Origin of the sequence: Campylobacter sp. RM15925 (assembly GCF_012978775.1) — a bacterium.
In the GTDB taxonomy this organism is placed as follows: Bacteria; Campylobacterota; Campylobacteria; order Campylobacterales; family Campylobacteraceae; genus Campylobacter_A; species Campylobacter_A canis.
In genome coordinates, this window is record NZ_LIWP01000002.1 from 1 (window position 1) to 57,671 (window position 57,671).

50 protein-coding genes, 1 tRNA gene and 1 CRISPR repeat array (1 of these 52 running past the window's edge) are annotated in these 57,671 nt (G+C 34.3%); of the genes, 19 read left to right on the forward strand and 32 right to left on the reverse strand.

The window, feature by feature from the left end:
• Nucleotides 1-629: 629 nt before the first annotated feature.
• Both CDOM15925_RS01395 and CDOM15925_RS01400 read left to right on the forward strand, forming a co-directional pair.
• Nucleotides 630-2,708: an ATP-dependent DNA helicase gene (locus tag CDOM15925_RS01395; RefSeq protein WP_169940343.1), complete on the forward strand. Its 2,079-nt coding sequence runs from the start codon at nt 630-632 to the stop codon at nt 2,706-2,708.
• 3 nt (nt 2,709-2,711) lie between these two features.
• Nucleotides 2,712-4,229, forward strand: coding sequence for a tetratricopeptide repeat protein (locus tag CDOM15925_RS01400; RefSeq protein ID WP_169940346.1), 1,518 nt, complete (start codon nt 2,712-2,714; stop codon nt 4,227-4,229).
• A 121-nt stretch (nt 4,230-4,350) separates the two neighbouring features.
• On the opposite strand, the gene CDOM15925_RS01405 is transcribed toward CDOM15925_RS01400, so the two are convergent.
• The 10 genes from CDOM15925_RS01405 to csx20 (CDOM15925_RS01450) are packed head-to-tail and all read right to left on the reverse strand — an operon-like array spanning nt 4,351 to nt 12,792.
• Nucleotides 4,351-5,121, reverse strand: a complete 771-nt coding sequence (locus CDOM15925_RS01405) for a PP2C family serine/threonine-protein phosphatase (protein WP_169940348.1) — start codon at nt 5,119-5,121, stop codon at nt 4,351-4,353.
• A 16-nt stretch (nt 5,122-5,137) separates the two neighbouring features.
• Nucleotides 5,138-5,812, reverse strand: a complete 675-nt coding sequence (locus CDOM15925_RS01410; protein ID WP_169940350.1) for a vWA domain-containing protein — start codon at nt 5,810-5,812, stop codon at nt 5,138-5,140.
• A gap of 16 nt (nt 5,813-5,828) precedes the next feature.
• A complete protein-coding gene (locus tag CDOM15925_RS01415) occupies nt 5,829-7,115 on the reverse strand; it encodes a serine/threonine protein kinase (protein WP_169940352.1) in 1,287 nt (428 codons plus the stop codon).
• Nucleotides 7,116-7,120: 5 nt separating this feature from the next.
• On the reverse strand, nt 7,121-8,161 hold the full coding sequence (locus CDOM15925_RS01420; RefSeq protein ID WP_169940354.1) for an RAMP superfamily CRISPR-associated protein: 1,041 nt from the start codon (nt 8,159-8,161) through the stop codon (nt 7,121-7,123).
• On the reverse strand, nt 8,151-9,041 hold the full coding sequence (gene csm4 / locus CDOM15925_RS01425; protein WP_169940356.1) for a type III-A CRISPR-associated RAMP protein Csm4: 891 nt from the start codon (nt 9,039-9,041) through the stop codon (nt 8,151-8,153). The genes CDOM15925_RS01420 and csm4 overlap by 11 nt, the downstream gene beginning before the upstream one ends.
• On the reverse strand, nt 9,041-9,679 hold the full coding sequence (gene csm3 / locus CDOM15925_RS01430; protein ID WP_169940358.1) for a type III-A CRISPR-associated RAMP protein Csm3: 639 nt from the start codon (nt 9,677-9,679) through the stop codon (nt 9,041-9,043). Before csm3 ends, csm4 begins: the two co-directional genes overlap by 1 nt.
• Before the next feature lie 9 nt (nt 9,680-9,688).
• Entirely contained in the window at nt 9,689-10,078 is a 390-nt protein-coding gene (gene csm2 / locus CDOM15925_RS01435) for a type III-A CRISPR-associated protein Csm2 (protein WP_169940360.1), read from the reverse strand.
• Complete coding sequence (cas10, locus tag CDOM15925_RS01440) at nt 10,075-11,577, reverse strand: type III-A CRISPR-associated protein Cas10/Csm1 (RefSeq protein WP_169940362.1); 1,503 nt, start codon at nt 11,575-11,577, stop codon at nt 10,075-10,077. Before cas10 ends, csm2 begins: the two co-directional genes overlap by 4 nt.
• Entirely contained in the window at nt 11,570-12,400 is an 831-nt protein-coding gene (cas6, locus tag CDOM15925_RS01445; protein WP_169940364.1) for a CRISPR system precrRNA processing endoribonuclease RAMP protein Cas6, read from the reverse strand. Before cas6 ends, cas10 begins: the two co-directional genes overlap by 8 nt.
• Entirely contained in the window at nt 12,400-12,792 is a 393-nt protein-coding gene (csx20, locus tag CDOM15925_RS01450; protein ID WP_169940366.1) for a CRISPR-associated protein Csx20, read from the reverse strand. The genes cas6 and csx20 (CDOM15925_RS01450) overlap by 1 nt, the downstream gene beginning before the upstream one ends.
• A gap of 698 nt (nt 12,793-13,490) precedes the next feature.
• On the opposite strand from csx20 (CDOM15925_RS01450), the gene cas1 reads away from it, so the two are divergent.
• Both cas1 and cas2 read left to right on the forward strand, forming a co-directional pair.
• The gene (cas1, locus tag CDOM15925_RS01455; RefSeq protein WP_169940368.1) at nt 13,491-15,725 is read left to right on the forward strand and encodes a CRISPR-associated endonuclease Cas1; all 2,235 of its coding nucleotides are present in this window, start codon (nt 13,491-13,493) and stop codon (nt 15,723-15,725) included.
• A complete protein-coding gene (cas2, locus tag CDOM15925_RS01460; RefSeq protein ID WP_169940371.1) occupies nt 15,726-16,001 on the forward strand; it encodes a CRISPR-associated endonuclease Cas2 in 276 nt (91 codons plus the stop codon). It abuts the gene before it with no gap.
• Between the two features lie 435 nt (nt 16,002-16,436).
• A CRISPR array of direct repeats spans nt 16,437-19,525; the repeat unit is 37 nt; unit sequence ATTTATACAAATTTGACCCGATCAAGGGGATTGAAAC.
• Between the two features lie 341 nt (nt 19,526-19,866).
• On the opposite strand, the gene CDOM15925_RS01465 is transcribed toward cas2, so the two are convergent.
• Entirely contained in the window at nt 19,867-20,916 is a 1,050-nt protein-coding gene (locus tag CDOM15925_RS01465; RefSeq protein ID WP_169940373.1) for a WYL domain-containing protein, read from the reverse strand.
• A gap of 217 nt (nt 20,917-21,133) precedes the next feature.
• On the opposite strand from CDOM15925_RS01465, the gene CDOM15925_RS01470 reads away from it, so the two are divergent.
• From CDOM15925_RS01470 to csx20 (CDOM15925_RS01480), 3 genes are all read left to right on the forward strand, one after another.
• Nucleotides 21,134-22,861, forward strand: a complete 1,728-nt coding sequence (locus tag CDOM15925_RS01470; protein WP_169940375.1) for a Card1-like endonuclease domain-containing protein — start codon at nt 21,134-21,136, stop codon at nt 22,859-22,861.
• Nucleotides 22,862-23,354: 493 nt separating this feature from the next.
• A complete protein-coding gene (gene csx2, locus CDOM15925_RS01475; protein WP_169940377.1) occupies nt 23,355-24,590 on the forward strand; it encodes a TIGR02221 family CRISPR-associated protein in 1,236 nt (411 codons plus the stop codon).
• 7 nt (nt 24,591-24,597) lie between these two features.
• On the forward strand, nt 24,598-24,972 hold the full coding sequence (gene csx20, locus CDOM15925_RS01480; RefSeq protein ID WP_169940379.1) for a CRISPR-associated protein Csx20: 375 nt from the start codon (nt 24,598-24,600) through the stop codon (nt 24,970-24,972).
• A gap of 1,212 nt (nt 24,973-26,184) precedes the next feature.
• Here csx20 (CDOM15925_RS01480) and CDOM15925_RS01485 read toward each other — a convergent pair.
• Nucleotides 26,185-26,261 (reverse strand) — tRNA-Ile (locus CDOM15925_RS01485).
• Between the two features lie 115 nt (nt 26,262-26,376).
• Between CDOM15925_RS01485 and CDOM15925_RS01490 the strand changes: the two genes are divergently transcribed.
• Complete coding sequence (locus tag CDOM15925_RS01490; protein WP_169940381.1) at nt 26,377-26,793, forward strand: SseB family protein; 417 nt, start codon at nt 26,377-26,379, stop codon at nt 26,791-26,793.
• A gap of 9 nt (nt 26,794-26,802) precedes the next feature.
• Here the strand turns inward: CDOM15925_RS01490 and CDOM15925_RS01495 are convergent, their stop codons facing one another.
• Nucleotides 26,803-28,083, reverse strand: a complete 1,281-nt coding sequence (locus CDOM15925_RS01495) for a DUF2130 domain-containing protein (RefSeq protein ID WP_169940383.1) — start codon at nt 28,081-28,083, stop codon at nt 26,803-26,805.
• The gene (gene putP / locus CDOM15925_RS01500) at nt 28,084-29,574 is read right to left on the reverse strand and encodes a sodium/proline symporter PutP (RefSeq protein WP_169940385.1); all 1,491 of its coding nucleotides are present in this window, start codon (nt 29,572-29,574) and stop codon (nt 28,084-28,086) included.
• Between the two features lie 223 nt (nt 29,575-29,797).
• Here putP and CDOM15925_RS01505 point away from each other — a divergent pair, with 223 nt between their 5' ends.
• The 6 genes from CDOM15925_RS01505 to thiE are packed head-to-tail and all read left to right on the forward strand — an operon-like array spanning nt 29,798 to nt 33,879.
• Complete coding sequence (locus CDOM15925_RS01505; protein ID WP_349644307.1) at nt 29,798-30,463, forward strand: amino acid ABC transporter permease; 666 nt, start codon at nt 29,798-29,800, stop codon at nt 30,461-30,463.
• A complete protein-coding gene (locus tag CDOM15925_RS01510; protein WP_169940388.1) occupies nt 30,456-31,184 on the forward strand; it encodes an amino acid ABC transporter ATP-binding protein in 729 nt (242 codons plus the stop codon). The genes CDOM15925_RS01505 and CDOM15925_RS01510 overlap by 8 nt, the downstream gene beginning before the upstream one ends.
• A 44-nt stretch (nt 31,185-31,228) precedes the next feature.
• Nucleotides 31,229-31,945: a basic amino acid ABC transporter substrate-binding protein gene (locus CDOM15925_RS01515; RefSeq protein WP_169940390.1), complete on the forward strand. Its 717-nt coding sequence runs from the start codon at nt 31,229-31,231 to the stop codon at nt 31,943-31,945.
• Nucleotides 31,942-32,550: a hypothetical protein gene (locus CDOM15925_RS01520; RefSeq protein ID WP_169940392.1), complete on the forward strand. Its 609-nt coding sequence runs from the start codon at nt 31,942-31,944 to the stop codon at nt 32,548-32,550. The genes CDOM15925_RS01515 and CDOM15925_RS01520 overlap by 4 nt, the downstream gene beginning before the upstream one ends.
• A complete protein-coding gene (locus CDOM15925_RS01525) occupies nt 32,547-33,284 on the forward strand; it encodes a hydroxymethylpyrimidine/phosphomethylpyrimidine kinase (protein WP_169940394.1) in 738 nt (245 codons plus the stop codon). Before CDOM15925_RS01520 ends, CDOM15925_RS01525 begins: the two co-directional genes overlap by 4 nt.
• A complete protein-coding gene (gene thiE, locus CDOM15925_RS01530; RefSeq protein ID WP_169940396.1) occupies nt 33,277-33,879 on the forward strand; it encodes a thiamine phosphate synthase in 603 nt (200 codons plus the stop codon). The genes CDOM15925_RS01525 and thiE overlap by 8 nt, the downstream gene beginning before the upstream one ends.
• Before the next feature lie 166 nt (nt 33,880-34,045).
• Here thiE and CDOM15925_RS01535 read toward each other — a convergent pair whose 3' ends face one another.
• Together CDOM15925_RS01535 and CDOM15925_RS01540 are read right to left on the reverse strand one after the other, a co-directional pair.
• The gene (locus CDOM15925_RS01535; protein WP_169940398.1) at nt 34,046-35,158 is read right to left on the reverse strand and encodes a tetratricopeptide repeat protein; all 1,113 of its coding nucleotides are present in this window, start codon (nt 35,156-35,158) and stop codon (nt 34,046-34,048) included.
• A gap of 169 nt (nt 35,159-35,327) precedes the next feature.
• The gene (locus CDOM15925_RS01540) at nt 35,328-36,647 is read right to left on the reverse strand and encodes an aminotransferase class V-fold PLP-dependent enzyme (protein WP_169940400.1); all 1,320 of its coding nucleotides are present in this window, start codon (nt 36,645-36,647) and stop codon (nt 35,328-35,330) included.
• 282 nt (nt 36,648-36,929) lie between these two features.
• Here CDOM15925_RS01540 and CDOM15925_RS01545 point away from each other — a divergent pair, with 282 nt between their 5' ends.
• Genes CDOM15925_RS01545 through CDOM15925_RS01555 form a run of 3 tightly spaced genes read left to right on the forward strand, consistent with a single transcriptional unit; the run spans nt 36,930 to nt 39,273 of the window.
• On the forward strand, nt 36,930-37,586 hold the full coding sequence (locus CDOM15925_RS01545; RefSeq protein WP_249934662.1) for a DUF234 domain-containing protein: 657 nt from the start codon (nt 36,930-36,932) through the stop codon (nt 37,584-37,586).
• Nucleotides 37,579-38,577, forward strand: a complete 999-nt coding sequence (locus CDOM15925_RS01550) for a sensor histidine kinase (protein WP_169940403.1) — start codon at nt 37,579-37,581, stop codon at nt 38,575-38,577. The genes CDOM15925_RS01545 and CDOM15925_RS01550 overlap by 8 nt, the downstream gene beginning before the upstream one ends.
• Before the next feature lie 24 nt (nt 38,578-38,601).
• Nucleotides 38,602-39,273 (forward strand): cysteine hydrolase family protein, encoded by a 672-nt coding sequence (locus CDOM15925_RS01555; protein ID WP_169940405.1) that lies wholly within the window; start codon nt 38,602-38,604, stop codon nt 39,271-39,273.
• A 117-nt stretch (nt 39,274-39,390) separates the two neighbouring features.
• Here CDOM15925_RS01555 and CDOM15925_RS01560 read toward each other — a convergent pair whose 3' ends face one another.
• The 5 genes from CDOM15925_RS01560 to CDOM15925_RS01580 all read right to left on the reverse strand — a co-directional run bounded on the left by CDOM15925_RS01560 (nt 39,391) and on the right by CDOM15925_RS01580 (nt 45,231).
• Complete coding sequence (locus tag CDOM15925_RS01560) at nt 39,391-39,618, reverse strand: GNAT family N-acetyltransferase (RefSeq protein WP_211436635.1); 228 nt, start codon at nt 39,616-39,618, stop codon at nt 39,391-39,393.
• A 55-nt stretch (nt 39,619-39,673) separates the two neighbouring features.
• Nucleotides 39,674-43,285 carry a DNA polymerase III subunit alpha gene (dnaE, locus tag CDOM15925_RS01565; protein ID WP_169940407.1) on the reverse strand — a complete coding sequence of 1,204 codons (3,612 nt, stop codon included), beginning with the start codon at nt 43,283-43,285 and terminating at the stop codon, nt 39,674-39,676.
• Nucleotides 43,286-43,327: 42 nt separating this feature from the next.
• On the reverse strand, nt 43,328-44,239 hold the full coding sequence (locus CDOM15925_RS01570) for a glutamate--tRNA ligase family protein (protein ID WP_169940409.1): 912 nt from the start codon (nt 44,237-44,239) through the stop codon (nt 43,328-43,330).
• A 90-nt stretch (nt 44,240-44,329) separates the two neighbouring features.
• The gene (gene rbp, locus CDOM15925_RS01575) at nt 44,330-44,572 is read right to left on the reverse strand and encodes an RNA-binding regulator (protein ID WP_169940411.1); all 243 of its coding nucleotides are present in this window, start codon (nt 44,570-44,572) and stop codon (nt 44,330-44,332) included.
• A gap of 110 nt (nt 44,573-44,682) precedes the next feature.
• Nucleotides 44,683-45,231, reverse strand: a complete 549-nt coding sequence (locus CDOM15925_RS01580) for a DJ-1 family glyoxalase III (protein ID WP_169940413.1) — start codon at nt 45,229-45,231, stop codon at nt 44,683-44,685.
• A gap of 90 nt (nt 45,232-45,321) precedes the next feature.
• Here CDOM15925_RS01580 and CDOM15925_RS10140 point away from each other — a divergent pair, with 90 nt between their 5' ends.
• The gene (locus CDOM15925_RS10140) at nt 45,322-45,570 is read left to right on the forward strand and encodes an Rdx family protein (RefSeq protein WP_283956665.1); all 249 of its coding nucleotides are present in this window, start codon (nt 45,322-45,324) and stop codon (nt 45,568-45,570) included.
• 340 nt (nt 45,571-45,910) lie between these two features.
• On the opposite strand, the gene efp is transcribed toward CDOM15925_RS10140, so the two are convergent.
• From efp to CDOM15925_RS01630, 9 genes are all read right to left on the reverse strand, one after another.
• Entirely contained in the window at nt 45,911-46,477 is a 567-nt protein-coding gene (gene efp, locus CDOM15925_RS01590; RefSeq protein ID WP_169940415.1) for an elongation factor P, read from the reverse strand.
• Nucleotides 46,478-46,605: 128 nt separating this feature from the next.
• On the reverse strand, nt 46,606-46,842 hold the full coding sequence (locus CDOM15925_RS01595) for a hypothetical protein (protein ID WP_249934663.1): 237 nt from the start codon (nt 46,840-46,842) through the stop codon (nt 46,606-46,608).
• A gap of 52 nt (nt 46,843-46,894) precedes the next feature.
• Nucleotides 46,895-48,472, reverse strand: a complete 1,578-nt coding sequence (gene serA, locus CDOM15925_RS01600) for a phosphoglycerate dehydrogenase (protein WP_169940417.1) — start codon at nt 48,470-48,472, stop codon at nt 46,895-46,897.
• The gene (locus CDOM15925_RS01605; RefSeq protein ID WP_169940419.1) at nt 48,469-48,951 is read right to left on the reverse strand and encodes a hypothetical protein; all 483 of its coding nucleotides are present in this window, start codon (nt 48,949-48,951) and stop codon (nt 48,469-48,471) included. Before CDOM15925_RS01605 ends, serA begins: the two co-directional genes overlap by 4 nt.
• A 6-nt stretch (nt 48,952-48,957) precedes the next feature.
• Complete coding sequence (locus CDOM15925_RS01610) at nt 48,958-50,631, reverse strand: 30S ribosomal protein S1 (protein ID WP_169940421.1); 1,674 nt, start codon at nt 50,629-50,631, stop codon at nt 48,958-48,960.
• A gap of 185 nt (nt 50,632-50,816) precedes the next feature.
• A complete protein-coding gene (locus CDOM15925_RS01615) occupies nt 50,817-51,650 on the reverse strand; it encodes a 4-hydroxy-3-methylbut-2-enyl diphosphate reductase (RefSeq protein ID WP_169940423.1) in 834 nt (277 codons plus the stop codon).
• A complete protein-coding gene (gene aroA, locus CDOM15925_RS01620; RefSeq protein ID WP_169940425.1) occupies nt 51,640-52,914 on the reverse strand; it encodes a 3-phosphoshikimate 1-carboxyvinyltransferase in 1,275 nt (424 codons plus the stop codon). Before aroA ends, CDOM15925_RS01615 begins: the two co-directional genes overlap by 11 nt.
• A complete protein-coding gene (gene pheT, locus CDOM15925_RS01625) occupies nt 52,911-55,244 on the reverse strand; it encodes a phenylalanine--tRNA ligase subunit beta (RefSeq protein WP_169940427.1) in 2,334 nt (777 codons plus the stop codon). Before pheT ends, aroA begins: the two co-directional genes overlap by 4 nt.
• Entirely contained in the window at nt 55,241-56,233 is a 993-nt protein-coding gene (locus CDOM15925_RS01630) for a phenylalanine--tRNA ligase subunit alpha (protein WP_169940429.1), read from the reverse strand. The genes pheT and CDOM15925_RS01630 overlap by 4 nt, the downstream gene beginning before the upstream one ends.
• A 133-nt stretch (nt 56,234-56,366) precedes the next feature.
• Here CDOM15925_RS01630 and CDOM15925_RS01635 point away from each other — a divergent pair, with 133 nt between their 5' ends.
• Nucleotides 56,367-56,720, forward strand: coding sequence for a histidine triad nucleotide-binding protein (locus tag CDOM15925_RS01635; RefSeq protein WP_169940431.1), 354 nt, complete (start codon nt 56,367-56,369; stop codon nt 56,718-56,720).
• Nucleotides 56,721-57,206: 486 nt separating this feature from the next.
• Here the strand turns inward: CDOM15925_RS01635 and CDOM15925_RS01640 are convergent, their stop codons facing one another.
• Both CDOM15925_RS01640 and CDOM15925_RS01645 read right to left on the reverse strand, forming a co-directional pair.
• The gene (locus CDOM15925_RS01640; RefSeq protein ID WP_169940433.1) at nt 57,207-57,638 is read right to left on the reverse strand and encodes a hypothetical protein; all 432 of its coding nucleotides are present in this window, start codon (nt 57,636-57,638) and stop codon (nt 57,207-57,209) included.
• Between the two features lies 1 nt (nt 57,639).
• Nucleotides 57,640-57,671, reverse strand: the final stretch of a protein-coding gene (locus tag CDOM15925_RS01645; protein ID WP_169940435.1) for a hypothetical protein. 487 nt of this gene lie beyond the right edge of the window; only the last 32 of its 519 coding nucleotides appear in the window; its start codon lies off the right edge, out of view; it ends in the stop codon at nt 57,640-57,642.

Consider the following 57,671-nt stretch of genomic DNA (forward strand, 5'->3'; position numbering starts at 1 on the left):
AGATGGTAATACGGAGTATCTAAAAAATATATTAGATAACATAGATAATAAAAAAGTAAAGATGATAAGAAAAAGTATAGATGAGCTTGAGGCTTTGGGTGATGCTTAATATAGAGTTTTATCCTGATGCATGGAGTGATTATTTAGAGCTAATCAAAGATAAGAAAGATCGACAAGGATTTAAGCTAAGTAGTCAAATGGATAGTCACCTAAACAAAATTAGGTGAAAGTATAAGTTAAAAAAGATAAAGAGTATGCGAATCACGGTTTTTTAACTTTTTTAATAAAATAATCATCTGTTTTTTTCATTTTGATTTTATAGTCAATCACAATACGATTCTCTCATATTCAAAAAATCTCTTTTTTGTATTCGATATATTTTATTCTAAGAGAGTGCACTAATAATATCCATCTTATGAGCATACCTTGTTTAATGCCATAACATAATTTTAGACTGTTTTAAGATGAAAGTCTTGCACGTTTGATACATAATACGAAATATTTGACATAATATGTCTAATATATATCTTAATATTACACTGATAAAAAAGTAGAGAATGGATAAAAAAACAAAAACCATCCTGCTTTAAAAATTTTATAAAACAGCAATTTATATAGAGGGGATTATTATGATAACTTTGATAGATTTTTTTAAAAGATATGATTTAACTCAATCTCAAATAGAGCTTGTTAAAAAACTAGAATTATTCTTAAAGTCAGATAAAAAAGTATTTTTATTACGAGGCTATGCAGGCACAGGCAAAACTTTTATAACAAAAGGATTGACGGAATATTTAGCATATATTAAAAGGTCTTACGTTTTGGCAGCTCCTACTGGTAAAGCAGCAAAAGTTATAGCCCAAAAAACTAATAGCAGAGCCTATACTATACATAAAACAATATATACTACAAAAGATATTGTTGAATATCATGATGTTTTAGACAAAACATTTAAATTTTATTATTCACTTGCTGTCAACGAAAATCCAAACGATACCTTATATATCATAGATGAGGCTTCTATGATATCGGATATTTATAGCGAAATGGAATTTATAAGATTTGGTAACGGATATCTTTTGAAAGATTTAATGCATTATGTTAATCTTGACTGCAACGACCATAGAAAAAAGATTATTTTTATAGGAGATAATGCACAACTTCCGCCTGTAGGCATGAATTTTTCACCGGCATTGGATAAAAAATATATTTTAGAAAATTTTGGCTTTGATGTTGAAGAGTTTGAGCTTAAAGATGTTGTTAGGCAAAAAGGCGATAGCGGGATATTAAAAAATACATTACCTATAAGAAAATCTCTTGAAAATAAAATTTTTAATCAGCTTGATATTGATACAAATTTTGGGGACGTTGAGCATATTGAACATAAGAATTTTATACAAAAATATATTGATATAACAAATAATAGGATAGATCATCAAACTATGGTCATAGCCTACTCTAACGCAAGCGTTAAAGAGTATAACGACAGAATTCGTAAAAATCTTTTTCCAGATAGTGAACATGAAATTAGAGTTGGAGATAAAATAATGTCTTTAATGAATAATGCTAATTACGAAATTTTTATATCAAATGGAGATTTTGGTGTTATAGAAGATATATTATCTGAAACGGAAACTAAACATATAGTTACTAAAGGTAGAGCATTAGATGTTAAGATAAATTTTAAAGATGTAATTATACTTTTTTATGATATTGATGGAACTCCTGTGCGTGTAAAGTGTAAGATTATAGAAAATTTATTGTATTCAGAGCAGCCAAACCTTAGCTCTGACGAAAACAAGGCACTTTATGTCGATTTTGTTATGAGACATAAAAACCTTAAACCTAATACAAAAGAGTGGAAAGATGCATTAAAATCAGATCCTTATTTTAATGCGCTAAGAGTTAAATTTGGATATGCTATAACATGCCATAAGGCTCAGGGTAGTGAGTGGAAAAATGTATTTTTAAACTGTAAAAATCATCAGAGTATTTTAAGCCAAGATTATTTTAGATGGCTATATACAGCTATCACAAGGGCTTCTTGTAACCTATATGTTTTAGATGAACCTCATATTGGAATATTTTCAAATATAAAAATTTCAAACAATAAGGCTGCAACAACTATTGATGTAGTAGGCAAAGAAGAGATTGAAATAGATGATCTTGCATTTCCAAAAGAAAACTTTCAAACACAAATACAATATCAAATTTATATCAAAATAGTTAAAATTTTAAAATCTAAAAATATATCAATATTAGATATTGTTCATAATCAATATTGTGAGCAATATACCCTAGGTCTTGATGATGAAACATGTAGAGTAAATATAAATTACAACTCAAAAAATCAAATTAGTAAAATTTTATTTATTGAACAAAATATGGCTTCAAAAACGGTGCAACAGCTGTTAAGTTCATTGGAAAAATCTATTTTTGCTACCTGCAATCAAAGTAATAATTTTCAGTTTAATGAAGATTTTTTAATGGATTTTTATGAAAAAATAAATAAAGTAGTAAAAATGCACAACATACAAATACTAAATATAGAGCATCTTCAATACAATGAAAGATATACATTTAAGAAAGACGATATGATTTGTATTTTAGATTTTTACTATAATAAAAAAGGCTGCTTTAATACTTGCATAGAGGTATACGGCGATAATCAGCTTTCTAAGATGATAAAATCCATAATAGTAGAGTAAATAATGTTAAATACAGATAAATACTCTTACGCTAAATCAAGACAGCCTGTAGGCTTTGACTATTCAAGCGAGTCCTGTGATATTATGCCAAAATTTGAAAAAGTTAAACTTGCAAACACGCTCAGTAAAGCAAACAAGCATTTAGATGCTATTAAAATTTTTGAAAGCTTGGATCAGAGTAGCCTTAATCATATAGAAAGCGAAGCTTTTGGATGGGCAATTTATAGATATATCTCTCATGAAAAAAATATAAATATTAATACCTTTAAGTATTTTTTATCTAAATACCTAAAATTAAAAAATAATAGACCATCTGTGTTGCATTCATTGGTATTAAATGCCTGCATAAAATTTGAGGATAATAACCCTGAATCAATTGATTTGGTGAAATTCCTTGAGTTATGGAATGTAGAGTTTTTTCAAAAAGATGATTATGTTGTTAAAGAATTTAAAAGCAATGATGGAAAAATCATACAATACCCTTCGCTTGTATCAAGAACCTTACGTATGACAATAGGTAATTTTATAAAAAAAGATTATAAAAACTACAACATCTCATGGTTTGTTGAGTTTTGCTGTCATGCTTTTAATATTATGTCTTACGATCATTGGTTTGCCCGTGATTTTGCACATTTATTGCAAAAGATAGGAGATGCTAAAAAATCCATAGAAATTTATAAAAATTTACATGATAAAATATCCAATACATCTTACTATTGGAGTGAATTTGGTGACTTTGTAAAACAAGCTGATATCGATCTTGCCATTAGTATGTACTCCAAGGCATTGATGCAAAAAAACGAAGATATTTATGTCATCAAAATAAGACTTAAGTTGGCAGAACTTTTGGTGCAAAAAGGACTTTATGAAAACTCAAAATATGAGCTTGAATGTTATAAAAATACAAAAAATAAAAATTTGGATCACAGTTTTTATCAGCTTTACGATATTGTAAAAAACGCTAAAAACATAGAAAATAACTACGAGTTTTACAAAAGCACACAAGATAGACTAGGTAATTTTTTATATGCTGACATTAGGGCTGTTGAGTGTGTATTCTATCATAAGTATGTGGACAATAATACCAAAAAAGAGTATTACTGTTTTACTAATTTTAGTGATAGGGATTTTAAGATAAACAAAAAACAATTAAAAATTGTAAAAGAGGCAGATCTTTTATCATGCTTTGATTTTAAGTTTATAAACAACAAGCCGGTAATATCTGAAATAAAAAAGTCTAGCAAAGACATAGGAGATTTTAAGGTAGAAAGTCCATTTAAAATAATAATAGGACCATTAAAATTGTTATATAAAATAGATGGTAAAACAATTCAGCATAGCAATTTAGGCGAAAATATAGATGTAAATCCGGCATTTGGTTTCCTAAACAAAGATTTTTATATACAAGGAAGAGATCTTAAAAATTTTAATATTGACAAAGAATGCAAGATAAAAGTTATATACAAACACAACCCAAAAAATCAAAAAAATAAAATTTTCTTCATAGAAAAATTAAATTGAGTAGTGTTGAAGATTTTGTAAAATTAAAATATAATGAAAAATATAAAATATGATAAAAAATGGAGTCTTATATTAAAACTCCATTTTTTTAAAACAAGATAGTTATTCAATCTTTGGTTGTTTAACTCAAAGATCTTATAATTGCTATAGAACAATCGTCATCGGTTCTTGAGGCTATTTTTGGCATAACTTCATTATTTAAGATCGACTCATGATTACTGTAATTTTTTGGCATATTTATAATTTTATAAACAGCTTGACTTAAAAGCATGTTTTTTTTATCATATAAACTTTCAGAAGAGCCATCTGAAAGCAATATAAATCCAAGTTCGTCTTTTAAATTAAACATAAAAAGTCTAAGTCTATCATTAAAATCTGTTGATGTTGTAAAAAATGTAGAATTTGCAAATTCTCCATTTTTAGGATAAGACAATACATCAACAGTATTATTATTTTTTCTAAGTACACCAATAACACCATCTCCAATGTGGCCTACTATACATTTATTAAATTTAATACAAACGAAAAGCAATGTAGATGATAAATCTTTAATTGCGCAGCAATGCTGAAGAGCTAAGTTTTTTATCTCGTTTTCTACAAAATCTAACAAAAATTTTTCTGCCACTATATTATTATATATCCAGTTAAAATCTCTTTCAATTTTTTGCAGAATACTCTTAGTTATATGCTGTGCACCTATATCAGAATACACAGAACTACCAGCTCCATCAGCTAATGATATACCAGTGAAACTACAAGCTTGTTTCATCATTAGTCTATTTTTTATTTTGCAAATAGTCCTTGTATTTCTAGATTGTATAGAGTATACGGCATCTTGACATGATTTTTTTTGCTTTTCATGCGACGATCCTATATGTGTTGCTTTTGCCACTATGTACGTTTGCATGCTACATGTCTATTTCTATGCCTTTTGAAGGCAAATTGGGAAGTCTTATTTTATCTCCCGGAGTAGACTGTGAAGCCTGAGAGACACTTTGGCTTAGCCAAACAAAAAATTCTCTGAAGTAAGAAGAATTTTCTACCTTTAACACCATTCCATTTTTCCCATATTTTTTTAGAGTGTCGTAGTTGACATTTCGACCTACTCCTATAGGAAAAGTTGTTAGTTTCTTTTTATCTATCAATGATTGTACGTATTTTACCGATCGTTCAATGCTATCAGTAGGTTCACCGTCTGTAATGATAATAAGCCATGGCTGGTAATAATCAACACCATTGTCAGAATACATTTTTTTTCTGCTGTCAAGTGCGCCTAGCGCCAATTCAACAGCTTGTCCCATAGATGTAGCACCCCCTGCTTCTAAAAAAGGTGGTTGTTGATTCTCTATACTGGAAAAATCGACAACTAATTCCACTTCTGAATCAAATGTTATAATGGCAAGCTCTACAGAATTGCATGCCTTTATATCATTTTTTATTGCCTCAAAGAAATATTCTACACCTCTTTGAAGTTCCAATATGGCTTCTCCTGCCATTGATCCGCTAATATCTAGGCACATTGCTACAGGCAATCTTGTCTTAGGATTATTAACCAGATCTTCGTCTTCCAATATAAATGACATAATCTTCCTTTCTGTGCTATTTAAAAATATTTGTTATTATTTTTTGTAAACTGTTAATTAATTTTTCAAAACCGTCTTGTTGTTGATTATTTTTTATACTAGTAACGGTATTGCTTGGAGTGTATTGTTTTATATTTGTCATGCCTATGTTTTGACTACCATGGGTTTGTGTAGCTTTTTTTGAATTTATTAATTTTTGTTGAGCCTTTTTATATAAATTAGTATTGTAACTATTGGCTTGAGTTGAATTACTATTAAACCTAGATTTTTGATACGGTTTGTTTTGATATTTTTTGTTTTCCCTATGATTTTTAGAGCTAAATTTTATAGTTCCCTCTACTATATTTCCATCTTCATCCCTAAATCCTTTTGCGACTAAATCACAAGGCACAATATTATTTTCAATGGAATAAACAAAATTCCACAAATGGTCAATAAGTTCTTCTATGCTTACTTTCTGATATTGTTTAAAAGCTTTGTAAAACTGCATTCTTAATTTTTTTGTCATAGCCGAATACATAAACATATAGTAACCACCTGGGCTTTTAGCATAAGTTCCTTTAACATATGCGTATTCATCAGGATTTTTGTATGGAAAATTATCTGGATTTTTCATATTGTCTGCCGGCTTTGTGCCCCCTTGATATGCGTAAGGATGCTTTCCTAGCATTAGAATTTGAAAAACTATTATATAACAAGCAAATATGTCATCATCAAACACTCTTAAGTATTCATGGTATTTTTTAGAATGGTTTTCTTTTCTTGTATACTCTGGTCTTCCAACCGGACACGGATATTTATCCACTTGATAGCTATCACAATCTATTAGCCAAACATTATTTTCATCTTGTACTAGTATGTTTGTTGGGTTAATATCTCCTAAAATAATCCCTGCCTTATGTAATTTTTTTACTCTAGTTAAAAAATTTATAGCAACTTTACAAAGTTCTTTTCTATTCCAATTTGGAAAAAACTTTAAAAGGCTTTTTTCTCCAGAAAATATGACATCGTCTATTTGATAGCATTTTGGTACCAAATTCATAATGTAGCCTACAAAATAGTTATCAAAAGTCACTTTGAATCTAGGAGTGCATACATTTCTAATATCTATTTTTTTATCTATTAAAAGATCTATTTTTTCTATCTTTTGTCTATCTATTTTATCAGCTTTATATATTTTACATGCAAAATTTGTATCAGTTAAGAATACGCTTCCTTCTCCGCCACTAGCTATTATTTTAATTAGGGTATGTTTTCTGCCAATATTATCTATAACTATGCTTTTTTCAGAAGGAACTAACACTAAAACTATTCCTTATCAGCAATTTCACACAACAACCATCCAAAGGGTTGTTTGTTTATTAGCCATATTGTTGTTTCTTCTTTTGCCTTTAAATATCCTTTTCCTTTTCCTTGTTGAATTTTAATCTCTCTTATCCCATCTATAGTTACAGCTCTAGCTCCACTATGCTTTCCAATTCTTAACAAAAACTGATTGCTGTTCAATTTCAGATTTTCATATTGCTTGATAAACTTATTGGAAAGTGCCTGCCTTGTAAATTCATCAGTTTCATAGTTAAATTGTGATTTAAATATTGGCATATAGTGATTATTACAAGCTTCAATCAATTCAGAAATATCAAATTTGTTATGCTTTATCTTCAACGTAGTTTCAAATTTACTCTTTGAAGATATAGCTTCATACTTTACTTCGATACCTTTGCTATTGCGGCTACTTTCTTTATTTCTGTTTAAATTTACAGCATCTGCAACAAAAGTACTTGATATTGTAGTATTACTGTCCGATACAAGCAAAGAATTGAAATAATCTTTGGTTTCATAACTTTTGTCATTTTTTAAAAGCATTTCCCCAAAAGCTGTTGATAATGCACCCTTTAAAGAACTTCCTGGTATTATAGCCTTCTTTAAATTTGGTGACTCAAATGTTTTTTCTATAATTAATTGATTGATAATTTTTTTAGAATTTTTCTCTTTTTGCACTACTTTACCCACTTTTTGAATATACTCTTTTGCTACCTCCGGTGATACAACTATGCTTTTATATGCGATTTCTTTTGCTACCCCGATATTATTTTTTATGAATTTTTGTAAATTGAGTAAAGCGTTACTTGATGTATCATTTGATATTTTAACAAATTCCGCTTTTGATGCTGTGTTTAATTTATTAAAAAATTCAAATTCGTCAAAGATATACATACGCCCATTTTTGCTGTCCTCGTTAAGCTCTATAACATAATTAATAGGTTCGTATGTCTCACCAGTACCTATATGTATAGGGCTTAGTGGAGTTAGTTTTATGTTGTAGCTTTTTATATCTTTATTTTGCATTTTTTATCTCCGTTGCTATAAGTATTGCATATCCCTGATGTACTGTATTTGAGTTTTTAGAGTGGTTAAAGATAGCTCTTCCTATATAATCTTTTTCACAAATATCTTCATACACAACTACACTACCTCTATCAGCCATCAATAAAGGGTTTTTAAATGGATTTTTGCTAGCCAATAAACCACCATGTTTTCCAAATCTAGTAAATGGTTCGTAGAAGCAATCTTTGATTTCATTCCTATTAATTACCGCGGGACTTAATGTCATAAATGCATTGGAGCTTCTTTTTATATTTACTTCTTCGAAAAAGCTATATTCAAAAAAACCTTTTCCAATACTAGCTCTTTTACCATAACCGCTTTTTGCAATAAAATCAACTGCATTATTAAGTTCCTCCAGACTTAAAAGTTTATTGTTTAGCAAGAAATATACATCTTGCTTTCCGATTTTTGACTCCATTAATGCATATGGTGTAAATTTACCACTATTATCAGTCCTAAACGTTAAATAATTAATAGAATTTTTGATAGTAACGACTTTTTTTGCATCACATCCTGTTTCATGATTAGTTTTTGAATTTACAAAATTACCTTTTTGTAAATCATCCAAACTAAGCCAGATTTTTTTCCTATTTTCTTTTTTAAATTCTAAATTTTCACCTAAAAATATACTTGGCATGGTTGGTTTTGGCAAATATCCGCTTACAAAACCATCCGATACTATTAAAAATGGTTTTTCTTGGTAGCTTTTAAGCAATTCGTTTAGTCTGAATTCACCGAGGGTATATCTTATAGCCCAACAAATATGCCCAAATAAGGTATCTCCTTTTAAGGGTGTTGCAAAATTTGACTTGGGTATTATAGTGGTTTTGTAAAGCATCATTATTCCCACCTTAAATTTTTAAATTCAACCCTTCCATAGCCTCTTGAGCCACTGCCACCTAAGTAATCGTTTTCTATAAGTTTAAGCCCACTTTCAATCATATTTTTTAATTCATTTTTATTATCATTATATGGTTCGGCTTCATTAAAAATCTTTAGCCTTATAACTAGATCAAACTTAATTCCAGCAGGGACTCTTTCTATCTGACGCGGATGCTTCGCGGTTCCACTTTTTCTATCTATTACATTTTCGTATTTTGCTTCACTTAGTTTGAGATCCTTGCTGTCTTCTGATAAGATGCAGTCAGCTACACTTATTCTTGTGATTCCAAATTTTTGATCTTTGTCTCCAAAAATTTTTAATAAATTTTGTGCAGCTTCTTTATCACAATCAGGTATGTTGTCTAAAATGTTTGAACTAAACGGATCACCATTACCATATCCAACAAGTCTATTATTCCACTCAAGAAGACTTCTCATTTTTCCTTTTAAAGAACTCCCTGGAATATATGGTTTATCCGTGTTAACATCTTTTATTACTTGAGAGTCTATACCTCCAATTTTCATGGTATCATCCCCGCCACCTATATGAAGTCCGCTTAATAGTTCTATTTGTCCTTTTAATGTTAAAATTTCCATTTGATCTCCTTATTTTTTAGAAAAACCTATAACTGCTTCAAAAAACAGTTTAAATACCTTCAAGCTATCTTTACTGTTCACTTGTCTTACGCATACGTTTATCATCTCTACAAATTCATTACTGGAGTGCTTTCTAGCATTAGAATAAGCAGCCTTTGAATTTAGCATTTTCACAAAAGGTAAAATTTCATTAAAATTTTGAGTATTTGACCTTTGCTCTAAATTCAGTATATAGTCATAAAAGGCCCTTATTTGTGTTGGTTTTGTCTCTGATATTTTATCAGCTACGGCTTTTGCTGTCTCATCAAATAAATTTGGATTTGTCTTATAATCCAAGACTATAGGTGGCAATACAGATTTTGGTTTATTGTTAAAGCTGTTATCCTTATATCCACTCATCTCTCTCTCCTTTTGTAAATATATTCACAAATAGCCATTTTGCTCTCCTTTGGATTATTTTCAATTACTTCATTAAGCATCAAAAGAAAATTTTTGTCATAACTTTGCATATTTCTATTAAAACTGTAGCTTAACTTTGATTTCCATATGGTATTTTTGACATCGTCTTTTACATTTTTGCTCATTTCGCACAATTCTAATAATCTATATAAAAAAGCTGTATTTATATATGATTCAAATTTTTCAAATTCATTCATAATCATATCCCTTATTTCTATATAACTGTCCCATTTTGCAGTTTCACCAAAGATACTTATAGAATCTTTTCCATCCATCTCTTTTGATTTTTCAAGACAAAATTCACTCATATTAGCTAAATAGCTTATGGGCGTAGATGGTTTGGCTAAAACCACTCCAAAAGATATGCTTAATTCTTTATTTTTTATAAATTTCATAAATTCTTGTCTTATAAATATAGCAAGATCTATCATTTGATCGTATCTGCCGACTATCAATAGATCATCCCCTCCAGAAAATACAGTATAACTATCTTCAAATTTCTCTTTCATCTTTCTAGGTACATACAAGGAAAAAAAGTTATTAATACTTTTTGAAAAAATATCAAAGTTTGTAAAACTATCTGTAACATCACTTTTTTTGATAAAATTACCCATATTGTCAACATCAGCCTTTATAACTGCTATACAGTTTTCTCCACAAGATCTTTTAGATAAAGTGTCAAACTCCACTATAGAATTTTTATCTTTTGCTACATATGATTTTATGTGTTCATTGATATCTAAATTAGTGTCAAAAAAGTCAATTCCTATCTCTTTGCTACATATATTTTTTTCATTACTTACAAGGATTTCACCAAGCCTTACAAAACAGTTGCAGATGTCACATTTGTCATCATGATTTACTTTTCTGATATTACAAATTCTACATAAAGTCTGATTAGTAATACTCTTATCATATTCTAAAATAGGATTTTGTAGCGGTAAATCTAGTTTTTTAAATTTTTCTAATTCAACCATTTTACTTATTTTATCTCTTAAGTTTTTGTAATTTAGAGACTCTGAAAAATCCTCTTTTTTACACTCTACAAAAGATAGGCTTATACCGCTAATTCCAAAAAAATTCTTTATAAAATATGAGTTGATTATATCTTTTATCTCGTCAAAAATTATTTGATCGAATTTAGGGGATAATATCTCAAATTTACCGGCGGTGCAAGATAAGATATATTTTTCATTTATATTGAGTTTATGGCAAATAAATTTTGCCAAAACGGTTATAAATAGTTCACAAAAGGCAGATTTTGCTCTCAGAACTTTTGCTGCATTTTTCGAACTCAGATTTTCAAATATAAATTTTTGTATTCCATAAAAATCACCGCTAATTAAGAACATAGGATCTTTAAGTAACTCGTTTATATTCTTACTGATAGGCTCCAAATCTTTAAAATCGTCATTGAAATATTTACTAAAATCACCCATTTATATTCTCCACTTCTATCTTTCCAAGTCCAAAAACAGTCTGTTTGCCGACACCTATTATTTCGCCAAGTTTTAATAAATCCAAGCAATCTTTGTTTATTCCATTTATCTCTACATGCCCTATTAAACCACCCATATTCATATTTGTATTTTGTCTGTTGCTATGCCTTGTGAGCTCTATATACTTTATGCTACTTTTTAAAACTTCTCCTTTTATATCGTATGGAAAAGCTTCAAAGCCTTTTCCTAAAATTTTCATCTTCCTTTGATAAATGGAATTTAGTATATCTTTTAGGCATATTTTGTCATTTTTTAAAAATTTATTATCTTTTTTTATTCTAAGAGGCGTTATAAAATTAATTTTTAAATCACTAAAATATTCGTTTGATATAAAATCGTTCGTATATTCTTTTGGTAAGCTTATTTTATCATCCTTAAAGCAAGCTTTGCCGTTGACAAAGATATCAAAATTATCATATTTAACCCTATCTTTTCCAAGTCCATTTTTTTTAAGCATTATATATACGGCCGAAGCTATGTAAGGTAATTTCTCTGATATATCACCAAGTAAAAATATTCCAAAATCATAAAAATCAACACCAAGCTTAAAATCCAGCCTATACTTGTGATAGCTATTTTTTTGTTCAAAAAAATCATAATACAAGCAACTATCTTTAGCAAAACATTCATCACATTTATATGATGGATTTATGCAGCTAACACTTTTTAGCGCATATCCAAAAGCACCCCTTATCTGCGATCCTATGAAAAATGGTGGTTTTTGAACGGATTTAAATACAACTCTTACTTCAGAATATTTCATTAATAACTCTCTCTAAACATAATATGCCCAAATAGTAAGCTTTTGACTAATTGTTTTTCAAGTATATTTTCTTTCATAACACTTTTTGTAGTAGAATAACCATTTTTAGTACCTATGCCTTTGCAAAAATTCACTATCTTATAAGTAGTGCCAAAATCTCCTTTCACTAAAGCTAGATCATTTTTTGTGGCATATGTTTTTATAAAGTTTTTAAAACCTCCCAATAAATTATCATTTTTTTTAATTTCTGGAGACATATTTGACCACTTACTTAGAAGTTCTTTTGGAATTTTTACAAATTTACTTACATGAAATTTTTCTTTAGCATCTTGAATTTGATTGGTTGTAAGCTTGTGAGAAAAAACTAAAATCATTTTTACTTTGTTGACCATATTTAATATCCATTATTTTTTAATTATATAATTATACACAAATTTAAGAGTTCATGTTTATAATTCTTAAATTTAAGTCTACAAAATAGTTTTTTGATTCCACTTTACATACTTTTACCTTTCTTGTGCATTTGTCTATTTTTAATACTTTTACTAACGCTTATATATTTATATTTCTAAACTTTTAAAGATAATAGACATTATATGTCTTATTATCCATATATAATTCTTTTCTCAAAATAAAAACAGATTAATACGGCTTTTTAGAAGATTGAAAATTATCATGATTTTATAGATATAATTAAGAGCTATTTAAAAATTAGAATATTAAATATAGATTTAAGAATGTGTATTAAAGGATTTAAAAAGCAGACTAAACTTATCTGATACATCATTACTCAAACCTTCTGCAGGGGGTTTGAGACAAAAAACATCTTTACAAAATGGTGTCAATAAATTTACAGTCTTGTTGCCAAAGATGTGTAAAAATTTCTAAATATGTTTAATGTGTCATTCTTATCTCTTATAGACCTAAAAAATAATTATTAAAACATTTCAATACTAAAAAAATATATAATGAAAGGTGTTTAACATGAAAGTAATTGATATTGCAACCTATATATATAAACAGGTGACTATCGTCTTGGCTAAGGGCATATTTATATTGCAAACTTTTTTTATAAATAAAAAATAACACCATGTTTGACAGAACTATAGAACAAATTTTTACTAAAGACTCCATGAGTTATGCTTTTGAAGATATATCGTCAACTTCTTTTGGGATGGATGAAGTATCCTATGCTGATTTTAAAAAAGATTTTTCAAAAAATATTAATGGGTTAATATTTTCTATACAAAATCAAACATACTCTCCTGAACCACTCAAAAATATAAACATCTCAAAAGAAAATGGTTCCGAAGCAAGACCCATAGGAATATCTTCTATAAAAGACAAATTAATACAAAAAGTATTATATTTAGAGCTCAATCAATATTTTGATAATATATTTTTATCTAACTCTTATGCCTACCGTCCAAATAAATCAACATATAAAGCCATCAATAGAGCAACTAATTTTATCAATGAAGGTAGTGTATGGGTTCTGAAAACAGACATAAAGGATTTCTTTGAGTCCATTGATCACTCAAAGCTTTTGCAAATTTTACTAAAACACATCAAAGATAAGCGCATAGTAGACATCATATCTCTATTTTTAAAAACTGGTGGATTTTTTAAAGGAGATTTTAAAGAGCATAAAACAGGGGTTCATCAAGGCGATATTTTATCTCCTATGTTGTCAAATATATATCTTGATCTTATGGATAGGTTTATTGATAAAAATGGTGCAAATTTCGTAAGATATGCCGATGATTTTGTTGTATTTTTTGATAGCGAGGAAAAGGCTTTGGGCTTCAAGCCTAGGCTAGTAAAATTTTTGAAGTTGCTTAATTTATCTTTAAATGAACAAAAAACAAAAATATCTAACATAAAAGACGGATTCGTGTTTTTAGGCGTTAATTTTTTGGGCAAACACCGTTTTTTGGATGATGAAAAAATTCAAAGATCAATATCTAGATTGCGTTCTATAAATATAGAAAAAACTGATTTTGAGGATTACGTAGGTCAACTCAACACTTATTTATTGGGGCTTAAAAACTATTATATAAAAATAATACCTCCGCAATCATCACAAATTTTACAAATTAAAGAGAATTTTATAGACTCTATTTCACAAAAAGTATGCTTTCACAAACAAAACAAAAGCATAAAATCAAAAAAAGAATTTATAACATATCTTGAGAAAATTAAATTCGATATACTATTTAATAAAAATGAAATAAACAATAAGATTTCATTAATACTTACTAAAGGATATGAAAAATATCTATCCAAAAAAACATACAGAAATGAATCTCTCAAAATAAATAAAAAAAGAAATTTATATGCTTCAAAAATTGCCGTTGATTCGACCCTGCATATAAATCAAGTAGGGATTCATCTCGGTATAAGTAAGAACAAATTTAGTATAAAACAGTACGGCAAGCTATATAAAGACTTTCCTATTTCTAAAATTTCAAGGATCATTATAGATAGTGAGTATATATCTATATCGTCAGCCGTAATACATAGATGTGCTAAAGAAAAAATTCATATAGATTTTATAGACAAGCATTATAATCCTTATGCCACCTTACTTACTTACAATTCAGTTTCTACACAAGCTATACACAGACAAGCTATGCTTCTTGGCACACCATCTCAGCTATATCTTGCCTCTCAATTTGTGATTTCCAAGATAAAAAATCAAACTAATTACTTAAAGTATCTAAATAAATATCATAAGTTTTTAACTCCAAGTATACGAAGTCTAGAAAATATTCTAATAAAAAAAATAAAATATGCAAAAACCACAAATGAACTTTTAGGATTTGAAGGTTCTGCTGCTGCAATATATTGGGATAGTATTAAAAGCATACTCCCTATAGAGTTTGAAAAACGTGTAACACTAGGAGCTAAAGATGTTGTTAATTCATCTTTAAACTATGCTTATGCCATACTATATTCTAAGGTTCAAGAGTGTTTATATCGCGCAGGCTTGAGTCTTCATATATCTTTCCTGCACTCTACCGATAGTACTAAACCTACTTTAGTGTTTGATATGATAGAGCAGTTTAGAGCCTTTATGGTCGATAGGGTTGTGATATCTATGATTAACAAAGATTCACCAATCAAGCTTAATAAAGAAGGCCTGCTAACTGATGAGTCTAAAAAACTTATAGCGCAAAACATTAAAAAGAAGCTCGGAAGCTATACCATGTGGAAAAAACAATCTTGCAAATGCGAAAATATAATACAATCAATGTGCTACGAACTATCTAATTTTATTAACGGCACAAACAAGTATTATAAACCATTTATAGGAAAATTTTAAATGAAATTTGTAATAGCTTATGATATCCAAAATAGTAAAAATCGCAAGAAACTCTCAGATATCCTTGAGGGGTTGGGATATAGGGTAAATTTAAGTGTTTTTGAATGCGAAATAAACGAAGCCAAACTTAAAAAATTAATAAGAGAATTAACTCCTTTGGTAAATTCTAAAAAAGATAGTTTAAGGTTTTATAGGATTTGTGAAACTTGTGTTGGTAAAAGTTTTGAACTTTGTGATCATGTTGATATTTTTGAAGCAAAAGATTTATTTGTATAGTAAATAGTCTAGATTTAATTTTTTATTTGCGAACTTTTTTAGCTTAAATTCGAACTTTTTTAGCTAGAATTATCAAAATTTAGTTCGCAAAAGCGGATTTGCATAAATATATTCACCTGTATTTGCGAACTTTTATTTATACTTAAGATTTAAGTGTCCTATTTTAGGAAGTTTTGAAACTTAGATATTTATTAAATTTCTCAAATCTGAATATTTTAAAAAATTTGAAATAGATTTGCGAACTTTTTTAAGCTATAAAAATCCTAAATTTAGGAGTTCTTTTACTTATTATTGTCAAAATTCATAAGTTGTATTTTTTAAATAGTCATACATTTGCGAACTTTTTAAATGATATAAAGATTTTTCAATACTTTAAACTCATTTTTCTTAAGTAAATTTATTAGTTTTAACTTTGTAAATGTAGTATTTTGGGCTATTTATACAAATTTGACCCGATCAAGGGGATTGAAACGTTTGTTCCCATATCAAGCAGTATAGGTCTTCACCTATATTTATACAAATTTGACCCGATCAAGGGGATTGAAACAAGATAAACGCGATTAATAACTCAAGCATTTTTTTCTCCATTTATACAAATTTGACCCGATCAAGGGGATTGAAACAGTACTAACTCAACCATATATTCCCCTTTTCTATAAATTTATACAAATTTGACCCGATCAAGGGGATTGAAACGATCCTTGGGACGAGATCAAGGATGGGCTGGAAGTCGGCGATTTATACAAATTTGACCCGATCAAGGGGATTGAAACAAACAAGTTCAACCATTTATTACTCCTTTACTAGCTTATGTATTTATACAAATTTGACCCGATCAAGGGGATTGAAACAATAACTCAAGCATTTTTTCTCCTTTATTAACTTTGCATTTATACAAATTTGACCCGATCAAGGGGATTGAAACGCTAATCGCAAACTTGTTGATTTTCTCTTTACCAGAGCCTGTATTTATACAAATTTGACCCGATCAAGGGGATTGAAACAGTCGTTAGTTAGTGCATATATTTCTCTCATTTGAATTTATACAAATTTGACCCGATCAAGGGGATTGAAACGATAGCATCGTTTAAGCTATCTATCCATTGTTGTCCAATTTATACAAATTTGACCCGATCAAGGGGATTGAAACTATTCACACTAAGACCTCCCTATAAGCTAAAGCAGGATTATTTATACAAATTTGACCCGATCAAGGGGATTGAAACTATAATTTCTAGCATTTCATAACTCCTTTAATTGTAGTTATTTATACAAATTTGACCCGATCAAGGGGATTGAAACATGCTAATAACCATTCCATCTTATGCTCCTTGTTGTAGTAGTATTTATACAAATTTGACCCGATCAAGGGGATTGAAACCATTTTGTTCTCCTTATGGTTTATTTAGACATCCTTATATTTATACAAATTTGACCCGATCAAGGGGATTGAAACACATTACAATTCCTTTACTTGTAGTTTCTTTAAAGCTTTATATTTATACAAATTTGACCCGATCAAGGGGATTGAAACGAAGTCATTCAACTTCTTCTTGCCTGGACCAGTTACTGCCATTTATACAAATTTGACCCGATCAAGGGGATTGAAACCAACTATTTTCTCTCCGTTTGTAAGCAATACGCTAACCATTTATACAAATTTGACCCGATCAAGGGGATTGAAACCTAAGTAGTGTTAGCTTCACCTCTTTCTTGTCTGTTCGATTTATACAAATTTGACCCGATCAAGGGGATTGAAACAATTTTTCACTAAACTTTTGCTCTATATCCCACTGATTCATATTTATACAAATTTGACCCGATCAAGGGGATTGAAACATCAAATACCTTTGGAGCTTTCGCTCACCTTTCTTACTCCATTTATACAAATTTGACCCGATCAAGGGGATTGAAACTCAGCCACATTGTTGATAAACCCTTCACCTAGAAATGTATTTGTACAAATTTGACCCGATCAAGGGGATTGAAACCCGTCTCTTGATCTAATGTGACCAACAACTATTTTCTCTATTTATACAAATTTGACCCGATCAAGGGGATTGAAACAGGAAAATAAAACCAACCAACAATTCTAACATACTAATATTTATACAAATTTGACCCGATCAAGGGGATTGAAACTAATCGAGTACCTACATACTCAACTAGCTTTGATCCATATTGTATTTATACAAATTTGACCCGATCAAGGGGATTGAAACGTTGTAAAACTGTTCAGCTTCCTCTTTCCTTCCCCTGTATTTATACAAATTTGACCCGATCAAGGGGATTGAAACCACCACATACAGCTATGTTTATTAAACCTGACAGACATATTTATACAAATTTGACCCGATCAAGGGGATTGAAACATCTGGTAAGGTGTTTAACCATGCTTTACCATATTTGATTTATACAAATTTGACCCGATCAAGGGGATTGAAACACTAGCTCCATTGTTCTCTACTCCTCTTCGTAATCTATTTACATTTATACAAATTTGACCCGATCAAGGGGATTGAAACCGCTTGTTGTAAGCACCTTTACCTCTTTGTTTACGAATTTATACAAATTTGACCCGATCAAGGGGATTGAAACACTTTCATTACAGCTTGTTGCAATATAGCTAACGAGCCTGGTTCATTTATACAAATTTGACCCGATCAAGGGGATTGAAACGCGAGATAATACTTCATCTCAAACAGTTTAGCTTTGAATTTATACAAATTTGACCCGATCAAGGGGATTGAAACTAGAAGTCATAGCCTGAAGCAAAGTCATTATTTAATAAATTTATACAAATTTGACCCGATCAAGGGGATTGAAACGCCCTCTTTGCCGCCGCTTGCATCTATGGCTTGTTTATATTTATACAAATTTGACCCGATCAAGGGGATTGAAACATCCATGATTTCTTCCAAAGTTTGAACCGTAAATTGGTTCAATTTATACAAATTTGACCCGATCAAGGGGATTGAAACGCTAGCATATCCATTAGACAAAGTTCCCGTCATTAAATTTATACAAATTTGACCCGATCAAGGGGATTGAAACCCTTCAAAATCGTCGTAGAGATGGCAAAGATTTACCACCTTAATTTATACAAATTTGACCCGATCAAGGGGATTGAAACGCTAGCATATCCATTAGACAAAGTTCCCGTCATTAAATTTATACAAATTTGACCCGATCAAGGGGATTGAAACATTTGAGTAGACACTAACTCTTTTGAGTGTGTCCATATATTTATACAAATTTGACCCGATCAAGGGGATTGAAACTTTGCCTTTTCCTCAAAAGTCCTAATTTCGACTTCGGGATAACGAGATAGATTTATACAAATTTGACCCGATCAAGGGGATTGAAACTAAAATATTCTTTCTACTATATCTGTTCTCAATCTCTATTTATACAAATTTGACCCGATCAAGGGGATTGAAACTTTATTCTCCTTGTGTTGAAATGTTTTGATACCTTATGGCTTAGAATTTATACAAATTTGACCCGATCAAGGGGATTTTATATGTTTAAATTAATTGATCAATATCAACATGTATTATTCATCTTAACTAGTCTACGTATAGACTTTTTGCTACAATAGACACTATATGTCCTATGATCTATATATAATTATTGTAAAAAACAAAATAGTTTGAAGTGATGCATGAAGGTATCTACATACCGCGATTATTATATGAATATTTTAGAAAGATTAAAAAAATGAAAAGAAATATAAATAGAGACGAAAATATAATAGCATCAATTAATAGAAATATAAATTTAAACACTCAAATAGTGAAATCTAAAAAAATATATTCCAGAAAGCGAAAGCATAAGCATTTGGGGTACTAAATGATGATTTTTATTATACATCACCGATTTTATTCTGATATGTTCTAATGTCTCTTAAAATTTCGTCTCTAAGCTCTATAGGTTCAATGACCTCTATAGAAGGTATCCATTTTTTGATAAATGGTTTAATTTCTTGAAATTGAGTAACCCTATAGCAAACAATCTTGCTTCCATCTTTTAGCTCTTCTTCTATATTTTGAGAGTCTAGAAATTTTTTATTATTTGTAAAATATTTTGCAACATCTTTGTCAACCCTTATTTTTACATCTATATATTCGAAGTTTATAGCTTTTTGGTAGCTTGTAAAAGATGTTTGTATGTCTTTATCTATAAAGCTTTCTACACTTCTATCTTTATTAAATTGGTCTAGCTTTCTTATATCTTTGATATAAGAAATTCTTAACATTGAGAAATTGCCATCATCTTTCATGCAAGCAAGATAGAAATTTTCGTCTATGAATATTATTTTATAAGGTTTAACGGTGATTTTTTCTAAATTGTATTGTAGTGATATCTTTTTTCTAAATTTGATCGCGTCTTCTAAGTTTTTAATCTTTTCATGCCTTATGCTTTCAAATGGTTTTGTTATAAATTTATAACACTCGTCAAGTTTTTTGGCTTCTTTAAAAATTAAAGACTTGGTATCTTTATCTAGTGTGTTAAATATAGTATTATTTTTTGACAATAGGCTATATACCATAGCCATTAAAGTTATAAAATGAGGGCTAAGCTCTATAAAGCCTTTTGCAGAATTTGGAACGTAGCATACACCGTTTTCGCTATTTATCCTTTTGTATATTCCCGGGAATTCTTCGTTTATTAGCGAAAAGTATCTTTGTATATTTCTATCGCTCATTATTTCATTATGACTTTTTTTATCGAAAACATATTCTCTTTGCACAGATTTTTTCCAAAGATCATCAAGTTTTAAGTTTTCTACATATATTGGTTTGCCTTCGTTTAGATCTTTCAATATTCTTAATATCCTGCGTATAGAGGACATTTGAGATTTTTCTTCTTTAAATTCTGACACGTCTGTATTGTTTGGTTTTTTATTTTTCATAGAGACAATCCTCAGATAATATTTTAAATATATGATATGCTTTATTATATTATATGAATATTATTAAAATCCAAAAAAATAGTTAGTTTTATTTTGCAATAGTATCATAAAATATTATAAACATATTTTATATCAAAGATTTTTAAAGTAAAAAATAATAAAATTTAGTTCAAAGCATTTCAAATAGAGAATAAAAATGTAAAAGGAGATATTATCCATGAAAAAAATACTTGTTACCTGGTGTGGAATAACGGATTTAAAAGCCTCTTTGAAACTTGAAAATACTTCCGGTCCTATTTTGAATGCTATTGCAAGTGAGCAATATACTGACATAGCCATATTGTTCTATACCAACCACAATAAAGCCGAACTTAAGCAAGAAGATTTTTTAAAAGATTTAAAAGAAGCACAAAATAAATTTTTGTGCAATGATAGTGTGTATGTCAATAACTTTGTATCGCTTTATTCCGATACCGAGTTGGCCTACAATTATTTTAAAGAATGGATAATGTGTAATACTAAAAATAAAGATTTCAAATTCTCTTTTTATCCGATAGGATTAAGCGGTCTTAATGATACTGATGGCATCTATGATATCGCCATTAAAGTAATGCATGACATAGAAGCATATGAGGATAGCAAAGAGGTTGATTTATTTTTAAGCCCCGGAACTCCAGTAATGGCATTCGTCTGGGCGCTTGTATCCCTAAAATATCCAAATATAAAGAAAAGACTTTTGTCCTCTTCCGTAATAGGTAAAAAGCCTGAATCCATAAGTCTACCAAAGGATTGGAGTTGGTGGTATGACAGATCAAAAAAAGATAATTCCGATACTTTCGATATAGTATTTAATCTTTTTGGAGAGCAAAGAATTCCTAATTTATTAAGTATTATACAGTTTGATAGTAAAAAACATGTGTTCATAAGTAGTCAAAAATATTCAGCAAATATTATGAAAAAATTTTTACATAACAGCAGTTTTGATGAAATTACAATAGATCCATACGATCCTTTGGATGTAAGAAATAAAATAGTACAGTATATTCAAGGTAAAAAACATAATGGAAAAATAGGCTTTAATTTAACTAGTGGTACAAAACTTATGTACGCAGGCGCATTTGCTGCTTGTCAAGAGGTTAATGGTACTGCTTTTTATTTTAATGCCAAAGACAACAGCGTTATCTACTTGGATGGTTTTAGAAAGCATGATACAAAGAAAATTGACTCCATAGATACTTTCTTGTTGCTTAATGGGGATGAGCTAAGTGTAAAAAATCAAAACTATCAAAAGTTGGAAAATGAGATATTAAAAAGAGAAGCTTTGACTAAAATTTTTTACAAAAACAGAAACAAAGTGGCAAAAAATTATAAAAAATTATTACAGTGTATAGACAATAAGCAACCTATAGAATTAAAAATGGGTGATATAGAGTTGGAGAATCGTCATAATGTTATTAAAGCAGAAAATATGACATTTATTTTTAATGATTCAGATATTTTTAATAAATATATCACAGGTGGATGGTTTGAAGAATACATTTATCTATCAATCAGACCGCTATTAAAAGAAAAGATCATTTTAGATTTAAAAATAAATGTAGAGATTTGTATGAGTCCAGATAATAAATTCATAAGCAATGACTTTACATCATTAAAGAATTTACAAGAGAGCAATTACCAAGAATTTGATATAGTATTTACTGATGGCAAGAGACTATATATAATAGAATGTAAATCGGGAAGTGTATCAAGTGATTATATAGAAAAATTAAAGAATATTACAAATTATTTTGGTGGCATAGAATCCGTAGGTATATTAGCAGGGTGTTTTGATATAAATAGTCGAGTTGTAAAAAAGAAAATAGCAGACAGTAGGAAAATTAATTTCTTTAGTTATGATTACAGAAGGCAGATCAAAGAACTTATTTTAAATCATCAAAATTAATTTTGTAAGATTATCTTAATGTATATAAACAACATCAATCTATAGCAATAATTGATAAAACAATAGCAAAAAATAATTTAAATTTTAATTCGTTTTATTTGCTATTTTGCTCAAACTTCCTAGTTTTATGGGAATGAAACATAGTTATTATAAAGACTTAAAAAATTATGTTTCTTGTAATTACTATAGTATTTTACAGCAAAAAAGATAAAATGATAAAAATGCATTCATAATTTAGAAATAACAACAAGTGTCTATGAATATTTGGATCACATATATAAAGTTTTGAAAAATTATGATATAAGTGAACGAGGAAATAGTTTTTGATATTGCATGGGCTGGAGATTTAGAAAAGTTGGTATATAGCATATACGATATATTTGCCATACCAAATGATAGATGTATTAAATATGCATATGCGGCTGATTATTATGTTAAATACTGCTCGCTTGATTATGTTTAAAATAAAAAACTAAGAATTAATGGGGATAATATGTCTAAAATTTTAATAAGCTCTATAGGGGCAGGCGATAAAAGAAGCGGTGATTATAGATTATTAAACTACTCTATGGATGGAAAAGTTTATAAAGATAAGAAATTTATAGCAGATGTTTTATGCGAACATATTAAGATAGATAAGCTCTTTTTGGTTGGAACAAAAAAATCTATCTGGGATGCAGTTTATAAAGAGTTTGGCGGTAACGATGAGGATGAATTTAAAATTTACGAGGCCAAAGAAAACAACGAGATAATAAAATATATTCCTATCATAACAGAGCAGATAAATAAGAAGCTTGGAGTAAGCGGTTCAAAATGTTTTATTATAGAGTATGGGGTTGATGAGGAACAGCTTTGGTCAAATTTCAATCAATTTTTACAAATTTTTAATGAAATTACAAAAGGCGACGAGGTTTATCTTGATATAACCCACTCTTTTAGGTCTTTATCTTTAATGAGTTTTGTTATGAGTGAATTTTATGCTAATACACGAGATTATAATATAAATATCAAGGGTGTATACTATGGAATGATAGACATAATGACAGAGAATAATAATATTGCACCGATAGTGGATTTAAAAATGTTTTTTGAACTTTTAGAGTGGTCAAAGGCTATTAAGAATCTAAAAAGATTTGGCAATGGATATGATCTAATGCTTCTGGTAAATAACTCTCAGCAGCCAGAAAAAATAAAAAATAGTTACACAGACTTTTCTTATGCATTAAGCATGTCCGATGTTAGTGCTATACAAAAAAGCATAAGGTCTTTAAGTAGCGAAATTTTTGATTTTAGTTGTCCTAATAATACTATATTAGGCATAGTATCAAAGGATCTTAAAGAGTTTATAGATATTTTCAAGCAGGAAAAAGTATCTGATTTGCAGCTAAAGTTATCACAGTGGTATGCAGACAACAAAAATTATGCTATGTCTTATTTAACTTTGGCTGAAGCAGCTTTAAGTATAGTTTGTGAGCAAAATGATAAAGACCCATTAAATAGGGACAATAGAGAGAGTGCAAAAAATGCATTGGTAAAATTAAAATATAGTGATGATAGAAAAAAGCTAGCAGATACATATCGCAAGGTAAATAATATTAGAGTTAATATAGCCCATAAGCTTGACCAGGAAAATCAAAGATCAAGGTCTAATTCTAGACATAGCGCAAATAACCTATCAGAATATATTAAAAACATAAAAAAGATGAAAGAATATAATTTTGAAATGTAGGAGTAGAATGAAAACACTTTTTATACTAATGAACCACTTATTAACAAAAGAACAAGAAAAAGATGCTATAGAAAATTTAAATATAGATAATTTTGTGGTTATAGGCGATGAAAATTGGGGTAATATAGATCCTGCCAATAAAAGCATTTTAAGCGGTATTGAAAGCTATAAAGATAAGTTAAAAGAGCAGTCAAAATTTGGCGACGTGTTATTGGTGCAAGGGGATTTTGGTGCTACATACGCTATGGCAAATTTTGCAAAAAGTATCGGTTTAATACCGATTTATGCAACTACTCGCAGAATTGTTAGCAAGCAGGTAGAAGATGGAAAGCTGATAATAAAGCGTGAATTTAAACATGAACGATTTAGAGAATATGAGTAATAATTGCTTTTGCCTACACAAACCCAAAATTCATCTGACATAAGGAATTTAAAATTATGTCATATATAGCATCTTAATTTTAGTAAGATGCTTCGTTTTTTAAAGCATTCCTTTTGAATTTTATTTCAATTTTATTTTTGGGAAAGTACTACGACAATAAAAAATACGCTGCACTAAGTGGAAATTGATTCTTAGCACACTTTAATATCTCTTTAACCAAACTAGGTTTTATTTTTAACACTCTATTATCTTTTTAATAATCTCTCTACGAGAAAAACGTCTATTATTAATGACGTTTTTATTTTTTATCTAATTTATATTATAGTCCGTATCAAAATATTATAATAGCTTTGTTTATAGTAGATAGTTCATCTTGTAAATCAGATATCATCTATTGATAATACTTTATTTGTCCTTTAATGTCGGAGTATTTGGATACAAAAGCTGATACTACGTGTGTTCTACTAGCTTTACTTCTAGCTTTTTAACAAATGCCATAATAGATCCTTTCTGTTTAGCTTCGTTTAGTTGATTATCTTAGTATAACGAATCAAGATAGACCAAACCATAAAGCTAAAGTCAGTAATGTTTTCATAGCCTGAGCCTAAAAAACATCTCTTATTTAAAGCTACGGCAGACTTGCAACCTGTTTTAAGTACGTTTGTTACATAATAGTGCAAATGTAAATTAAAACTAAAGATTTATGACAATGATAGTGATATGGTACTATCATTGAATTTAATAGAGTATAAAATGAATAAACATAAAATTATATTTATGCTTACTTTGATTCATCCTTTTATCAATTTTTCAGTATGCCATATGGACTTTATTGTATTAAAATAATTACAAGATATATATTATTATGGAACTACTGTATTATGTAGCAAATGTAAAACTAAAAAATTTAATACTCTTAACTTTTAATTTAAAGCTTCTATCTATAAGAAACTCAACTTTTTTATCTATTAGATAAGATAGTATATAGTAATAGTTACTATGACTTTATATTTGTGTTATTAGAGTTAAATTTTGACTTGCCACCTAATGGATTCCTAGTCACCTCATTTGCCACCTAATAAAAGTAAAGTCATTGTAATATAAAAAATACACTGAAAAAGATAAAAAGTATGTTTAGCGCCTACCCTTGGGGGTTATGTGAAGTAAAAATACAGGGAAAAACGGTTTAAGAAATGTGAAAAAAAGGTATAGTGGTGGGTTCACCAGGACTCGAACCTGGGACCATCCGGTTATGAGCCGGATGCTCTAACCAACTGAGCTATGAACCCGCTAGCCAAATTGAAGTTGTGATTATAACAATGCAAACCTTATTTATCGCTAAATTTTGTTTTAATTTTTTAAAAATGTATAATTGTCATTAAATTTAAAAACGAAAGCGACAAGATGAATACAAATTTAACTAAAGCGATGCAAATTTTTTTAGATAATCCGGGCAAAGAAAATGAAAATAACCTTATACAAGAGCTTAAAAAAGCCCAGTTTATGGCTCCTGTTATTATCAATCAAGCCCTAACGAAGCCTGACGGAAAAGCATTTTATGAAGAAGAAGGCTCAAATATCAAATTTATTCTTCTTGAAGACGAAGAGAGCGATCTTAGCTATTTTCCCGCTTTTACAAGCAAAGAAGAGATGATGAAGTGGAGAAACGACAGCGAACAAGAAATTTTAAATTTAGAGCTTAAAAACTATCTTGCTATGCTAGAAGCATCAAAAGAAAAGTATGAGGGCATAGTCATAGACGCATTTTCGTATAATTTAATCTTAAATTTCAAGACGATTAAGCAAATTTGTGAAATTTAACCCTAAATTTCACTCGTTTTCCAGCTCGCTTTGAGCAACGCTCTCATCAAATCCAAGCTCAAGCGTCTTTATCTCACCGATAGAATTTCCTGCGATACCTTTGATCGAGCCAAACATCTCTATTGCATTATCGCGAACTTTTTCTATCTGTTTTTCGCGGCTTTTCCAAATTCGCTTCATCGCATTTTGCTCTTTTATCAAGTCTTCTTGCATAGAAGTAAAGCCTTCCACAATAGCCTCAATTCGCATTTTAAACTCATTGCTCGTTAAATAAGAGTAAAGAAGCTCGATTTTGCCTGTTTTATTTTGCACGGAGCTTTTAGCGAAATTTAGCTCAATCACAGAATTTCTAAGCACAAAACTAAGCGCCTTAAACTCCTCATACGAACACACCCACACTCCATCAACCAGCCCCAGCCGCTCCATATCTTTTGGGCGCGCTTCGCTCACAAGCACTCCCACGTCAGCACCGCTTGAGCGCATATCGGATCTAAATTTCTCTATCCACTCATTTGAAAAGTTCTTAGTTCGCTTGCTTTCATAGTAAATTTTACCGCAGTTTTGCACCTCTCTAGTATTTACTATCTGCATGCAGTCAGCGCCGTTTGCGCCCTTTTTAACCTCCTCGATAGTATCAAGCGGAAATTTCGCCCTCAACCACTCCTCGATCGCAAGCTCCTGCACCTCACCTTGAAGCTGCTGGCTACCCTGTTCTATGCGTCTTTGAGCTTCGCTCAGCTGCTTTTTAAGCGCTTCCATCTGTTCATCTTTTTGGCGAAATTTAAGCTCATTGGCAGATGAAATTTCCTTTTGCAAGCGCTCCTTTTCGGCTTGCAACTTAGCCGAAAATTCAAGCTCGCTTTTAGCCTTGATACTTGCTTCAAGCTCATCTTTTTCGCGTTTGAGTTTTTCTATTTCCACGGTTTTTAAATTTAGCTCGCTAACCTGCTTTGACTTGGCTTCAAGCTCGGTTTTTAGGGCATTTACAGCGGCTAAATTTTCATTTTCAAATTTTATCTTTATCTGTGCTTCAAGCTCGCTTTGCTTAAGCTTTAAAGCCTCAGCTACTCTAGCGTCAAATTCCGCCTGCTTAGCTTCAAGCTCCTTTTGCTTTGCGTTTAGCTGCTCTAAATGAGTCTTATACTGCTCTCTTTTAGCTTCAACCTCTTTTTCAAAATTCTTTTTTTCGGCGGCTAATTTTTGGTTAAATTCCTGTTCGACTTGGCTTTTAAAAGCCGAATTTACATCTACATCAAACCCGCAGTTTGGGCATTTTACGCTATCTTTCATTTATAGTCTCGTCTTCATCTTTTCAAATTCTTCCTGCACGACTTTCTGATTTGGCTCATTTGTCATCTTATCTATGGCGTCGCCCCAGATGCTAATTGCTATAATAGCGATACTTGAAGCTACAAATCCCGGCAAAATTTCATAAACGTAAGAATTTAGCCCAAAAGCTATCCATGCAAGCACTGTTATGCCACCGACTATCATTCCTGCAAGTGCCGCCAGAGCGCTCATGCGCTTATAATAAAGACTAAACAAAAGTACAGGTCCAAAGCTAGCCCCAAATCCGGCCCAAGCGTTACCTACCACTCCCAGCACGGTATCGGTTGAGCCAAATGCCAAGAGTGTTGCCACTAAAGCAACCACAACTACGGCATATCTGCCAAATATCACCTGTGTCTTTTCATCGACTTCTTTTTTATAAAATGCAAGAATAAAGTCCTTCGTAACAGAGCTTGCGCTTACTAAAAGCTGGCTTGAAATCGTACTCATAATCGCCGAAAGCACCGCAGAGATGATAACTCCTACGATAAAAGGATGAAACAGCGTCTCCCCAAGCTTTAAAAATACGGTTTCGGAGTCTTTTAAAGGCATGCCAAGCTGACTATAATAAACAAAGCCTATAAGACCGCTCATGATAGCGCCGATGAGCCCGAGTGCCATCCAGCCGATACCTATCCTGCGCGCCTGAGCAAGCTCGCTAGAGCTTCTTATCGCCATAAAACGCACTATGATATGAGGTTGTCCGAAGTATCCAAGACCCCAAGCCATGAGTCCTAGTATGCTTAAAAATGTCTGATTGTGAAATAAATTTAGGTGGTTTTCGCCGTATTTGTTAATCTCACTCCAAAGGCTCGCTCCACTTGGAATTTCGATGTTAAAAAACGCAACGGTAGGGACTAAAATAAGCACTAAAAACATAAGCGAACCTTGAAAAGCATCGGTTATCGCAACCGCTCTAAATCCGCCAAAAAAAGTATAAAAAACAACGATAAATAGCGTAAATATCGCTCCTATTTTAAAATCAAGCCCGAAAAAACTCTCAAAGCTCTTACCGCCCGCGATGATACCGCTACTTACATAAAGAGTAAAAAATACAAGTATAACTACGCCTGAGACTATACGCAAAATTTTTGTGTTGTCTTTAAAGCGGTTTTCTAAAAAATCAGGAATCGTTATACTGTCGCTTGCAACTTCGGTATAAACGCGAAGTCTTTTAGCCAAAAACAGATAGTTACAATACGCACCTATGGTTAGTCCTATGGCTATCCAGACGTTTGCGATACCCGTAGCATAAAGCGCACCGGGCACTCCAAGCAACATCCAACCGCTCATATCGCTAGCTCCCGCACTAAGAGCCGTTACAACCGGTCCCAGCCTGCGATTATCCAGCAAGTACTCGCTCATATTTGCGTTTTTGTTATAAGAATACTTACCGACAAACAATAAAAATCCAAAATAAAGAGCAATAGCAAGATATGCACCAAATTCCATAAAACAAGCCTTTTGGTTAAATTTAAAGCGATATATTAACATTAAATTTATTAAAATTTAAAAATTTACCCTCTTAAATTTGCTCGTATGAGCGGAAATTTCACACTAAAACAGTATCAATTAAGCAAAAAAATATCAATTTTTTTGTATATTTGACATTTACGTTTCATTAAAGGCAACCAAATTGAACGAGAAATTTTTCAAGCTTCTTTTTTTCTTAACCATAGTCTGCGTCGGTGTTTATTTTACCTACCCTACCGAGCTTAACGCAACTCAGCGCTTAGCATATCTGCAAAGTTATAAAACAACTCTCATACTAACCGCAGGCGGTATAACCATAGGCATAGTGCTTGGATTTTTCCTTGCGTTTTTACGCTTCTTAAAGATCAAGCCGCTTACCTTTATAATAGACGAATACATCGACATCTTGCGCGGCACTCCGCTCATGCTCCAGCTTATGGTTTTTGCGTTTATCATACTTGTTTCGTTTGAAAATTTATACGCAGCCATTGTGGCTCTTGGGTTAAACAGCTCCGCATACGTCGCAGAAATCGTTAGAAGCGGTATCGCTAGCGTAGATAGAGGACAGATGGAAGCGGCTCGCGCTATGGGGCTTGACTACTCAACCTCAATGGGGCAAATCATAATCCCTCAAGCGACAAAAAACATCCTTCCCGCTCTTGCCAATGAATTTATATCGCTGTTTAAAGAAACATCCATCGTAGGCTTCATAAGCGTAGCCGATATCACGATGCAAAGCAGAAGCTTTCAATCGGTTCTTTACAATCCAAAGCCGCTTATATTTGCGGGCGTGATTTATTATACAAGCGTTAAAATTTTTTCGTATTTGGCTAAAAAGCTTGAAGAGAGGCTAAATAGACATGATTGAGATTAGAAATTTAAACAAAAACTACGGCGATTTGCAGGTCTTAAAAGATATTAGCGTAGATATCAAACAAGGCGAGGTAATAGCCATCATCGGACCAAGCGGCGGAGGTAAAAGTACATTTTTACGCTGCATAAACCGCCTTGAAGAACCTACAAGCGGACATATCAAGATAAACGGCGAAGACATACTAAGCAAAAAAGCCGATATAAATAAAATTCGCCAAAAGATAAGCATGGTTTTTCAGCATTTTAATCTGTTTGCAAACAAAAACGTCCTAGAAAATTTAACTCTAGCTCCGATTAAAGCGGGAATTTTAAGCAAAACGGATGCGGAAAAAAGAGCCGACGAGCTTCTTAAAAGCGTAGGATTGCTTGATAAAAAATACGCCTTCCCTCACAAGCTTTCAGGCGGACAAAAACAACGCATAGCCATAGCCAGAGCGCTTGCGATGAATCCTGACGTGATACTTTTTGACGAGCCGACCTCAGCGCTTGATCCGGAGATGATCGGAGAAGTTCTTGATATCATGAGAGATGTTGCGGCCAAAGGCCTAACGATGCTTGTAGTTACTCACGAAATGGGATTTGCAAGAAATGTAGCAAACCGTATATTTTTCATGGACGGGGGCAAAATTACCGTAGATGATACACCTAAAAATATCTTTGAAAATCCGCAAAATCAAAGACTAAAAGAATTTTTAGGAAAAGTGTTAAATCATTAATTTTAAAGTATTATAATTACGCAAATTTCATTAAGGAGAGTTAGATGAAAAAATTATTCGCACTGCTTTTGGCGGGCTTAGTTAGCCTTGGCGCTACCGAACTTAAAGTAGGAACAGCCGCAAACTATCCGCCGTTTGAGTTTATCGACGATCAAAACAAGATTGCGGGTTTTGATATAGATCTGATGGATGCGCTTTCTAAAAAAGTAGGATTTAAATACCAGTTCGTAAATATGAATTTCGACGGACTTATCGTTGCTCTTAAAACAGGCAAAATAAACGTGATCGCAAGTGCGATGAGCGCAACTGACGAAAGAAGAAAGTCTATTGATTTTACCGACGCTTACTACTCAACCGAAAATATCTACCTTCGCAAGAAAGGCAATGATGCTATAAAAGATAAAGAGAGCTTAAGCGGTAAAAAAGTAGGCGTGCAACTTGGCACGGTTCAAGAGATGGCGGCAAAAGAGATAAAAGGAGCTAAAGTAACTCCGGCCGAAGAGACCGTAAGTCTAACGCTTGGACTAAAAACAGGCAAGCTTGATGCGGTGATATTTGACAGCTCTATAGGATACGGATACCTTAAGAAAAATCCTGATCTAGAGGAATTTCATAAAGAATCAGACGGAAGCGAAGGATTTTCTATAGCTTTTGATAAAGACAAAAATTTAGATCTGATAGAGAAGATAAATGCCGCTTTAAAAGAGCTTAAACAAGACGGCACTTACGATAAATTACTAGAAAAATACGATCTTAAATGATAACCTCTCACGCAATTTTTAAACTCAAATTTAAAAGTTGCGTGGCTCTTTTTGCTTTTTTACTTATTCCTACTTTCGCTTTAGCCGATCAAAAAGTAATCGCAACCTTTGTTAAAAAGATAAACGACGATACTTTTGTTTTTAAGATAAATCCTATAAAATCAGCCCCATGTAAGCTTTACGGTATCGAAATTTATAAACCAAAAAAATGCATAGACGATGAAAAACAGCTAGAAGAATTTAATAAATTTTACGAAGATGAAATTTATAAATTTATAAAACCCGGAAGAAATTTTTACCTTGAAGCTAAACAAAATTTAGGCGATAGATGGCTTTGCGAGGTAAGCGATAATAGCAGAATTTTAAACAAAACTCTAGTAAAAAACGCTCTAGCCAAACCAAAAAACAAAGAATATAAAAAGATAAAGGTAACTTCAAACAGGATAAAAGATAAATTTCCCGAAATTTTCGAGTGCTTCCAAAGCGGTAAAAAGCCCGAAGTAAAACCAAAAGAAGATAGCGAGCAAGAGATATTGTGGGACGAAACACAAGAAGAAGAGGAAAAACCAAAAATTCAAATAGAGTTTAAAGAGGCAAATGAATGAAAAACATACTTATCATAGCAGGATCTGATAGCGTCGGAGGAGCCGGTATTCAGGCTGATATCAAGACCTGCGAAGCCTTTGGCTGCTACAGCGCAACGGCGATCACCGCTCTTACTGCGCAAAATACTGACGGAGTAAGCGCTATCAGTGAGGTTTCGAGCGAATTTTTAAACGCACAGCTTAAAATGATAACCGACGAGCTTAAGATAGATGCGATCAAAGTCGGAATGCTCTTTAATAAAGAGCTTATCTTGTGCGCCAAAGGCTGGATAGAGCGTCTTAATGTGCCAACGGTTATTGATCCTGTCTGCGTTGCAAAATCGGGAGCAAAACTGCTTAAAGATGACGCTATAGACGAGCTAATAGAGCTTTTAAATCTGGCAACGATAGCCACTCCAAATATATACGAAGCGCGTGTTTTAAATATAGATACTTCAAATTTGCCATGTGACATCATCTTTAAAAGAACTGTAGCCGATGAAATTTGCGAAGATACCTTGCATACAAAAGCCGGCGAGATAATCAAATTTCAAGAGGAGTTGATAGAACCAAAGATAATACATGGAGCCGGATGTAGCTTTGCCAGTGCGCTTGCTTGCGCTCTTGCATTAGGAAATGACACGAAAGAAGCGATCAAAATCGCTAAAAAATTCATCTTAAACTCTATAAAATCAGCACACACAAGCAAATTTGGCGTGAGAATTTTAAATCACAAAGCAGGATTTAATGGCTGAAATTTATGCGATTAGCGATAATATTTTAACTCCTGATGATACTATCTTAGAGCAAACTCGTGAAATTTTAGAGTGCGGGATAAAACATTTTCAATATAGAAGCAAAAAAGCCGTTAAAGATGAAAATTTAGCACGCAAGTTGCTAGCGCTTTGCGATGATTTCGGAGCGAAATTTATCGTAAACGACGATGTGACTTTTGCTAAAAAAATCGGAGCAAAATGCGTTCATATCGGTAAAGAGGACGGCGACATAAAAGCCGTGCGAGAAATTTTAGGCAAAGATGCATTTATCGGTGTAAGTTGCTATGACGACATAAATTTGGCTCTTAAGGCACAAAATGAAGGAGCAAGCTACGTGGCTTTTGGAAGCGTCTTTACAAGCTTAACAAAACCCACTGCTGCAAGATGCTCGCTTGAAACGATAATGCAGGCTAAAGAAATTTTAGATATACCCATTTGCGCTATCGGCGGTATAAACGCTCAAAATATCGATAGAATTTTAGCTCTTGAAATAGATCTTATTGCCATTATCTCAGCTCTTTATAAACCTGAAAGCATAAGCGAAAATTACAGAAATTTAAGCAGGTTTTTGTAATTTTAATCTTTAAACCAAAGCTACAAAGAAAGTTTTACCGATTTATGCATTAAGGCAAGCTAATTTAATTAGGCATTAAAACGCAGTTTGGTTAAAATTTGGAGCGCGTTCGCAAGGTCAAAAAATCTTGAACATATTTAGCAAACGGCTTGGAACGAGGTTAAAATTACTTACTTTGTTTCATCTTATCACGCCAACTGCAAATTTCTTTATTACCTTCCCTGCAAGCCTTTCCGACGATATCCTCAAAAGTAAAGCAAGCTTCTCTATTATTTAGCTTGCAAGCTTTATATATATATTCCATTATTTTATTGTCATCTTTTTCTACAAGAGGCAAAGCCTGCAAGCAACCGTTGCTATATCCGTATTCGCAAGCTTTATCATAATAATAAAGCATTTTTTCAGGATCGTTTTTATGAGCGTTCGCCGCCATATAGCAAGAGTGCGGATCTTTGTTTTCGCAAGCTATCTCCTCGCTTGTGGTTTTGCCTAGCTTTTCGCAAGCCCTGCTTTTTCTGTTATGCTTGCAAGCGATAGAAAATAGCTCGTTCGCCTTTTTCTCATCTTTCATACCGTATTTGTCGCTTTCATAAAGCTCTCCTAAGCTGCCGCAAGCTTCCGGATACTTATCAGGGCAAATTTTCTCTAAAACTTCTTTGCCTTTTTTGATATCTTTTTTCACACCTATACCATCGGTGTAAAAAAAGCTCACCGTAGGGCACATACCATACACTCCTCTTTCACACAGACCGTTATAGACCTCAAACGCTTTTTCGTAATTCTTCTCTACGCCCTGACCGTAGTAGTACATATAAGCAAGATAAGTGCAAGCATCCTCGTCCTTGCCGAGTTCACAACCCTTTTTTGCGTACTTAAACGAAGCTTCAAAGTCCTTTTTGTCATACGCAGAGACTGCGAGCTTACCGCAACTTGCAGCGTCATTCGCCTTGCAAGCCGCTTCACGTTTTTCTTTAAGCTCTTTTGCATAACCCTTTTCGCAGCACATTTTGTCTTGATCATTTAAGTCGCAACACAATCTATAATACATAATAGCCTTTTGCGGATCGCTTGCTATGCCCGGTCTTCCGAAATCATAATGAGAGCCAAGCTGTTTGCAAGACGACCAAACCTTATCCTTTACGCAAGCTTCGTGCTCAAACGGGATAGACTCTCTAAATTTACTGTCTATTCTTAACTCGTTTGCTATTGATGCGTTAGTTCTTGCATGAGCCGATAGTGCAAGAAGTGCGGCAAAAACGATAAAAACAACTTTTCTCATGACAGCCTCCTAGTATGAAATTTATCCACCACAATTATACTAGGCTTTTTCTAAAAATATTAATATAAATAATTTTTTTACCTAATTTTATATAGTTACATTAATTTTAGTAACAATATTTAGAGTTTGAAATTATCGTTATTATTGAGCGAATTTAAAATTTTTAGGCTTAAATTTTACCCGCAAATATCGAGTGAAGCGCAAGCTCCTCGCCCCAAACGTTTTTATGCTTCTCAATACTTTTTTTAATAGCACTTACAAGATAAAGCACATCGTCTTTAGTATGCGTATAGTGCAGGCTCACTCTAACCCAGCCGGGCTTTTTGTCAAAGGTTTGATTGTCTTTTAAATTTAGTAAATCATGCCCGTAAGGTCCTGCACAAGCACATCCGGCACGGGTTTGTATGCCGTAGTCATTGCTAAGAGTTGCGGCAAAATCATAAGGCGAAACGCCTTTAATATTAAACGCAAATATCGGCACGCGAGCCAAATTTTTAGGCGAGTAGCATATCACGTCATCAATATTTGCAAGCTCGTTTGCAAACAGCTCGTTTAATTCATCTTCACGCTCTTTAATGCGCTCAAATCCGATCTCATTTCTAAGCTTGTAGGCTAAATTTGCCCTTATCATCTGAATTATCCCCGGAGTGCCGCCCTCTTCTAACTGCTCGAAATTCTTTACAAACTGATGACTTGTCCTGCTTACGTAAGCCACCGTTCCACCGGCCGCAAAAGTAGGCTCACAGCTATCTATAAGCGATTTTCTAATCGCCAAAAGTCCGCAGCTTCCGACCCCGCCAAGCAGCTTATGAGGCGCTAGAAACAGAGCATCAAAGTAATTGCAATCTAAATTGGCATAAGCGCTAATGCTTGACGCATCAAGCGCAAGTACTCCGCCACGAGCTTTAATTATCTCATAAATTCTTTTATAATCGCTAATAACACCCGTAACGTTTGAAGCTGCGCTAAAAGAGACGATGATCTCGCGGTTTTTATTCATCTCAAGCACACGCTCAAGCATTTTAAAATCAACTCCGCCGTCTTCATCAAGCCCTATTCTAACGACATCGCACATCCCTTCGCGAAAGCTAACTTCGTTTGAGTGGTGTTCGTAAGGCCCCACGATAACTAAAGGCAAATTTGAAATCGCTTTTATATTGTATCTTTTGCGAGTATTTGGCGGTATATAAAGCCCCATGATCTCTTGAAATTTCTTTATCGCGGCACTTGCTCCGCTTCCGCAGCCGACGAGATAGAACTCATCGTTAAGAGCAAGTAAATTTTTAAGCTCGCTTCTAGCGTTTTCGTATCTACGCTGGGTTAAAATAGCGTTTGAGGAGCTATCAGAATGTGTATTAGCATAGGTTTTTAGAAATTTTAAAACTTCTTTTTCGATAGGCCCATAAGCAAGCCCCGAAGCAGTATAATCAAAATAATAAATTCCGTCTTTTAAAATGATATTTTTTCTAACTTCATCCAAATTCAGCACACTATCGCCTTAGTTTTTAAAAGTGATTATAACCAAAAGTGTGCTAAAATGGGCTAAAAAGGAGAACAAATCCATACGTTAAAATCCTCTTATAAACGCTTCAAACACCTTGATATACACGAGCTTATAAATTTCCACTGCGTTTTTGACGCTTATGATATAAGCCCAAATTTTTACGATGTTTTTGAGGCGATTGAGGTTTGTATAGTAAGAGAATTTCAAAATTTAAAACCAAAATTTAGCTTTAACACTCCGCTTAAAAACGAACTTAGCCTTGCACTAATGCGCCTTGCAAAAAGCGATAGAAAGCGGTTTAATATCCATAAAATTTTCTCTCAACAAGTCGCCAAACGAGTTTATAAAGAGCTTTTTGAAAGAGAGCTCATAAGTGTTGAAAAGAGCCTTGAAAAACCTATAAAAGCGCCAAAAGGACAGCTTTTAAAAAAGCATTTAAGAAGATATCAGGTAGAGGATAAAATACGTTTTAGCGATAATTTCACTAGATTTTGGTTTAGATTTATAGAGCCAAATTTAAGTCTGCTTGAAGAGGCTAAATTTGATAACGTTATGCGAGATATAAGGGCGAATTTCGATGATTATGCAAGCTTTGGATTTGAGCTTGTTTGCAGGGAACTTTTGGCGCACAAATTTGGCGTAGAATTTGATAGAGTAAGCAGTCTGTGGACAAGAGAGGTTGAGATCGATCTGTTTTTAAAAATCAACGAGCAGATCATAGTCGGAGAGGCGAAATTTAAAGAGCATAAGATATGCAAAAATGTGCTAAATTTGCTTGCTAAAAAATGTGGCAGATTGCAGCTTGAACCGTATAAATTTGCGCTTTTTTCAAAGAGCGGCTTTAGCAAAGAGCTTGAGAGATTAAAAGACGAGCGAGTAATGCTTTTTGATATGAAAGATTTTGAGGAGCTGATAAATGGATGAAAAAACAAGCATACAAGATGGGTTAAAAAGCCTGATAGAGCAGACTTATTTAATCGAGCAAGAATATAAAAACCTCACGAATTCATACTCAAATTTGCAAAATTTCATAAAAGAGATAGTGGAAATTTTGCCCACCGCCATCTGGGTCATAGACGAAAAGGGCGAAATTTTCTTGCAAAACTCAGAAGCGCTTAAAATTCCAAAGCTTTTAAATTTAATCGATGAAAACAGCGAAGAGATAGAGCTACACGGTCAAATTTATCTCATAAAAACTACTCAAAAAAACGGCAAAAAAATCATCTCCGCAACCGACATAACAAAAGAAAAACGCACGGAACGACTAGCCTCTATGGGACAGGTTGCCGCCCACTTAGCTCACGAGATAAGAAATCCTATAGGTTCGATCTCGCTTCTAACCTCAACCCTTTTAAAGCGAGCCGATGAAAAAACAAAGCCCGTAGTAAGCGAGATTCAAAGGGCCATTTGGCGAGTAGAGCGTATTATTAAAGCAACACTGCTCTTTACAAAAGGTCTTAGCATAAATCCTAGCGTGTTTAATTTTAACGAATTAAAAAGCGAATGCGAGGAAGCCATCGCCTACTACGCCTACTCAAAAGAGATAAATTTCAACTTAAATTTTCCAAACGCTTACTATAATGGCGACAAAGACTTGCTTGCGATAGTCTTTCAAAACATGCTTTTTAACGCGATTGACGCGATTGAGCAAGGCGATGATGAAAGCGGGGAGATAAGGCTTGATTATGAAAAAACATCCCAGGAGCATCGCTTCGTTATCTTTGATAGCGGAGTAGATATAGCAAATGCACAAATCGTCTTTGAGCCGTTTAAGACGAGCAAGCTTAAAGGAAACGGGCTTGGGTTGCACCTGTGCTTGCAGATCATAAACGCACACAAAGGAAGTATCGAAATCATGCTAAACCCGAAGCGATTTTGCATAAATTTGCCTATTTATAAGGCAAAAAGCGAGTAAATTTATAAAATTTGAAAGGCAAAAATGAAACTCGATAGAAAAATTTTAGACGAATTAGAAATTTGGCACGAAGAGCTAAAGCCACTTAAGATGAGCGAGCTTTTTAAAAACGGTGGCAAAAATATCGCCTTCGTAAGCGTAGATATGATAAACGGCTTTTGCTGTGAGGGCGCGTTATCTAGTCCAAGAGTGGGCGCTATAGCTAAAAATTTGGCAGATACATTTAAAAGAGCGCACGATAAATTTGGCTTTAAAAATTTCATCTTAATCCAAGATAATCACGGTGAAATTTCAAGCGAATTTGACGCTTTCCCGCCACATGCGATAGCAGGAACGAGCGAGGCTGAGACGATAGATGAGCTTAAAAATTTAAGCTTTTTTGATGAGATGAAAATTTATTATAAAAACTCGATAAGTTCGGCATATTGCGACGGATTTAACCGCTTTTTAGAGCAAAATCCAAATATGAATACCTTTGTCATCTTTGGCGACTGCACCGATCTTTGCGTTTATAATCTCGCCCTTCACATCAAGCTAAGCGCAAACGAAAAAAACATAAAACGCGAAGTTATCGTAGTAAGTGATCTGGTGCAAACCTACGACGCGCCTTGGCACAACGGAGATTTTTATCATCTGGTGTTTTTACGACATATGCAAATAGCGGCAAATATAAAAGTTGTCAAATCTCTTAAATAAATTTAGGCGAATTTAAACAAGACCGACCCGCAAGCCGCTTGTTCTAGCATTAAAAAAGAATTTCAAAAAGGCTTACTTTAGCATTTTGATAATGAACGGGCAAGCCTTTAGTATCATTTAGCTCGGTAAGCCAAAATTTTTACTACTTTTTAGAGCATACTCTTTAGCCCAATCTACTATATGCCAAACTAAATTTTGTCCTCTAAAGTTAGGATTTACCGCTATACGATGTATATATATGGCGGCATCGGCGTTTCTTTCTTGCCAAATTTGAGCGTTATCAAAGACTATCGCCCAAATGCAAGCTATTGTGCCGTTTATTTTTATGCTTAACCGCCTCGTCATAAAGATATAAAATGTCGCCTACATCATCTTTTGAGCTGTTTTGTATAATCACTGTTTATACTGCTAGACTATTTACCTTTTCTTCAAAATTATCGCTTACTACAAATTCCGTGTTATAAACTAAAATTTGATTTTGCTCGGGGTTGGCTATCTTGATGATTAGGCTTTTATTGTTCTTTTCAACCCCACTGCGATGATCTTGCTGAGCTAGGCGGTAGATATTTGTTATCATATCCTTGCTAAGGCTTACCATGTCCAAATTTAGCTCAAGCGGGGTTAAATTTCTAGGCTTTTCTTTTAAATTTGAGCCGTTAGAGCCGTTTTGATAACTTCCGTTGCCGTTAAAATTTCGCTTCTTAAAGGTTCGCGCCTTAAAATTCATATCCTTAGCGTCCTCAAGACTAACCATCTCGATAAGCCTTATGCGGTTGAACTGTCCGTCTCGAGAGAAGTTTATCTTAAAGGCGTAAGGAGTCTCATAAACTGCATTTCCAAGCTTTTCAAGCTCGGCAAGTTCGCGATCAAATAGCGTTATTTCGATATTTCCGTGAAAATCAAGCACGTTTAAAGTACCGATTTTCTTACCGCTATTTTTAGCTATCCTCGTGCTGATATCTTCGATCTTTCCAACCACAAGCAGCTCTGCACTCTCGCCGACACTTTCAAATTCCGAGCTTAAAGTGTAGCTTATCTCGTCAATTTGCGCCTTAAAGTCCTGCAAAGGATGGCCCGAAAGATAAATTCCCACGCTATCTCTTTCGTATAAAAGCCTCTCTTTTAGCTCAAATTCCGTATCGTCCGCCAGCAAATTTACCTTCACGTTATTCATGCTCTCATCTTCGCCAAAGAGGCTTTCTGCGCTATTTTTCTTGATCTGAGCGGCACTCTTGCAAGCTTCCATTATATTATCAAGGTTATTAAACATCATCTTTCTAGTAAAGCCAAAAGTATCAAAAGCGCCTGATTTTATGAGGCTTTCAACAACTCTTCTATTTACCCTAAAGCTATCTATACGGGAAACAAAATCGTCAAGCTCTTTAAATTCTCCATTTTTACGCTCCTCAATGATATTTTCTATCGCTGCACCGCCAACGCCTTTAATCGCTCCAAGACCGTAAATAATAGCGTCGCTTCCGTTTTCGCTAACAACGCTAAATTCTTGCATAGAGCGATTTATGCAAGGCGGAAGTATGGATATGTTCATACGCTTTGTTTCGTCGATGTATTTTGCGATTTTATCCGCATTATCCTCCTCGCTCGTTAAAAGAGCCGCCATAAATTCGGCAGGATAATAGGTCTTTAGGTATGCAGTTTGAAAGATTATCATGGCATAAGCTGCGGCATGCGATTTGTTAAATCCGTAAGAGGCAAATTTCAAAATCATCTCAAAGAGCTCGTCAGCCTTTGCTCCGTTTAACCCCTTTGTAATCGCACCTTCTACGAACTGCCCTTTAAGCCTATCCATCTCCTCTTTTATCTTTTTACCCATTGCACGGCGCACCAAATCTGCACCTCCAAGACTAAATCCGCCTATGGTTTGAACTATCTGCATAACCTGCTCCTGATATACGATAACACCGTAAGTAGGAGCTAAAATAGGCTCAAGTTCCGGGAAAATATATGTTATCTCGGCTTCTTTATGCTTCCTTGCAACAAAATCAGGAATAAGATCCATAGGCCCAGGACGATAAAGTGCAACCATCGCGATAATGTCATCAAAACAGTCAGGCTTTAGACTAAAGCCAAGCTTGCGCATACCCTCACCTTCCACTTGAAAGAGTCCTATCGCCTGTCCGCTTTGAATAATCTCATAAGTTTTTTTATCGTTTATATCAATCGTCTCCCAAATAATATCCTTACCAAAGCGATTTTTGATAAGTTTTATCGCATTATTAATAACCGTTAGGGTTTTAAGTCCGAGGAAGTCAAATTTGATAAGATCCACATCCTCAAGATATTTTAGACTATATTGCGTTACAAAGTGATCTTCGGCGCTATTTGGCTGGCGAAATAGCGGGGCTTTATTCCAAAGTTCCTCGTTTGAGATAACCACTCCCGCCGCATGCATGCCTGCGTTGCGGTTTAGGCCCTCTAAATCAAGTGCAAATTTCCAAATTCTAGCCGCATTTGCGTTTTTATCGATGAGCTCTTTTATCTTTGGCTCTTTTTCAAAAGCACCCTCAAGAGTTATGCCAAGCTCATCAGGTATGAGCTTGGCCATTGCGTCAGCCTCGGCATAAGGCATATTGCAAACCCGCGCGACATCTCGGATAACGCCTTTAGCAAGCAATTTACCAAACGTTATAACCTGAGCTACGTTAAATTTGCCGTATTTTTCGATAACATAGTCAATTATCTCGCCTCTTCTATCCTGACAAAAATCCACGTCAATATCGGGCATGCTTACGCGCTCGGGATTTAAAAACCTCTCAAAAAGCAGGTTGTAAGGTATAGGATCGATATCGGTTATCCTAAGACTATACGCCACCAAGCTTCCGGCAGCCGAACCACGTCCGGGCCCCACCGGCACGCCGCGCTTCTTGGCCTCCCTTATAAAATCCCAAACGATCATCATGTAGCCCGGGAAATTCATCTTATTTATGATATCTATCTCGACCTCAAGGCGCTTTTTATACTCTTCGTGCTTTTCTTCAGGCACAAATTTAAGCCGCTCGGCAAGACCGTTTCTGCACTCATACTCAAAAAACACCGAGTCGTTTGCAAAGCTGTAGCGATTATCAGGCTCCGGCAGACTTAGTCCTCGCTCGGCTGCGCATTCAAGAGTAAATTTAAAATTTGGCGGTGTAGCGTCGCCAAGCTTTATCTCAAGATTGCATTTTTCTGCAATCTCTTGCGTGTTTGCTATAGCTTCTGGGATATCTGCAAAAAGCTCGCTCATCTGAGCCGGAGTCTTAACGTAAAACTCATGCACGCTGTGGCGCAAGCGGTTTGGATCATCAAGCAGTTTGTTCATCGCGATACACATGAAAACTTCGTGCGCATCGGCTCTTTGCTGAAACGTATAGTGCGTGTCGTTAGTGGCAATTATCTTGATGTCAAGCTCTTTTGCTATACGCAAAATTTGATCATCAATCCTGCGCTGATCACCGATACCGTGGCGCATGATCTCAAGATAAAAGTCCTCACCGAAAATTTCCTTATACTCGCGCGCCACTTCAAGCGCTTTTTCATATCCGCCCGCTCCGTAGCGCAAATTTCGTTCGCTTTCGTTCAGATGCCAATTCACTTCGCCTTGAAGGCATGCAGAGCTACATATCACGCCTTCGCTATGCTCTCTTAATAGTTTTTTATTGATACGAGGATAGTAATAAAAACCCTCGATATAGCTCATCGAACTTAGATACATCAAATTTTTATAACCGATCTCGTTTTTAGCAAAAAGACACAGGTGAAAGCGCTGTTTGGAACTCTTATCGCCGATTTCCTCGCTGTTATGGATGTAAGCTTCTAGCCCGATTATCGGCTTTATGCCCTCGCCCTTCATCGTCTTGTAAAAATCAATTGCACCAAACATATTTCCATGATCGGTTATGGCTACTGAGCTTACGCCTTGTTTTTTAAGCGTTTTGGCAAGCTCTTTTATCTTGTTGGCTCCGTCAAGCAAGGAGTATTCGGTGTGCAGATGTAAATGTGTAAAATCGCTCATAATCATTCCTTTATTAGGTTTGATTTTACAAAATAGTAGCTTTTAGAGCGCTTTTATATGGCTTATATTTTCTTTAAAGGCTTCAAGTAAATTTGATAAAGTGTCGCATTTTGCTTCGTTTAAACCGAGTTTTTTAGCTAGAAATTTATAGTGAATTTTTGCACCGTCTTTTAAATTTACGGCAGGCGCATTTGAAGTTTTTGATAGCTTTTTATCTCCGCTTTTAAGCAGGCTGTGATGGATGAAATTTGAGTTTTTGAAATTTAATCCAAGCAAATTTGCCGTATATTTTTGAGCGGCCGAACACTCAAGCAGATCCTCTCCGCGCACGAGCAAATTTACTCCAAGCTGCTCGTCATCAACTAGGCTTGCAAGGTTATAAGCGGCACTGCCATCTTTTTTATATATCATAAAATCACCCATATTTTGAGCTAAATTTATCTTTTTGTTTTGACTTAAATTTATAAGCCCAAATTTTGTGCCGTCACAACCAACCTCTATCATCTCCTCGCTATCTACGTGAAGTCTGACGCAGGTTTTACCCAGAGTAAATTTTAGATTTTTGTTTAGGCAAATTTGTTTATAGATGCCGTTTATAAAGGAATTTTTCATCGAATGAGAGCACTCGCAAGCATAGCAAACTCCTAAATTTTCAAGTCTCTTAAGCGCGGTTTCGTAGTTTGAAGCTCTAAATTTGGAGCTAAATTTTGATTCAAATTCAGCCACCGAGCTAGCTCCGCCGTCAAAATCAATACCAAGCATATCAAGCACACGAAATATGTTTTCGGTATATTGGCTTTTATATCTTACAAGATCGTAATCATCAATACGAAGGTGCAAAATTCCATCAAAAGCACGTGTAAAAAGATAGGTTAAAAGAAAGTTATATACGTTTCCGGCGTGAAGAAATCCGCTTGGAGTAGGAGCTATACGAGAGATAATTTGAGAATTCATCTAGAAATAGTCAAGACTTATGAAATTTTAAAAATAAAAAAGAAAATTTAATCGCATAAATTTAAAGCCGCCCAAGCGAGCGGCTAAATTTTAATCTTTCGGGCGAGCTTCATTGACTCTTAAAGTTCTACCGCCGATCTCTTTATCGTTTAGTGCCTCTATCGCTTTTGCGCCTGCAGCGTCATCCATCTCGACAAATCCAAATCCCTTTGAGCGATCCGTATCGCGATCTCTTACTATCTTTGCGCGTTTCACTTCGCCAAACGGCGAAAAAGTATCCTTAAGCTCTGCCTCAGTCATGCGATATGACAAGTTACCGACGTAAATATTCAAAGTAACATTTCCTTAAATTCAAATTTCCGATAAAATCGGTTGTCTGATAATACCTGAATTTGCAAAAAATAGCTAGTAAATTTAGACTTTAATATAAATTTCGTCAAATTTTACTCAACAAACAAAAGACCTTCTTTTACATCTTTGTAAATTTGCTCACCACAAAGATTTCTAACCAGCTCAAGAGCAAATTCCATAGCCGTAGCAGGTCCGCGAGAAGTGATGATGTTGCCGTCTTTTACTACATTTTGTGAACTTATATAGCCATCTTTGCCAACTTTTGTTTCAAAGCCGGGATAGCAAGTGTAGCTTTGTTTTATCACTCCGGCTTTTGCCAAGGCCATAGGCGCTGCGCAGATGGCTGCTACGAATTTACCGTTAAGATCAAATTCTTTTAAAACGGCTTTGAGCCTATCGCTATCAGCCAAATACTGAGCGCCCGGCAAGCCGCCCGGAAGCACTATCATGTCAAACTCGCTCTCGGAAATTTTGTCTAAAGCAGTATCGGCATGAACTTTTACTCCGTGAGCTCCTGTTAAAATATCTGCATCAAGTCCTACAAATTTCGCCTGAACTCCGGCTCTTTTTAATATATCAATAATGGTTATCGCTTCTATCTCTTCAAAGCCATTTGCAAGCATTACAGCAACTTTTTTCATATTTACTCCTTTGAATTTTTGTGAAATTTTATATTATTTTATCAAATATATGTTACAATTATTCAACTTTTTACCAGAAAGGAATTCACAATGGAAGTAAAGATAACTTATTGTAACTCTTGAAACTACAGACCGACAGCTTCTCGTGTAGAAGAAAAAATTTTAGAACAAGTCCCTGGCGCATCAGTAAATAAAGTCGTAGGAGATAGCGGAAATTTCATCATCGAAGTGGACGGTAATGTGCTATACTCCAAAAAAGATTTGATAGGAACATCGGTAAATGCGCTTCCGAATCATGACGAAATAATGGAAATAGTAGAGCGTATAAAGGCGCTTTGATAAGTTATTAGTCAAAGTCAAATTTGGCTTTGACTATTTTGTTTTTGCGATATCTTAATTTATTAGAGAACTAAAAAAGATTTTAAATATTATCTTGCTTTCTTATTATTGTATCTTCGAATTTGATTCAAAAATTTTCTTTAAAAATATAGTAATGATTAAAATAGTCTTTTGGTAAGAATTTCATAATTTTAGAATTAATGTTGCGGTACCATGAAAGCTTACTAAAAGTAAAAGTTAATAGGTTTTTCTAAAAATAGAAGCGATTTTAGAAAAACCAAATTATTTTAAGTAGCGCCTTTTGATAATTTTATAAAACACCAAAAGGCTATTTGTAAATTTATTTATTAGCTCGCTCGATATACTCGCCTCTAACGGTATCTACGCGGATAACTTCGCCTTCAAGCACGTGAAAAGGAATTTGCACCACAGCGCCGCTTTCAAGCGTAGCCGGCTTCTTGCCGCCTTGCGTATCTCCTTTGAAATTTGGTGGAGTTTCGACTATCTTTAGCTCAACTACCTGAGGAACTTCCACACCGATAGCCTTGCCGTTATGAAAGAGGATATCAACCATCATTCCGTCTATCATCCATTTTTTCACATCGCCCACATCATCATCGCTTATAGCTACCTGCTCGTAAGTAGCGGTATCCATAAACTGGCAATACTCACCGTCGTCATAAAGATATTGCATCTGTTTTTCTTCTAAATTCGGCTGATCGGCTTTATCTCCAGCGTGAAATGTCTTTTCAAGCACTTTACCGTCTATAAACGACTTAATCTTAGCTCTTACAAAAGCCGCTCCCTTGCCCGGTTTTACGTGTTGATATTCAACCACCTTGTAAGGAATACCGTCTAATTCGATCTTTAAGCCCTTTTTTAAATCGCCCATTGAATATGTCGCCATAAATTCTCCTTATAAATAAACTTGGCGATTATATCAAATTTACAATTATAAAATTATTATTTGAAGTGGAAATTTAGGAGTAAATTTTATAAATATAAAAAGCAAGAATTGAAATTTAGCGCCAAATTTTAGTTCTGCTTGCTGCCGAATTTAAATTTTCCTTCTTTTTTATTACTGTGATCCATCTGAGAATAAATCTCTCTTGTTAGTTGCTCGCTAACACTTGGCTCATCCTCGGGCATTTTTTGAAATTTCTTTTTCTCGACTAAAATTTTCTCAAAATTTTGAGCGCTTTTTTTACGCACTTCACTTTCACAGCCCGCAAACAAAACCGCCAAAAACGTAATATAGAAAAATTTAATCAATAAAAGCCTTTAAATTTAAGATATAACCCCTCAAAAGAGGGGGTTAGAATAATCAAATAACAGCGTATTTTGCCCAAACGCAAACATCAAGCTCGTTAAGCTTATTAAGAGTCTCTTTGGAAACTTTTTCATCTACAAGTACGACCGCAAGCGCAAATCCATGATCGTCGCGTCCAAGACGGAAGTCCGCGATATTTATCTTCTCTTCGGCTAAAATTGCACTTATCTTAGCAATAACGCCAGGAACGTCTGAGTTTTTAAAGATTATCATCTTGCCTTTTGGTTTAAAATCGGTCTTAAAGCCGTTGATATTTACTATGCGCTGCTCGGCTTCGTTAAATACCGTGCCGCTAACTGAAGTGATGCCTTGATCGGTGGTTATTTTAACTGTGATTTTGTTTTTATATCCGCTCTCAGGCACGATAGTAGTGTCTGTTAAAATTCCTTTTTCATCGGCGATAAATTGTGCGTTTACATAGTTTATCTTATCCCCTAAACTCTCTTTTAAAACACCGACTATAGCAAACGTAAGCATTGATTTTATATAGTTGCCCACCTGCCCGTTAGCTTCAACCTTAATAGCCTTAACAGGAGCCTGAGTAAGCTGTGCTCCCAAAAACGACATCTTTGAGATAAGCTCGATGTAAGGCTCTACAAAAGGCGGTAAATCCTCTGTTTTGATAGGTAAATTTAAAGCGTTTGGATAGCTTATGCCTCTAGCTGCACTTATGGCTTGCTCGGCTGCGGCAACTGCGATATTGCTTTGAGATTCAAGAGTATTTGCGCCAAGATGAGGGGTAACGCTTACATTTTCAAGGTCAAGCAACGGATGATCGGTAGCAGGCTCGCGAGAGAATACATCAATACCGGCAAATGCTATCTTCCCGCTTTTTAGTCCGTTATAAAGCGCTTCTTCGTTGTAAAGTCCTCCACGAGCACAGTTGATAAGTCGCACACCGTCTTTCATCTTTAAAATTTCATTTTCGCCGATGATATTTGCGGTTTCTTTGGTCTTTGGCGTGTGGATAGTAATAAAATCGCAAGCTAAAATATCATCAAAATCTCTTGTATAAACTCCGCCCATATCGGTTACTTTTGACGGATCGATATATGGATCGTAAGCTATGATCTTCATACCAAAAGACGCCGCTCTAATGGCAACTCTTGAGCCGATATTTCCAAATCCTATGACACCTAAAGTTTTACTAAAAAGCTCAACTCCATACCACTTCTCGCGCTTCCAAATTCTATCCATTTTAAGGTCGTTATGAGCATAAGGAAGGCTTCTTGCGGCAGCTAACATATGAGCCATAGTTAGCTCAACTGCGGCTATCGTGTTTGCTGTAGGAACGTTCATAGCGATAATACCTCGCTTCGAGCAACCGTCTATATCGACATTATCTACACCAACCCCTGCTCTAACGAGAGCTTTTAAATTTTTAGCAGCATTTAAAAATTTCTCATCAATCTCCGTTGAGCTTCTAGTAATAGCCACATCAGCTTCGCCAATGATATTTAAAAGTTCATCTTTTGGCACCGAAGTAGCATCTATTACTTTTATATTTTCCTCTCGGTTTAAAATTTCAAAACCTATTTTATGAATAGCGTCGCATACAATTATCGTTTTCATAACCTGATCTCCTTTATGCTTGAGTGTATATCGTAAGTTTTAAGTTCGTTTATAATGCGGTTTAAGACATCTTTATCTTGTGTGTTTAGATAGATTAAATTTGTTGAATTTTGCTTAACTATACTAAAATCAACCGAAACGCTATCAAGAGTTTGGCTAAGACAAAACATAGAGTATATATCGTCTTTATCAATAATCAGTTGATATACACTCTTGGTTTTAGGAATTGCTTTGTCTTTAAACTCTATAAATATCTCGTTAGTCGCTAAAATATACTCTTTTTGAGGCAAATTTGCAAGCTCATTCACCCACAAATTTACCTGTTTATTCTCATTTTTTATCTCTGTTTGCTGAATTGTTTCGTTACCCAAATCGCCTTGAGCCAAATTTGCATTTGCATACCTCCAAAGCATGAAGCCCGAAGCGCAAACAAAAATCAGCAAGCAGACGACGACAAAGGCAAACAGATGCCGTTTCATTTAAATTTACGACAATTGTTCTTTAATGATATCGCCTAAAGTTACCTTGTCATCGCTATTTATCTCATTTAGCACTTCGCGCTCTTTTTGCTTAGCAAGACGTCTGATACTTAGGCGAATTCTATTCTTTTTCTCGTCGATAAATGCGATTGCGGCTTCGATATTATCGTTGATATTAAGCTCTTCGGCTTTTACATTGCCCATATCTTCTTTACGAATAAGAGCATCGATATTATCGCCAAGCTCTACAAAAATTCCAAATTCTTTAATATCGCGAATTTTGCCGGTCACGATATCGCCGACATTGTATTTTTTGGCGTATTCTTGAACAGGACTTTGCTTTAGATCTTTTAAGCTAAGCGAAATTTTTTGCTCGGTATTGTCGATCTTAACGATCTTAACTTCAATCTCATCGCCAACTTTAAACATATCTTTGCACTTATCATTTCTGTCCCATGAAGCATCTTCGTTGTGAAGCAATCCCTCAACTGCCCCTATCTTAATAAACGCTCCAAAATTTGTAACCGTAGTAACGGTACCTTTTACCACATCGCCTTCTTTAAATTTAGCCTTAAATTCATCAAAAGGTTTTGGTAAAAGATTTTTTAAGCTTACTCTTAAGCGGCGATCTTTTACGTCTATTTCGATAACTTCGACATCAAGCTCTTCGCCTTCGCTTATATGATCTTTTGGATTTTTGATATTTTTATCCCACGAAATTTCAGAGATGTGCAAAAAGCCCTCTATGTCATTTCCAAGATCAACGAATGCGCCGTATGGTTCGATATTGCTAACGATTACTTTTATAGTATCGCCGACTTCCAGCCCATCCTTGATCTCGTCCCAAGGATCAGGCATTGCAGCTTTAATCGATAAAGAAAGATGTTTTTTATCATCATCGTATTTGATAACTTTAACTAAAACCTTGTCGCCTTCTTGATAAAGCGAACCCGGATTTACAGGACCTTTGTAGCTGATTTCGCTATAATGAACAAGTCCATCGACTCCACCGACATCAACAAACATACCGTAAGTCGTGATTTTTTTAACCGTTCCTTCTATAACTTCCGGATTATCTACTATTGAGGAGATAGCCTCTTTTTTCTTGCGACGATTCTCGTCAAGTATTCTCTTTCTTGAAACGACTATGCTTTGCTCTTCTTTATCAACTTTAATAACTTTTACTTTGTAAGTTTTTCCGATAATTGAGCCGGCATCCTTAAAGCCGCTTTGAGATTTCGGCAAGAAAAATTCTATACCGTCATTATTTTGAGCTACGAAACCGCCTTTATTCTTACTTACGATTTTTACATCAAAAATATCTTCGCTATCTTCATTGTAAGCATCTATATAAGCTTTAACTTTCTCTTTTCTTAAAGCTTTTTTGTGAGAAACGATCGGTCTTCCGCCTCTTGAACCAGTAATCGCAACTTTTAACGTATCGCCGACATTAAATTTAAGATTTCCATCCTCATCGCTAATCTCAGAGATATTTAAAATACCCTCCGATTTTTTACCGACATTAACAAAAACCTCATCGCCTTTTATATCAACGATAATTCCGTCGCTATCTTCTTCGGTCTTTTTAAAAGACTCCTCTAACATCGCAGCAAAGTCTATATCTTCGATATCTTCATCCTTTGCCTTATTTATTTGAACATTTTTGTTCACCTCAGCCATCTTGGTCCTTTTGAGTATATTTTATCTGCGCCTGTAAGAGGGCAAATTGAATTTATTATACTTAAAATATCTTATTTGCAGATTAACTATCTGAATTTTGGGTACAAATTTCAATTTAAATCTAAAATTTAATTTCAAATTTTCACAAATTTAAATTTTAGTTTAAAATTCAGATAGTATAAATTTCAATCAGGCTTTAGCTCTTTAATTTTATTTATAACATCTTGGATAATCCAATCAGGAGTGCTTGCTCCCGCGCTTATTCCGCAATGATTTTTGCCTTCAAACCATGCACCTTCAAGCTCGCTTTCATTTTCTATGAGGTAGCTATCGTCGCAAAAATTTTTAGATATCAGATAAAGCTGTTTTGTGTTTGAAGAATTTTTTCCACCTATTATAACCATAACATCGGCTTTTTGAGCTAAATCCTTAACGGCTTCTTGATTTTCAAGAGTAGCATTACAAATAGTATTAAAGACCCTTACTTCTTTAGTTTTTAGCATTAAATAATTTACAATCTGCATAAGTTTTTCGACTTTACGAGTAGTTTGGCTTACGACGGCAACTTTTTGAGATAGTTTTATGCCGTCTAGCTCGCTCTCTTCAAGTATCACATAAACTTTTCCCGCTGCGTATGACTTTACACCCTTAACCTCGGGGTGATTTTCATCGCCAAAGATAACAATATCATAGCCTTCTTTACTCATCTTTTCACAAATTTGCTGAGGCTTAGTCACAAAAGGACAGGTGGCGTCTATAACATTTACTTTGCTGCTTTTAAGCCTTGCTAGATCGGTTTTTGTTATGCCGTGAGTACGGATTATAGCCTTTTTTTCTTCGCTTAGCTCATTAATTCCCTGCAAAGTTTTAACGTTAAAATTGAGTTTTAATCTATTTATCTCCTCGTTATTATGTATAAGAGGTCCTATGGTTGCTGCATCTTTAGCGTTTTCAGCTATTTTTATAGCTCGCTTAACTCCAAAACAAAATCCGTAACTACTAGCAAGCTCAATCTTCAACGCTAGCTCCAAGCTCTCTTAATATAGAGCCAAATTTCGGAAAAGAGGTCGATATAAATTCGCTCTTTTCGATAACCATTCCGCATTTAAGACCCAAAATAGCAAAGCTCATAGCTATACGATGATCGCCGTGGCTATCTATGATCGCACTATTTGCCTGCGCACCCTTGACGCTAAAACCGTCTTCAAATTCACTCACTTCAAGGCCGCACTTCCTAAGTCCTTCAACCATAACGGCGATTCTGTCGCTCTCTTTTACCCTGAGCTCTTTTGCGTTTCTTATAGTGCTTACTCCGCTTGCATTAGCAAAAGCCACGGCAAGAGCTGGCACTTCATCAATAAGCCAAGAGATATTTTCGCTTACTTCAACGGCTTTAAGAGGAGCGCATCTTATCTCGATCTCGCCTATACTCTCGTATTCGCTACTGGTCTCTTTAAATTTTATATCCGCACCCATTTTTTCAAGCACCCTGTAGGCCTCTATGCGTGTTTTATTTAAAAGCATATTTTTAAGCACTAAGTGTGAATTTGGGATGATTGCCGCCGCAACCGCAAAGAAAAATGCAGAGCTTGGATCGTTTGGCACAAAAATTTCAAGAGGCTTAAGAGGATTTTGCATCGGTTTTATCGATACTTCCGTGCCGTTTCGCTCTATTTGCGCACCCATTCCTTTTAGCATTCTCTCGGTATGATCGCGGCTTAACTCAGGCTCATTTATCACACATCCGTTTGATTTAAGACCTGCTAAAAGCAAAGCGGACTTAACCTGAGCCGAAGCTATTTGGCTATCAAATTTAAAATACTCAAGCTTGCTTCCTCGTATTGCAAGCGGTGCCCTATCGCCGTTATTTGCGCCGTCTATCTTGGCTCCCACGCCAACAAGAGGCTTTGCGACCCTTGCCATCGGGCGGCGGTTTAGATATTCATCTCCGCTTAGCACGAAAAATCCTTCACTTGCAGCTAAAAATCCCATAAGCAGTCTCATCGCTGTGCCGGAGTTTCCGCACTCAAGCACGACTTCGGGCTCTTTTAAATTTTTAGGCGGAGTTATCGTTAGCTCATCATCGGTTTGGGAAATTTCAGCCCCCAAAAACTTGACGATATTTAAAGTATTTAGAGTATCTTCCGCTTTCAGATAGTTTTTTATGCGAGAAGGCTTATCAGAAAGCAACGAAAATATCGCACACCTATGAGATATCGATTTATCAGGAGCGATAACCTCTAAATTTGCATCTATCCTGTCTCTTAAAGCAAAAATTTTCATCTTATCGTAATACCTAAATTTGTATTTAATGCGCTTAAAATTTTATCCATTATAAGCGCGATATCATCATCCTCAAGCGTCTTTTGATCATCTTGGAACGTAAATTTGACCGTTAAACTGGAATTTGATCCTAAATTTCTATCCCTATAAATATCAACAGGTAAAAACTCCTTTAGGCACTCGATCTTAAGAGCTTTTATACACTCTTTTATCTTTTCAAATCTCATATCTTCAGGCACGATAAGGCTTAAGTCCCTACTTATCGCAGGAAATTTAGAATAAGCCTTCGCTACCGTTTTTTTGCATTTTAGCTTATCAAATTCCACTTCGCATAGATATGTTTTTGGCAAGTCGCGACTGTTTTCAACTCTTATATCAACTCTGCCGATGTAGCCTACGCAAATATTGTTTTGATAAATTTTAGCTTGCTCAAATTCGCTTAGATAGCCCACATCGCCGCTTGGCTTAAGCTCAAAATCACCGATTACATTTTTAATGGCTAACGCAAAGCTTAAGAAATCAACCTCGGCAGGCTTTGCGGAATTTAGCAAAGTAGGCTCTTTAACAAGTCCGCTTGCGATAAAGCCAAATCTCTGTGCCTGATCGCCGTTTTCGTTAAATACGCTACCGAATTCAAAAATTTTAACCGATTTTTTATAGTTTTTGATATTTCTCTCGGCAGATTTTAAAAGATGATTTATAAGAGTCGGTCTAAGGGTATTTAGCTCGCTCGTGATAGGGTTTGCAAGCTCAGCCTTGCAAGGCTTAAACCCAAGCTCGCTTAATTCTTTTGCGTCATCAAAGACATAATGAACCGATTCAAAAAACCCGACATCAGCAGCTTTTCGCCTTAAGTTAAGAGCTTGTTTGTAGTCTTTGTAAGTATCGTTTATCCTGCTTTGCTCACTGAATTTCAGAGGTTTTGAAGCTATGTTATCAATACCTATCATTCGCACTATCTCTTCGCAAACATCTTGTAAATTTAGCGTATCATGACGAAATTCCGGAACCTTTACATTTACGCTCTCTTTTTCGGCGTTTAAATTTACTTCAAATCCAAGCTTTTTAAGTATCCTAACCACATCATTTCTAGCGATCTCTTGCCCTATCATCTTATTCATTTCGCTCATCGTAAAGCTTACGAATTTAGGCTCTTTTGTAAGTAAAGTCTGCTGCGAACCCGCATAAAGAACGGCATTTTTGAAATTTGCAAGCAGTTTAAACAGATAGTCCGCTCCAAAATCGATATTAGGCTCAGAGCCCCTAAGCGAACGATAAACTTGCGTAGAGCGAGGGATTTGCTTATCTTCAAATATAGTCGTAGCTACAACTTCAGGGTCGGTATAATTAGCCTCGATGATGATCTTTTTGCTATCTTTTTCAAGAGCCGCCGAGTCGCTTTGATATATGCCCGCAACTCCTAAAATTTGACCACCTACAAGAATTTTGCTGGCAAGAAATTTATCTTTTTCAAGATCAAAAACAACCCTGTCTTCATCTTTTTTAAGCTTATCATAATCATACGCGTTAAATAGCACTCCGGTTGCGTGCGTAGCATATTCCAAAAGTCTTTCCACGCAGTGTTCTTTGCTGCATTCGATGAGTGCTAATCTAATCTTCATAAGCAAATTTTCATTAATAGCATCTTTTAGCTCAAACACCCTATATTGAAAACTGCTTTTTAAATTTTCCTCTGCATGAATCGCCAAAATTCGACCAATTCCAAGCAAATTTTCAGCTTCGTCGTATTTGCTTGCATTTTTTAAAGGCAGATCAAGAGCTGCCGAAACATCCCTAGCGATACCGTAAACGCTTAAGCAATCACCCCTGTTTGGCGTTAGCTCTATCTCTATAAAAGTATCGTTTAGTATCGGATACTCGTTAAGCTCTTTGCCGAGTTTAAGCTCTCCGATACTCTCATCAAGAGGCATAATGCCGTCGTTTGTTTTTACCAATCCAAGCTCGCTGGAAGAGCAAATCATGCCGTTTGACTCTACGCCTCTAAGTTTAGCGCGCTTTATCTCAAGCCCGCTTGGCATAACCGCCCCCACAAGTGCTACAGGCACAAACTGTCCCGCTTCGACGTTTTTAGCACCGCAAACTATCTGAAGAGTTTCGCTTCCCACATCTACTTGACACACACTTAGCTTCTCGGCATTTTCGTGCTTAGCCTTGCTTTTTACATACCCTACTACGATTTTTTCAGGAATTTTTATCTCATTAAAGCTATCAACCTCAAGACCTATCGAATTTAACGTCTTTAAAAGAGTTTCGTTGCTAGTATTTGATATATCTACCCACTCATTTAGCCAATTTCTTGAAATTATCATTTAAACTGCTCCAATAATCTTAAATCTCCCTCAAAAAGCGAGCGCAAATCAGGAATTTGATGAAGTAGCATTGCAAATCTCTCTACTCCAAGACCAAAGGCATATCCACTTACGTTTTTATAGCCGACCGCCTTAAATACGTTTGAGTCAACCACTCCGCATCCAAGCACTTCAAGCCAGCCTGTTTGCTTGCACACTCTGCACCCTTCGCCTTTGCAAAAGATACAGCTTATATCAACTTCGGCCGATGGCTCCGTGAAAGGAAAGAAGCTTGGGCGGAAACGAACCTGCACGTCGCCAAACATATATCTTAAGAAATTTTCAAGCATACTTTTTAAATTCGCAAAGCTAACCACGCCCTCATCTTCAACCACAAGCCCCTCGACCTGATGAAACATCGGAGTATGCGTTAGGTCCATATCGCGTCTAAAAACGCTTCCCGGAGCTATCATGCGAATAGGCGGCTTAGTGCTCATCATGGTTCTAACCTGAACCGGGCTGGTATGCGTACGAAGCAACTTAAAGTCCTTAAAGTAAAACGTATCTTGCATATCTCGCGCAGGGTGATATTTAGGCAAATTTAGCGCCTCAAAGTTATGAAAATCATCCTCGATGAGAGGTCCTGTTTCAAGAGAGAAATTCTGCATCATAAAATACTCTATGATCTTATCCATAGTAGCCATCACAGGATGAAGAGCACCCGTTGAATTTGGCTCGTTAAAGAGCGTCACGTCTATAGCGCTTGCTTTCATCTTAGCCTTTATCTCGCTATTTTCAAGCTCTGATTTTTTGCTTGCAAGCAGGGTTTCAAACTCATCTCTTAGCTTATTTAAATTTGCCGCAAATGATTTTTTTTCATCATCGCTCATGTCTTTTAATTTCGCAAATTCGGATGTGATAAGACCTTTTTTGCCAAGTAGATCAACTCGAATTCTGTCAAGTTCGGCTAAATTACTGCACCTACTTATACTATCTTTATACTCTTGCAAATTCTTACCTCGTGTTAAATTTTTTGTTCTGATTGTAGTCAATTTTTAATAAAATCTGCATAAAAGGTCTTTTTGCTTTATAAAATTTAGTTTTGAATTGTTATAATTTGAAAATTTTAAACAGGAGAAATAAATGACAATTTTTGAAAAGATAGTAGCTGGCGAAATTCCTTGCAACAAAGTGCTGGAAAACGATAAATTTCTGGCTTTTAACGACATAAATCCAAAAGCGCCGATTCATATCCTCATAATCCCTAAAAAACACTTTAAAAATTTCCAAGAGATGGACGGGGGCTTAATGGGCGAGATGACTAAATTTATCCAAGAGGTCGCAACTCTTATGGGGCTTGACAAAAGCGGTTATCGCCTAGTAACAAATAACGGCGAAAACGGCGGTCAAGAGGTTATGCACCTGCATTTTCATATGCTTGGCGGCGCTAAACTCGGCTGGGTTGATGCAGCTACCGATCCGCAAAGTACGTTTTAAATTTTATGCTTGAAACTTTAACAAGAACAATAAATTTTGACTTAGCGAGCCAACTTTAAATTTGATTAATTAGAATTGGCTTGCTTAATTTTTTGTAAAATTTAAAGCTCAAGTCAAGCCTCAAATTTAACTATTCCAGAAATTATAAATCCATTCAAAAACTATTCATCAAACTATAAGCGGACAATAACACATCTGATTATTGCGGTGCTATCAAATTTGTCTGATTCGAGGATATGTTTGATTAGATTGACAATCTACTCAATCGACATTATGTTATCATTTAACAATAAAGCGTCGTTTTAAATGTAGCCCCCAGCTCGCTTTGTGGTTTTTTGTTCTGTGCTTTTAGGCTTCCGTTTTTCTTGGACTAAAACAGTATTTTACTTTCTAGCCATTTTTTATATCTGCCTCCAAACATCTTTCTCTCCTTAATTTTTCATAATTATAATGAAATTTTCGCTTTTCGGCAGTAAAATTGTAAAGTCAATTTATTTTTCTTGCAAAATCTTTTTCAGTTATTCCTCTTTCTCGAATCTCAACTATCTTATTCTCGGGTGCTGAAGTTTCTATTTCTTCTTCGGTGCGATATTTTTTCCCAAAATAAATATCTTGCAAATAAGCAATCGTGTTTGCATTTCTTCCATCAGATGTTCTTGTTATAGTTTTTTTAGTACTAGGTTTTATTATTTTCACCTCATTACTCTCTAATATAGATAGCCTATCTTGAACACTACTAGCTTTCATTTTTAGTTTTGGAATTTCCAAAACTCCCAAGCTTTCGTTTGTATCAGGGTCAAAGATTTCATCATCTTTTTTAAAAACAATAAATATATCTCCAACTTTAACACCATCTAAATCGCCTTTGTTTATAGCCACCCTATGACTATCTATTATTTTTACGATTCGTGCTTCCATATTAATTTTCTCCTTGCAAATTTAAAACATCTT

Bases quoted from the DNA above. Each gene is read 5' to 3' on its own strand.
- CDOM15925_RS01395 (WP_169940343.1), top strand. From the start codon at position 630: ATGATAACTTTGATAGATTTTTTTAAAAGATATGATTTAACTCAATCT.
- CDOM15925_RS01400 (WP_169940346.1), top strand. From the start codon at position 2,712: ATGTTAAATACAGATAAATACTCTTACGCTAAATCAAGACAGCCTGTA.
- CDOM15925_RS01410 (WP_169940350.1), bottom strand. From the start codon at position 5,812: ATGTCATTTATATTGGAAGACGAAGATCTGGTTAATAATCCTAAGACA.
- CDOM15925_RS01420 (WP_169940354.1), bottom strand. From the start codon at position 8,161: ATGCAAAATAAAGATATAAAAAGCTACAACATAAAACTAACTCCACTA.
- csm4 (WP_169940356.1), bottom strand. From the start codon at position 9,041: ATGATGCTTTACAAAACCACTATAATACCCAAGTCAAATTTTGCAACA.
- csm3 (WP_169940358.1), bottom strand. From the start codon at position 9,679: ATGGAAATTTTAACATTAAAAGGACAAATAGAACTATTAAGCGGACTT.
- csm2 (WP_169940360.1), bottom strand. From the start codon at position 10,078: ATGAGTGGATATAAGGATAACAGCTTTAACAATAAACCAAAATCTGTA.
- cas10 (WP_169940362.1), bottom strand. From the start codon at position 11,577: ATGGGTGATTTTAGTAAATATTTCAATGACGATTTTAAAGATTTGGAG.
- cas6 (WP_169940364.1), bottom strand. From the start codon at position 12,400: ATGAAATATTCTGAAGTAAGAGTTGTATTTAAATCCGTTCAAAAACCA.
- csx20 (WP_169940366.1), bottom strand. From the start codon at position 12,792: ATGGTCAACAAAGTAAAAATGATTTTAGTTTTTTCTCACAAGCTTACA.
- cas1 (WP_169940368.1), top strand. From the start codon at position 13,491: ATGTTTGACAGAACTATAGAACAAATTTTTACTAAAGACTCCATGAGT.
- cas2 (WP_169940371.1), top strand. From the start codon at position 15,726: ATGAAATTTGTAATAGCTTATGATATCCAAAATAGTAAAAATCGCAAG.
- CDOM15925_RS01465 (WP_169940373.1), bottom strand. From the start codon at position 20,916: ATGAAAAATAAAAAACCAAACAATACAGACGTGTCAGAATTTAAAGAA.
- CDOM15925_RS01470 (WP_169940375.1), top strand. From the start codon at position 21,134: ATGAAAAAAATACTTGTTACCTGGTGTGGAATAACGGATTTAAAAGCC.
- csx2 (WP_169940377.1), top strand. From the start codon at position 23,355: ATGTCTAAAATTTTAATAAGCTCTATAGGGGCAGGCGATAAAAGAAGC.
- csx20 (WP_169940379.1), top strand. From the start codon at position 24,598: ATGAAAACACTTTTTATACTAATGAACCACTTATTAACAAAAGAACAA.
- CDOM15925_RS01490 (WP_169940381.1), top strand. From the start codon at position 26,377: ATGAATACAAATTTAACTAAAGCGATGCAAATTTTTTTAGATAATCCG.
- CDOM15925_RS01495 (WP_169940383.1), bottom strand. From the start codon at position 28,083: ATGAAAGATAGCGTAAAATGCCCAAACTGCGGGTTTGATGTAGATGTA.
- putP (WP_169940385.1), bottom strand. From the start codon at position 29,574: ATGGAATTTGGTGCATATCTTGCTATTGCTCTTTATTTTGGATTTTTA.
- CDOM15925_RS01510 (WP_169940388.1), top strand. From the start codon at position 30,456: ATGATTGAGATTAGAAATTTAAACAAAAACTACGGCGATTTGCAGGTC.
- CDOM15925_RS01515 (WP_169940390.1), top strand. From the start codon at position 31,229: ATGAAAAAATTATTCGCACTGCTTTTGGCGGGCTTAGTTAGCCTTGGC.
- CDOM15925_RS01520 (WP_169940392.1), top strand. From the start codon at position 31,942: ATGATAACCTCTCACGCAATTTTTAAACTCAAATTTAAAAGTTGCGTG.
- CDOM15925_RS01525 (WP_169940394.1), top strand. From the start codon at position 32,547: ATGAAAAACATACTTATCATAGCAGGATCTGATAGCGTCGGAGGAGCC.
- thiE (WP_169940396.1), top strand. From the start codon at position 33,277: ATGGCTGAAATTTATGCGATTAGCGATAATATTTTAACTCCTGATGAT.
- CDOM15925_RS01535 (WP_169940398.1), bottom strand. From the start codon at position 35,158: ATGAGAAAAGTTGTTTTTATCGTTTTTGCCGCACTTCTTGCACTATCG.
- CDOM15925_RS01545 (WP_249934662.1), top strand. From the start codon at position 36,930: ATGCGCCTTGCAAAAAGCGATAGAAAGCGGTTTAATATCCATAAAATT.
- CDOM15925_RS01550 (WP_169940403.1), top strand. From the start codon at position 37,579: ATGGATGAAAAAACAAGCATACAAGATGGGTTAAAAAGCCTGATAGAG.
- CDOM15925_RS01555 (WP_169940405.1), top strand. From the start codon at position 38,602: ATGAAACTCGATAGAAAAATTTTAGACGAATTAGAAATTTGGCACGAA.
- CDOM15925_RS01560 (WP_211436635.1), bottom strand. From the start codon at position 39,618: ATGACGAGGCGGTTAAGCATAAAAATAAACGGCACAATAGCTTGCATT.
- dnaE (WP_169940407.1), bottom strand. From the start codon at position 43,285: ATGAGCGATTTTACACATTTACATCTGCACACCGAATACTCCTTGCTT.
- CDOM15925_RS01570 (WP_169940409.1), bottom strand. From the start codon at position 44,239: ATGAATTCTCAAATTATCTCTCGTATAGCTCCTACTCCAAGCGGATTT.
- CDOM15925_RS01580 (WP_169940413.1), bottom strand. From the start codon at position 45,231: ATGAAAAAAGTTGCTGTAATGCTTGCAAATGGCTTTGAAGAGATAGAA.
- efp (WP_169940415.1), bottom strand. From the start codon at position 46,477: ATGGCGACATATTCAATGGGCGATTTAAAAAAGGGCTTAAAGATCGAA.
- serA (WP_169940417.1), bottom strand. From the start codon at position 48,472: ATGAAAACGATAATTGTATGCGACGCTATTCATAAAATAGGTTTTGAA.
- CDOM15925_RS01605 (WP_169940419.1), bottom strand. From the start codon at position 48,951: ATGAAACGGCATCTGTTTGCCTTTGTCGTCGTCTGCTTGCTGATTTTT.
- CDOM15925_RS01610 (WP_169940421.1), bottom strand. From the start codon at position 50,631: ATGGCTGAGGTGAACAAAAATGTTCAAATAAATAAGGCAAAGGATGAA.
- aroA (WP_169940425.1), bottom strand. From the start codon at position 52,914: ATGAAAATTTTTGCTTTAAGAGACAGGATAGATGCAAATTTAGAGGTT.
- pheT (WP_169940427.1), bottom strand. From the start codon at position 55,244: ATGATAATTTCAAGAAATTGGCTAAATGAGTGGGTAGATATATCAAAT.
- CDOM15925_RS01635 (WP_169940431.1), top strand. From the start codon at position 56,367: ATGACAATTTTTGAAAAGATAGTAGCTGGCGAAATTCCTTGCAACAAA.
- CDOM15925_RS01640 (WP_169940433.1), bottom strand. From the start codon at position 57,638: ATGGAAGCACGAATCGTAAAAATAATAGATAGTCATAGGGTGGCTATA.